Source organism: Lysinibacillus sp. LK3 (assembly GCF_001043675.1).
Taxonomy (GTDB): domain Bacteria; phylum Bacillota; class Bacilli; order Bacillales_A; family Planococcaceae; genus Lysinibacillus; species Lysinibacillus capsici.
Genome location: NZ_LDUJ01000014.1, coordinates 1 through 57,671 on the forward strand (window position 1 = coordinate 1; position 57,671 = coordinate 57,671).

The following is a 57,671-nucleotide window of genomic DNA, read 5'->3' on the forward strand; positions in this document are numbered from 1 at the left end:
TATAAATGAATATCCGAGTTGGATTTTAGTTGACGAAACACTATCAATAAAACAAAAAGGCAAATTTTTATATGAAGAATGAAAATTATAGTACTTTTAAAAATTTAATTAAAATAATTAAATTTATTTATAAAACTACTCCTATTTTATTTGTTATTAATATCGTTTTTTATATTATGCTAGCTTTTACTCCGCTATTAAATTTAGCTATTATGAAAGAAGTAGTAAATTTAGTTGTCGATATTATCCAAAATAAAGGATCGATATCAAAAGGTATTTTGTTGTTAATAATTCAGGCTCTAATATCTATATTAACTTGGTCTGCAGAATCAGTTCACAAATTAATTGAAATTAAAATGAAACAAAAAATCGATTTTTCTCTTCAAAAAATAATAATACAAAAAGCAAATAGCTTACCGCTTGTTTTTTTTGATGACCATGAATCCTATAATAAAGTTGAACGTGCATCAACTGCTGGAGAAAGAGCTACAAGCATTCTAGCTGCTATTCTAGAGATATTTAAAAATTTAATCACTTTGACAGGTTATCTTGTTATGCTTTACAGCCTTCATTGGATATTACCAGTAAGTATTATATTACTGATTTTCCTTCCACTCTGGGTTAATATTAGAATTGGGCAACAGAAATATAATCAGGCATATGAACAAACACCTACACAAAGAAGAATAAGTTATTTATACAATCTTCTTATTGGTAAACATGCTGCAAAAGAATTAAGATTATCGAAACATGATGAATATTTGAGTTCGTTGTGGGAAAAGTTACTTTGGAAAAATAATACAGAGCAATTTAATTTAGAAAAGAAAGCTGTTAAATCTAATTTAGGGGTATATAGTGTAAAGGATATATCTAATCTGATTTTTTTAAGCAGTATATTATATATATCTAGTAATGGCCGATTAACTATGGGGGATTATTTTATATTTTCGCAGGGTATTACTTTCTCATTATCAATGATTGGTGAAGTTGCCCAAGGGATTTCTAGTATTTTTGAAGGGGCTATATATATTAATGATTACTATGATTTTATTAATCAAGAGGATGAGAAATTGAGTGCTTACTTAGATAATCCTTTAATTTTCCAGAAAGAAATAAAGGTAGAAAATTTATCATTCCAATATCCACATAGTAATCGAAAGACATTAAATAATATTTCATTTGAAATAAAGTGTGGAGAAAAGATAGCAATTGTAGGTAAGAATGGAGCTGGAAAAAGTACTTTAATAAATTGTATTATAGGTCTTTATAATACTACTGAAGGAAAAATATTCTATGATGGGGTACATATTAATCAGATTAACCCTTTAAATTTAAGGAAGAAAATAAGTGCTATTTTTCAAGATTTTGTACGATACCAGTTATCTATAAGAAAAAATATATGTATTAGTGATATTAAAAATATTGATAATGATGATAAAATCAATAGAGTAGTTAAGGAAACAGATATTGATTCGTTAATAGAAAAATTAATTCACGGTTATGAAACTGAATTAGGGACTGCCTATTCAGGGGGCCAAGAGTTATCTGGAGGTCAGTGGCAAAAGATTGGTTTAACAAGAGCATTGTTTAAAGACTCTGAGATTATTATTTTAGACGAACCTACTGCAGCTCTAGATCCAATTGCTGAATCAGATATTTTGAGTAAGTTTATTAAATCTACAAAAGATAAAACTTCTATATTCATTACTCATAGATTAGGGATTTGTAAAGAGGTAGACCGAATTATAGTTTTAGATAATGGGAGACTTATAGAACAAGGTAATCATAGTGAGTTAATGGCGTTAAGAGGGGAATATGCTAGTATGTTTAAATCACAAAGTGATTGGTATAACTAGCTATAAATTTTGGGGAAGTATGTCAAAAAGGCAATGACTAGATAGTTGGCATGAATGCCTCTATATTTTTATTCCTACATAATTTAGGTATGAAAATTTGTCTTACTTAGTATCTCATTTATAATCTTTAATCCTTTTAAATGTTCATTTATGATAAAAAATAGTAATTATGTTTAAACTCCTAAAGTAAAACTTGCAGTTGTTGAACAGTATCATTCGATCCTTCAACGACTGCGTTTTATTAGAGATACTTCCATTTTATTGACAGAAGCCTGTTGTTACTCAGCACTTGCTGAAATTTCTTCAATTTTCTCTGTAATGATATAACTAATTTTGTAATAGAATTGAAAGCATTTCTTGTATCATAAATTTCAGAAACCCAATCTTGTACAGAAGTTAAGCTATAGCAGCTGAAACACCCGTGTATCAGTTAATATAAGAGCATTATATAGTACCCAACTACTTTAGCATGCGCATTTCAACAAGAAGAGCATGGGAATGTCTTTTTAACTGAAACACCATGGCATTTGAACTTTCTACTATTTTAAATACGTATTGTAAGTCGGCAAATAACTTATTTGAGCTAAAGCAGATGGTAAATACATACATGGAGTACTACAATATATCACGTTAGTAATGGAATTTGAAAAAGGTGGCTCCGACAAAATGGCGGAACCATCTAATAGTAGCTTAGCTTGCAAAGATACTTTTATTATTCTGTCCGTTAAATAGGGTTCAATTTAATGAGAAAGCAGAAAATTCTTTTTGTTTCATTCATCAAAGTATAAATTGCAGTAGTAACGACTGTAGCTGCTGAGCATTATTGTTTAATTCCTCGGCTACCTCATTCACCTGTTGCATAGTTGTAGCTTGCTCTTCTACTGCTTCAGCAATGATTTGTGAGTTGTTCGCTGAAATACTCGCACCATTTGCAATTTCAGTTACAGAGGCAGCGACTTCTTTCGCACTTGCTGAAATTTGTTCAGAGGTGGCCGATATATCTTCAACTTGGTCAGTAAATGCTTGCACTGACTTCGTAATGGATTCAAAAGCATCTCCAGCCTCATGAATTTTGGCTACACCATCCTTTACAGAAGCTAAACCATTATTTACTGATGCTGCAACATTTTGTGTATCTGTTAGAATTTCTCTTGTAATAGCAACGATTTGATTGGCAGATTGATTCGATTCCTCAGCAAGTTTTCGTACCTCATCCGCTACGACTGCAAAGCCTTTCCCATGTTCTCCTGCTCTTGCTGCTTCAATAGCTGCATTTAGTGCCAGTAAATTTGTTTGTTCTGAAATTGCTGTAATCACTGTTGTAATTTGCCCAATTTCTTCTGATTGCTTACTTAGTTTTTGCGTTAATGTTGCAATATCAGAAGTTGCTAGTGCGATCATATTCATCTGTTCTTTTGCTGTTGCAATCGTTGCACCACCTGTATGGGCAAGCTGAGTCAGATTTTCTGCATTGTGATGAAGACTTTGAGTAGCCTCTGCAATGCGTTGGACACCTGATGCAGTTTCATCCATTGCCACAGCACTTTGCTGAGAGGCACTAGCAGAAGAAGAGATATGTGTTACATTATTTTGAATTCGTTGAGCAATATTATCGGAAGTTGCAGTTACTTCTTCAGTGCTAGCAGAAAGCTCTTCTGAAACAGCCGATAAATGGGATGCACTATCTTGAATGTTAGTCATTAAACCAGCTAGATTTTGTTTTAATGTATTGACTGCATTGGCAAGTGTACCGATCTCATCTTTTGATTGATGGTCAAGCTCAGCAATTGTTAAATCACCTTGTGCTAATGTATCTGCTGCTCCAATAACCTTGCGTAGGGGCAGGACAATGGAGGCTTTGACCATATGCATAAAATATAAACCAATAATAATACTTGCAAGGAGAAGGCTAATAGCAATGATAATAGCGCGTGAAACGGTTTGATTAACAGATTGGTCAACATTTTGAAGCTGTTCATCGTGATAAGCTAATAATTCAGTTGTTAACTTAAAAATGTCCTTATTGTATTTTGTAACATCATTATTGATGATTGAGAGTGCTAGATCCGTGTTGCCACTATTAAACGCATGTAAAGCCTTCTGTGAATTTGACAGTAACTCTTTTTGCAATTCCGTGATTTGCTGCATAATATTTTTTGTATAATCTGATCGAACAATAGTAGAAAGTTCATGAACTGTTTCAGGTAACAACTTTTCATAGCGATCTAAATTGGCCTTAGCTGTTTCGTCCTTCTTATTTAAAATATAGGAGCGTAAAAATAAACCTTGAGAAGCAAGTTGTTGTTGGATTTTATCTGTTAATTGGATTTGCACCATCCGATGCTTTAATACTTCTTCTAAATCATTCTGAGTTGTTTTAAATTGAATAAATGATACGATGCTTGAGATAAAAAGTAAACATGTTAAGGAAATGAATCCTATATTTAATTTTTTGCGAACGGACATAAACTTCCTACTTTCTTTTATTATATGGAAAAAATTGATGTTCTGAAATTACTATAACTTGATATATTTACATGGTCAATAGTCAAGGAATTTTCAATCGTAGGAAATCTTATTCTCCAATAAGTTTTTATAGAAGGATAATATACCTACTTTTGATTCCTCTGATAAAATAGGAATTTCAACTTTTTTCGTCAGAATTGATTGACAATAGTATTGGATTGGCATAGAATTAAGGCTAACTTTTTGTTCGGTCAAGGTAGAAGATCTCGGGAGCGAGGTCAGCCACAGAACAGATGAGCTGAGTTTAGATGAGAATAGCTGAGAAATTGTTGAATAAGAGTAGTAGCCTAAGTGTGTAATAAAGAGAGTCAGTGGCTGGTGTAAACTGATTTACAGCTTATGTGAATGGACTTATGAGAGTCGCTTATAAAAAAGCGAACGTGATTCCCCACGTTATAGGGGTGCTTTCAAGGTATGGTTTACCATAGCCATGATGTAAAGCACAAAAGTGAGAGCATATGCTCTAATATGAGGTGGCAACGCGGTCATAATCGTCCTCTGCAATTAGGAATAATCCTTTTTGCAGAGGGCTTTTTTATTTTCATTCAGCATTCGTCTAGACATTAGCTAAAGGAATCTTTGAAAAAGGAGCAAAATAGCTATGCAAATAACGAGTTCAAGAACAAAAATGAAAACGATCAATGGCGATTCTTTAACACCTATTTTGATTTTTAGGCGTTTACAGGGAAAACATAAATTTTTATTGGAAAGTTCTACCCAACACGAAGGAGCTGGAAGATTTTCCTTCATTGGTGCTAATCCACGAAAAACATATAAAGGTGTGGGCCAAGAAATCCAAGAGGTTTCCTATAAAACAGGAAAAACATACGTGCATCAAGGGGAACTTATTGTTCTTCTTAAACGCCTCATGCCACGTATTTCCAATACGACGCAATTTCCATTTTCAGGAGGTGCCGTTGGATATATAGGCTTTGGCGGTACAACGATGTTCGTAGATAAAAAAATAGAACTGCCTGATGCTTATTTTCATGTCTATGAAACGATTATTGTCTTCGATCATCAAACAGATGAAGTGACATTGATTCATACAAATATAGATGCAGAAAAGCAGGAACCTGATTTGGAAGAATTGGCTCAACAAATAGTAAACGGGCATATCAGTGACGAAGCATCTTATCGTTATCAACCGCTTGATACTACAACAAACCAATCATTTGCAACGGTTTTACAGACAATGCAAGCCAACTTACATGATGACATAACAAGGGTAGTTTTGCCGAACCGCAATGTAGCCAATTTTCAAGGTGATACGTTGGCTTTGTATCGACAGCTACGTAAAAAAAAGCCTGCAGCCTATATGTATTATATTGAATTTGAGGATCATGTTGTGTTAGGTACTTCTCCTGAAAGTCTAATCCGAGTAAAAGGTGAAAGCGTTATTGCGACTCCTACAGAGGGAACATATCCGCGAGGGGAAACAAAAAATGAAGAACTAGAAAATGAACGTAAATTATACAACCATGAAAGCATTAGGCAATCACATGCACTTCTTGTTAGGGCTATTCAGCAAGAATTACAGTCGGTTTGTTTCCGAGATTCTGTTCAGGTCATGGAGGCTATGCGTATCCAGCGGTCCAAAAAGGCACTGCACATGACGACTAGGGTAGAAGGAAAGCTTTTACCAATGCTTCATGCCCTGGATGTTTTAGCAGCAACCATATCCCCGCTTTCAGCAACGGAGCTTCCGCATGCAGCTGGTTATTTTGGTGCTCTCGGCTTTATTGGATTTAATGGCCATTTGGATTTTGCCTTAACAGGTCAATCTATTGTAGTTAAACAGGATACCATGCATTTGCAAGCAACAATAACTGTTACCAAATATACAAATGTGCAAAACGTTTTACATCAAGTGCAAGAGGAAGAACAGGCATTTTTACAGTTACTGGTGAGCAATGGGGGGCAAAACTAATGGAACGATTACAAGGGAAAGTACTGCAGGGAACACATCTCATGTACGAAGAAATGCTACAGGCAGCGCAATGGTTATTTCGGGATGATACTCCTAAAGAAGAAATAGCAAGCTTTTTAACAGCTTTAGCTGCGAAGGGAGAAACTGCACATGAAGTAGCCGCATTAGCAACTATTATGCGATCTTTTGCTCTTGATATAGCCGTAAAAGAAGGTAGCTATATGGATAATTGCGGTACAGGTGGAGATGGTCTTCATACTTTTAATATCAGTACAGCTTCTGCTTTCGTGTTAGCTGGGGCAGGTGTCAAAATTGCCAAGCATGGGAACCGTAAAATTTCTTCCTCCTCTGGTAGCTCAGATGTGCTAGAGGCACTAGGTATTCATACAGCTATTTCCATCCCACAAACAGCCCATTTGCTCGAGCGAGAGGGAATCGCTTTTATTTATGCACCGAATGTTCATCCGAAATTAAAGAGAATTGGTGAAGTTCGCCGTTCATTAGGAAAACCGACAATCTTTAATCTTGTTGGTCCTTTAACAAATCCGGTCCCATTATCCACACAATTTACAGGCATTAATCGACCGAATTTTGTCATGGAATATGCCTCAGTCTTACAAATGCTTGGACGTGAGCGGGCCATTGTCGTCTCAGGACCACAAGGCTTAGACGAGGCTTCATTAGCAGGTCAAAATACATTGGTTTTAGTAGATAAAGGAGATCTAATTCCCTTTTCCCTAACCGCAGAAGATGTCGGTCTTCAAATGGCCCCTTTAAAGGCCATCCGTGGTGGCAATGCAGATGAAAATGCGGTGATTATGCAAAAAATATTGGCTGGGGAACGGAGTCCTTATTTAGATACAGTAGTATTAAATGCTGGCATCGGCTTATTTGGCTATGGTCAAGCGGAAACCATCAAAGAGGGTGTAGCTATGGCAAAGGAAAGTATTTTTAGCGGTAGAGCACAACAAAAATTAGAGGCGGTTGTAACATATAGCATGCAAATTAAAGAAGTGGAGGTAGGGTAATGAATATACTCAATAAAATATTACTGCAAAAAAAGATTGAGGTAGGTGCATTATTAGAGCAGCCAGATCCTTTAGCAAACTTTACAGAAACGCCACGTCGCTCGTTCATTGAATCATTGTGTCAAGCTCATACACTGCAAGTCATCGCGGAAATGAAGCGTGCTTCCCCTTCAAAAGGGTTAATAGCTGGCGGAGCAGACCCAGTTGCTCAAGCAAAAGTCTATGCACTAGCAGGAGCAGCAGCTATTTCGGTCTTAACAGACAAGGAATTTTTTAAAGGCTCCTTTGAAGATTTAGCAGCAGTTGCTGCTGCTGTAGATACCCCACTTCTTTGTAAGGATTTTATGATTGATCGAGTGCAGATTCGATTTGCCAAGGCGGCAGGTGCATCCATTATTTTATTAATTGTGGCAGCCTTAACAGACGATGCCTTACGTGATTTATATAGCTATGCAACGGGCTTAGGCCTAGAGGTTTTAGTGGAAGTACACGATTGTGAAGAGCTTGAACGCGCTCTTGCGGTAGATGCAAAGTTAATTGGCGTTAATAATCGTGATTTACGTACCTTTGAAGTAAGCCTAGAGCGTACCAGAGAAATTGCTAATGTGTTTCCATTTGATGAGAATCGAGTATTAATTAGTGAGAGCGGCATATGGACGCAGGACGATGCGAAGCTAGTAGCCTCGATGGGGGCTAGTGGTGTCCTGGTAGGTGAAGCTTTGATGAGGAGTGGAGATGCGGGGCAAGCACTACGAGATTTGCAAGTAAGTAAAGAGGGGGCATCGGTATGACAAAGGTCAAAATTTGTGGTCTACAGGAGCAAGAACATGTCAAAACAGCTGTTCATGCTGGTGCAGATGCTATAGGGTTTGTTTTTGCACCGAGTAAACGCCGTGTATCCATTGAGCAAGCCCAACAGTTAGCGAAGCATGTACCACAAGGTGTTTTAAAAATAGGTGTCTTTGTGAATCCAACGTCAGCCGAATTAAAGGAAGCAGTAGAGCGAGTGCCCTTAGATTATGTGCAATATCATGGGGAGGAAACGCCAGCATTTATTCAGGAGCAAGGTTATCCCGCCATAAAGGCATTATCGATACGAGAAAAAGAGGATGTTCAAGCGGCTGCCGACTATCAGGTAGATTATTATTTATTTGACGCGCCTGGTACAGAGTTTAAAGGCGGGAGTGGTCACACTTTTGATTGGACACTCCTTGAGCAAGTAGGGATTCCCAAAGAAAAATTACTATTAGCGGGTGGTCTCAATGTAGACAATATTGAAGCGGCTATTACGGATGTAGGGCCTTTTATGGTGGATGTTTCAAGTGGTGTAGAAACAGATGGAAGCAAGGATTCTACCAAAATACAAGCTTTTTTACAGGCAGTAAAGAGGGGGAGCAGATGATGGGAATATCAATAGCAAATAGTGTACCGACAAAAGAAGGGCGTTTTGGACAATTTGGTGGTCGGTTTGTGCCAGAAACATTAATGACAGCCTTGCTTGAATTAGAAGCTGCTTATGAGCAAGCATTACTAGACCCTGCATTTACAGAGGAGCTGTCCTATTATTTAGAAGACTATGTTGGCCGCGAAACACCGCTCTATTACGCAGAAAATTTAACGAAGGCGCTAGATGGAGCAAAGATTTATTTAAAGCGTGAAGATTTAAACCATACAGGTGCACATAAAATTAATAATGCGATTGGGCAAGCACTTCTAGCCAAACGCATGGGTAAAAAGAAAATCGTTGCTGAAACAGGAGCTGGTCAGCATGGTGTGGCAACAGCTACTGCATGTGCATTATTAAATCTAGAATGTGTTGTTTTTATGGGAGCAGAAGATATAAAACGTCAGCAGTTAAATGTCTTTCGTATGGAGTTGCTTGGCACAAAGGTTCAATCGGTGGAAAGTGGTTCTAAAACATTAAAGGATGCTGTGAACGCTGCCCTACGTTACTGGGTGACAAATGTTGAGGATACACACTATATTTTAGGCTCTGCCTTAGGTCCTCACCCATTCCCAAAAATTGTTCGGGACTTTCAGCGTGTCATTGGAGTAGAAACAAGAAGGCAAATCGTGCAAAAAGAGGGGCGTTTACCTGATGCAGTTGTTGCCTGTATTGGAGGTGGCAGTAATGCAATCGGTATGTTTCACCCATTCGTTGATGATGAATCAGTTGCCTTATACGGTGTTGAAGCAGCAGGAAGTGGTCTTGAAACTGGGAAGCATGCTGCGGCCATCGCAGGTGGAAAATTAGGTGTATTACATGGCGCCTACATGTATTTATTACAGGATGAAAACGGCTTTGTCCAAGAAGCACATTCTATTTCAGCTGGGTTAGATTATCCAGGGAAAGGACCAGAGCATTGTTATTTACATGATATTGGTCGAGCTCAATTTGACTCCATCACAGATGCTGAAGCACTGGAGGCACTACAATTATTAAGCCGAACAGAAGGGATACTGCCTGCACTTGAAAGTTCTCATGCTATTGCTTATACGGCAAAACTTGCAAAGACCATGGCAAAAGATCAGATCATTGTTGTGTGCTTATCTGGTCGAGGAGATAAAGATGTTCACACAGTTCGAGCAGCACTAGGGGGGATGTAAAATGACAACTTTACAGCAAGCGATCGATCAGGCAAAAGCTGAAGGTCATAAAGCTTTTATACCTTATATCATGGCAGGTGACGGAGGGCTAGAGACCATTAAGCCAACTATTTTGAAACTGCAGCAATTAGAGGTAACAGCTATTGAAGTAGGGATTCCTTTTACAGATCCTGTTGCCGATGGTCCAACAATCGAACGAGCAGGAGAACGTGCACTCAAAGCTGGTGTGACATTAAGAAACGTGTTGCAAACACTCTCGTCATTTAGAGATGAAATAACAGTGCCTCTCGTAGTCATGACTTATTTCAATCCAGTTTTAGCATATGGCTTAAAGTCTTTTGCGCAAGCCTGTGTAGCTGGAGGAGTTAAGGGATTAATTGTACCAGATGTCCCATTGGAAGAGAGCGAGTTGTTACGTGATGCATTAAATCCATATGGCATTGATGTGGTACAGCTTATCTCATTGACAAGCCCTACAGAGCGTATAGCACGCATCGCAGCAGCTAGTCAGGGTTTTGTTTATGCAGTGACCGTTAATGGGATCACAGGAGCAAGATCGCGTTTTGCCGATAATTTAGAACAGCATTTTGCAAGCTTACGTCAAGCAAGTCCAATCCCTGTGCTTGCAGGCTTTGGTATTTCAACACCTGAGCAAGTGAAAAAGATGGGGGCTTTGGGAGATGGTGTAATTGTCGGTAGTGCCATTGTGACGGCATTGCATCAAGGAGATTTGGCAACGGTGGAAGCATTAGTAGCCGCCTCGAAAGGTATGTTAGAAAAGTCTACTCTTTAGAAGAGTAGGCTTTTTTGATGATGAAAGAAATGGAAAAGTGACGAATAGAAATTAAAAATCGATGGATAAAACTATCAATCTAACGGATAGTGCGCAACCTATAGAAATTCGGTATAATAGCTTTCGTAAGGAAGTGAGCAGATGATTCTATCGAAAAAAAGATGGCAGGTGGAGCGTCCTGACGCAACACTTGTACAAGCATTACAAAATGACTTACAACTTTCTGCGATTGCAGCAAAAATTTTAGCAGCACGAGGCTGCGAAACAACGGCTGAGGCAGAAAGCTTATTAAATATGACTGAGGCAAATATCCATGACCCATTTCTTATGCATGGTATGGCTGAAGCGGTAGCACGAATTGAACAAGCACTAGAAAATGGTGAGAAAATTTTAGTGTATGGTGATTATGATGCGGATGGTGTGACAAGCACAACCGTTATGTTACATGTTTTACTAGATCTTGGAGCAGACGTCTCCTTTAAAATTCCGAATCGTTTTATCCATGGCTATGGTCCGCATGAAGCCCTATTTCGGGAGGCCTATGAAGATGGTGTACAGTTAATCATTACAGTAGATAATGGTATATCTGGTATTGAGCCTATTCGAGTAGCAAAGGAGCTTGGTATGGATGTCATTGTGACAGATCACCATGAGCCAGGTGAGGAGCTACCACCAGCAGATATTATTCTTCATCCCCGAATACCAGAAGGGCAATATCCATTTGGCGAGCTAGCAGGAGTAGGGGTAGCCTTTAAGCTGGCACATGCTCTTTATGGTGAACTACCAAGCCATCTAATAGAATTTGTGGCGATTGGCACTGTAGCAGATTTGGTTCCGTTGGTGGATGAAAATCGCTATCTCGTGAAGAGGGGCATACAAGAAATGCGTCGTTCCCTTAGTCCATGGGTACAAGCGATGTGTGACATAGCCAGTACAGAGCAGATGAAAATTACAGAAGAAACGATTGGCTTTTATTTTGGTCCACGATTGAATGCTGTTGGTCGTCTAGGTGAAGCAGCTCCTGGTGTCGAATTATTAATGGCGGAGGATAATGCTAAAGCAACCGCATTGGCAAAAAAGCTAAATGCCTGCAATACCGAGCGCAAAGATATTGTGAAAAGTATTACAGATGAAGCCATCGCACTGATTGAAGCAGATGAAAAAATCGGCAATTCCTTAGTTCTTGTTGTTGCTGGCGAGGGCTGGAACGCAGGTGTTGTAGGAATTGTAGCCTCACGTCTCGTTGAACTGTATTACCGTCCAACGATTGTGCTGTCACTCGATCCCGAAAAGGGCATAGCAAAAGGTTCTGCTCGAAGTATTGAAGGTTTTCATCTATATAATGAACTAGCTAAAAATCGAGATATTTTACCGCATTTTGGTGGACATCCTATGGCTGCAGGTATGACCTTATCATTAGAGCATGTGGATGAACTACGTACTCGCTTAGATGCTCAGGCAAGAGCCTGTTTAACAGAGGAGCAATTAACACCTGTAGTGCATATTGATATACCGCTCAGCATTGACGAAATTTCAGCGGATGCTATTGAGGAAATTTCAACACTAGGACCATTTGGCACAGATTTCCCTAAGCCTGTGTATGTGCTAGAGGATGTAGAAATCGCCTCCATGCGTAAAATTGGAGCGGGCGAGAATCATATTAAAATGGAAATAACAAACGGCTATGATAAATTGGATAGTGTTGGTTTTAACAAAGGGCATTTACATGATGAATTAACGTATGGCATCAAAGTTTCCTTTATAGGCGATTTGCAAATTAACGAATGGCAGGGACGTAAAAAAGCCCAATTTATGATCGAGGATGTCCAAACTACAGAATGGCAGTTATTTGATATTCGTGGTATCCGTCAAACAGCTCGATGGCTGAATACGGTACCGAAGGACGTGGCCCGGTTTATCGCCTTTCGTCCAGAAACGATGACCTATTATCAATCATTAATCGGTGCACCTATTACACTGGTTGACCCAGCCCTTTCAAATATTGAACAAAGTGATTACATCGTGCTATTAGACTTGCCACACAATGTTCAAAAGCTAGAGGACGTTTTACAGAAGACAGCCCCTTCACGTATTTATGCTCATTTTTATATGCCTGACTCGCAATACTTCAGTGGTCTACCTACTCGTGAGCAATTTGCTTGGTATTATAAGTTCTTGAAAAATCGACCAGCCTTTCCGCTTGATATGCATATCGCAGATTTAGCGAAGCATACGGGGTGGCCATTAGATACACTAAAATTTATGACACAGGTGTTTTTTGAGCTTGATTTTGTTAAAATGGAGAGTGGACTGACGACTGTCAACGTGAATGCTCCAAAACAAGCACTAACAGAGGCACCGTCTTACAAACAACGTTCAGAACAGATTGAAATGGAGCAAAAGCTTGTCTATGCTCCTTATATAGAATTAAAACAATGGTTTGATGAACGTTTAACATCAGCGGACGAATAACGTTTCGTAGGAGGAGCAATAACATGGATTTAAAGCAATACGTTACAACGGTTGAAAATTGGCCGAAAGAGGGCATTACCTTCAGAGATATTACAACAATTATGGATAATGGTCCTGCATACAAATATGCAACAGACCAAATCGTAGAATATGCAAAAGAAGTGGGCGCTGAAATTATTGTTGGCCCTGAGGCACGTGGTTTTATTATCGGTTGTCCAGTTGCCTATGCACTTGAAATCGGCTTTGCCCCTGTTCGTAAACCTGGTAAATTACCACGTGAGGTAATTAGTGCAGACTACGGTCTTGAATATGGTAAAGATACGTTAACAATGCATCATGATGCAATTAAGCCTGGTCAAAAAGTTTTAATCTGTGACGATTTACTAGCGACTGGTGGTACAGTTGAAGCAACGGTTCGTTTAGTAGAACAATTAGGTGGTCAGGTAGTAGGCTGTGCATTCCTGATTGAACTTCTAGAATTAAATGGTCGCGAAAAGCTTGGCGATTTAAATATTAAAACACTTATTCAATATTAAGAGCATGGCAAAAAGCGCCCTATACTGTGGGCGCTTTTTTTATACTTCGTCATAGGCTTGAATAATTTTTTGCATTGTTCGCAAGGTATCGTAGAAATCTGCGTATTTTTCGGTTCCAATATCCTCGATAATTCTATCTTGAATGCCTTGCCAAATAGGTGCTGCTTCATGCAGCTTTTCTAAACCTTTTTCAGTGAGCGTTATTTTTTTGGTACGAGCATCATTGATATCTCGCTTTAACTCAACATAGCCATGTTGCTTTAATAGATTAATATTACGTGTTATAGTGGTTTGATCCAGTTGTAAAATTTCACCTAAACGGCTGATTGAGACAGCTTGTTGAAGGTCGATATGTGCAAGCATTGAATATTGTGTAACTTTTAAACCTGTAGGCTGTAGCAGCTTATCATATAATTGTGTGACAACCCTTGTTTTTTTTCTAAGGTTTGCACAAACACAAATTTGTGTATAATCAATATTTTTAAGTTGATTCTTCATCGACAGTACTCCTTTAAGGGGATTCTACTAATTATAAGTATACACCCAATAACTAGAAATTACTTCTTGACAGCTTTATGAACGATTACTATGATTATACATGTATATACATATAAATGAAATAAGCGGACTTAAACATGTATATACATGTTTTGTAGTCTATCAAAGAAAAGAAGGTGTTGAGGTGAAGCGTGTTCATTATAGTTGGTTTATTTTAATCGTCACATTTTTCTCGATAATTGTCGCAGGAATTACAATGTCATCATCTGGCGTGTTTATCGACCCTCTTGAAAAAGAATTTCACTGGGATCGTTCAACCATTGCTTTAGCCTTTGCTGTAAGTTTGTTTTTATATGGCATATCTGGACCATTTATGGCTGCATTACTTGAAGTCATTGGCTTAAAGAAAATGATGCTAGGTGCTATGGCAACTTTAGTATTAGGAATGACTTTAACATTTTTGATGAGTGAATCCTGGCAGCTAATCGTTATTTGGGGGGGCATTATTGGTCTTGGAGCAAGTCTTTTTTTAACTGTCCTTAGTCCATATGTTGCGAATCATTGGTTTGTAAAACGCAGAGGATTAGCGGTTGGTATTTTAACGGCAAGTACAGCCACGGGCCAGTTAATTTTATTACCAGTTCTAGCTATCATTATTGAACACTATTCTTGGCGATGGGCTATCACATTAATGCTACTCCTTAGTATCATAATGTTTTTCATGATTGCGCTTTTTATAAAAAATAGACCTCAGGATATGGGGTTAACTCCTTATGGACAAGAGGAGGCTATAGAGGAACAACAAATACAGCAAAAGAAGAATCCAATAGCTATGGCTTTTAAAGGTTTATTTGAGGCGATTAAGGTTAAAGCATTTTGGCTCTTAGCAGGTAGCTTTTTTATTTGTGGGCTATCGACAAGCGGATTAATTGGTACTCATTTTGTTTCTTATTGTATTAGCTTTGGCGTTCCTTTAGTCACTGCCGCATCATTCCTTTCTTTTATGGGCATTTTTAATTTATTAGGTACAACTGCGTCTGGCTGGTTATCTGATCGCTTCGATAATCGGTGGTTATTGTTTTGGTATTACCTGTTAAGAGGCGCATCTCTATTATTGCTCCCTTATGCACTTGCACAAGGATCATTTGTTTTATTAACGATTTTCACGATCTTTTACGGACTAGATTGGATTGCTACAGTGCCACCGACCATCAGTATTACACGACAAATTTTTGGTATGCAAAAAAGCAGTATTATCTATGGGTGGATATTTGCTTCCCATCAAGCAGGAGCGGCGGTTGCTGCGTATGGTGGAGGGTTAATTTATAAATTTTTTAACTCTTATACATGGGCTTTTTTCCTTGCAGGAATGTTTTGTGCAATGGCCAGTTTATTCGTCATCATTGTTAAAAAACAAACACCTCAGCAAGCATAAACAAAAAAAGTTGAACCTCAGTAAGATGAGGTTCAACTTTTTTAATAAAGAATCTTTTGACATAACACAAACAAAAGTTTATAATATAAACAAATATAATAAAAGGTGATGCTATGAATGAAAGAGAACAGGCGGTGCTTGCTTTAATTCGCCAGAATCCGTTTATGTCTCAGCAAGAAATGGCAGATGTAATGAATCTGTCGCGTCCTGTGCTTGCTAATTTAGTGTCTAGTTTAACGAAGCAAGGAAAAATTGTAGGTCGTGCTTATATATTACCCGAAGAAAATGAAATTATTTGCATCGGTGGAGCTAATTTAGACCGCAAATTCCATGTCAAGGGCAATGTTCAATTTGGAACATCTAACCCTGCCAGTTCTTCCTTTAGTGTAGGTGGTGTTGGTCGAAATATTGCTGAAAACTTAGGCAGATTAAACCACCAAGTGACGTTACTGACAACGGCAGGTAAGGATGCTGATTGGCAAGTGATCCAAGAGGCTTCGGAATCCTTTATGAATCTACGTTATGTAGAGCAGCTTGCAGAGGCTTCCACAGGTTCTTATACTGCCATCATGGATGAACAAGGTGAGCTAGCACTAGCTGTAGCAAATATGGAAGTTTACGACCTTCTGTTACCGAGCTTGTTGAAAAAACATGAAACAATGCTTGTAAACGCGGGCTGTTTTATTTTGGATTTAAACTGTCCAAAAGAAACAGTGGCGTATATCCAGCAAGTAGCCCTTGCTCGTGATATTCCACTTGTCATTGTGCCAGTATCTTCGCCAAAAATGAATCGACTACCTGAAACATTACAAGGCGTAACTTGGTTTATTTGTAACACAGATGAAGCGGAAACGATTGTTGGACATAAAATTGAAAACGCTACCCATTATGAAAAAGCTTTACAACAGCTCCTACAATTAGGTGCGGAGCATGTCATTATCACGGCTGGTAGCAAGGGCGTTTATGCAGCATCTACAACGATTGCCCCTTGTCATGTTGCCGCTAAAGTGATTGACAAAATTGAAGATGTGACAGGAGCAGGAGATGCCTTTGTCAGCGCTGTTATTCACAGTTGGCTGACTGGACAATCTTTTGAGACATGTATTGATGCTGGATTAACCAATGCAAAAAATACATTGGCATCTCCTTATACAGTAAGACCTGAATTATCAGTAGATTTGTTGAAAAATGAAATGGAGGAATAACAACATGAAAGAATTCATCGTATTATCAGAAGAAGTAAAAGCAGGACAAGCAAAAGGTCTACCAATCGTTGCGTTAGAATCAACAATTATTTCACACGGTATGCCATACCCACAAAACGTGCAAACTGCGCGTGAAGTTGAGCAAATTATTCGCGATAATGGTGCAGTCCCAGCAACAATTGCATTAATTGATGGGAAAATTAAAATTGGTCTATCAGATGAAGAACTAGAAATGTTCGGTAATGCTCAAGGTGTTGCAAAAGCTTCACGTCGTGACTTAGGCTACTTACTAGCAACGAAAAAATTAGGTGCTACAACAGTTGCAGCGACAATGATCTGTGCAGAGCTTGCAGGTATTGAAATCTTTGTTACAGGTGGTATTGGTGGTGTACACCGTGGTGCGGAAACAACAATGGATGTCTCTGCTGATTTAGAAGAATTAGCACAAACAAATGTTGCCGTTATCTGTGCGGGTGCAAAATCTATTTTAGACATCGGTCTTACATTAGAATATCTTGAAACAAAAGGTGTGCCAGTGGTTGGTTATGGTACGAATGAATTACCAGCATTCTACACACGTCAAAGTGGATTTGATGTAAACTTCCAATTAGATACGCCAGAAGAAATTGCAGCAATGCTATCTGCGAAATGGCAATTAGGCTTAAAAGGTGGCGCTGTCATCGCAAATCCAATTCCTGAGTCTGAAGCATTAGAGCATGCATTTATTACAAACATTATTGAAAAAGCTTTAGTTGAAGCTGAAGAGAATGGCATTCAAGGTAAAAATGTTACACCATTCTTACTTGGCAAAGTTAAAGAATTAACAGAAGGTAAAAGTCTTGATGCCAACATTGCATTAGTGAAAAACAATGCAGTAGTCGGCGCGAAAATTGCTGTAGCTTACAATCAATTACATTAATCAATTTGTCGAAACAAGGACTCTTTGTGACGTGAAGTCGCAGAGGGTCTTTTTTATTAAAAAGAAGAATATTTTTTCCATTTTTCGAACTGTTCACGAGATTAACTAAACTAAATGATACAGTCTCTTTACAATAGACCACAATATTTTATACAATTAAGTTTATATCTAATCTGAAAAATTTGACGAGCAAGGTGGACATGTTATGGCGAAAGAGCAAATTTTGACTCCTGAGGACGTTTTTGAGTTAGTCAAATCCTACATGAATGATGAAAATGTCGCATTCGTGAAAAAAGCATATGAATTAGCAAGGGATGCCCATATTGAGCAATTCCGTAGCTCTGGTGAACCGTATATTATTCACCCAGTACAAGTAGCAGGTATTCTAGCTGAATTACAAATGGACCCAGAAACTGTAGCGGCAGGTTTTTTACATGATGTTGTCGAAGATACGGATTTTACACGGGATGATTTGGTACGTGAATTTGGCGAAGAGGTGGCCGTTCTTGTTGATGGTGTTACCAAACTAGGGAAAATTAAATATTTATCTAAAGAGGCGCAGCAGGCAGAAAATCATCGGAAAATGTTTGTGGCTATGGCGCAAGATATTCGTGTCATCCTCATTAAGCTAGCAGACCGTCTTCATAATATGCGTACGTTAAAGCATTTACCTGCTGAAAAGCAACGACGCATTTCAAAAGAGACGCTCGAGATTTTTGCACCACTTGCTCATCGTCTTGGAATTTCGACTGTAAAATGGGAGCTTGAAGACACAGCACTGCGCTATTTAAACCCACAACAATATTATCGTATTGTCAGTCTGATGAAGAAAAAACGTGATGAACGTGAAGCTTATTTAGAAAATGTGATGGCTGAGATGAAATCACAACTGAATGAGGTTGAAATTGACGCAGATGTCTATGGTCGACCAAAACATATTTACAGTATCTATCGAAAAATGGTGTTACAAAAGAAACAGTTTAATGAAATTTATGATTTATTAGCCATTCGTGTTCTTGTCGATAGTATTAAAGATTGCTATGCCGTATTAGGGATTGTGCATACACTTTGGAAACCAATGCCAGGACGCTTTAAAGACTATATTGCTATGCCAAAACAAAACCTGTACCAGTCCCTACACACGACTGTTATTGGACCATATGGTGATCCGTTGGAGGTACAGATTCGTACAAAGGAAATGCACAAAATTGCAGAGTACGGGATTGCGGCGCACTGGGCATATAAAGAAGGCAAAAACGTTGATCATCAAAAGCAGAATGTTGACCAAAAATTAACGTGGTTCCGTGAAATTTTAGAATTTCAAAATGAATCTTCCAACGCAGAAGAATTTATGGAATCCTTAAAATTTGATTTATTTTCTGATATGGTTTATGTCTTTACACCTGAAGGTGATGTCATTGAATTGCCAGCAGGTTCTGTTCCTATTGATTTTGCCTACCGTGTTCATTCCGAAGTGGGAAATCGTACGATTGGAGCGAAAATCAATGGGAAGATGGTACCGCTTGATACACCATTAAAAACGGGCGATATCATTGAAATTTTAACTTCTAAACAATCCTTTGGTCCGAGTCGCGATTGGCTAAAAATAGCTCAATCCTCGCAGGCGAAGAATAAGATAAAGCAATTCTTTAAACGACACCTGCGTGAAGAAAATATTGTCAAAGGTAAAGAAATGATTGAAAAAGAAATCCGTGCTCAGGATTTCGATTTAAAGGAAACGATGTCCTCCGAAAACCTAAAACGGGTATGCGACAAATTTAACTATACGAATGAAGAAGATTTGTATGCTGCAGTTGGTGTGAATGGGATTACTGCGCAACAGGTCGTAAATCGTTTAGCTGAAAAACGTCGTAAAGAACGTGAGCAGGAAGAAGCACTAGAGAAAATTGAACAAAAAATGAAAAATCCAATTCCACAAAAACGTACGGAATCGGGTGTTATTGTAAAGGGTATTGATAATATGCTCATTCGACTTTCTCGCTGCTGTACGCCCGTTCCTGGTGATGATATTGTAGGTTTTATTACGAAGGGTAGAGGTGTTTCTGTCCATCGTGAGGACTGTCCAAATATTCAAATTGAGGATGAGCAGGAGCGCTTAATTGAAGTAGAATGGGAGCATGGTGTCATTCCTGAGAAAAAGGAATACCCTGTTGATATTGAGGTTTCAGCTTTTGATAGACCTGGCATTTTAAATGAAATCATGCAAATTGTTAGTGAAACGAAAACGAATATTTTAGCAGTAAGTGGTCGTGCTGACCGTGATAAAATGGCAACAATTCATTTAACAATTTCTATTTCGAATATTTCACATTTGCATAAAGTAGTTGAGCGAATTAAACAAACACCTGATATTTATTCGGTGCAACGTGTCATTAACTAATTGATAGGCAATATAGAATTGGGGTTTAGTACATGAAAGTAGTATTACAGCGCAGTAAAGCTGCCTCTGTAACAGTGGACGGAACTGTTACAGGAGCCATTGATCACGGCTATGTTCTTTTAGTGGGAATCACACATGAAGACACACAAGAGGATGTTGCCTATTTAGCAAAAAAAGTAGCCAATTTACGTCTCTGGGAAGATGCAGATGGAAAAATGAATCATTCGATCTTAGAGCATGGGGGCGCTATTTTATCCGTCTCACAATTTACATTGTATGGGGATGCAAAAAAAGGGAATCGTCCAAGTTTTATCAATGCAGCTAGACCAGAAGCAGCTGAGCCACTGTGGGAGGCTTTTAATCAAGCTTTACGCGAGCAGGGCTTACATGTGGAAACAGGTATTTTTGGTGCCATGATGGATGTAGCACTAATTAATGATGGTCCAGTCACAATTCTTCTAGAGTCAAAATAATGGAACATTTCCTATAATTCCTTCATATACTAAAGAGTATGGTTAGTTTTATAGGAAGGAGTGTCTTAAACATGACGCAGACGAGAAGTATAACAAATCCATATTTATACGAAACTCTTAACATGATGATTGGTCAGGCAGTAGTTGTGCAAACAGAAAAAAATATTCAACAAGGTATTTTATTATCCATACTACCTGACCATATGGTTCTTGAGAAAAATCGTACGCCTTTCTTCATTCGGATGGAGGAAATTGTATGGGTTACATTGGAAACTACAAAAAAATGAGAAAATATGAACCTTCAAATCATAATAAATGATAGAAGGTTTTTTTATTTGTTTAGGGCAAATAAAAATACCTAAATAGCAAATTTATTTCGAAGAGATAAAAACTATTAAAACAGTTTCTACTCTTTGAATATTATTTTTTTAAAAAAATATAAACGATATGTAAGAAAGTCCATTTGATTCCTCATGGATAGTTAACCTACGATTTCCATTCTACTTACAACCTTTGATGTCTTTCATCCCAGTAATAAGGGGATCTTTATGAAGTTCATGAATAAAAAGCATTTAAGGACAATCCATACAAACTTTATCATTTCTAACACCGCTGCATATTGCTCCTGCCTTAATAAAAACAATTCGTCATATACGATGAAATTATTATTTTGGAAAACAAAAAATAATGTTGAAAATGCCCATTATTATTTGAGTATGTGTATAAAATTTTCCATGTTTATAGAAGAGGAACAAGAGGTTTAATTAGGAAAGATAGCGTGTGCTTTCAGAAATAATAGAAAATTAATACTTTACAATAAATTTAAACTCATGTATATTTATTTTCAATTAGCGACAAATAGCGACAATATACTGCTAATGTCTAAATCAGAAAAAGGAGCGTGATTTAATGGAAAATGAACAGGGGGTCAAGAAGAAAAGCTGGTTGAAAGTACCTCATACATATACGATTATTTTTGCTATTATTTTTTTAGCAGGTATTGCAAGCTATATTATACCAGCGGGTGAGTTTGAACGTGTAGAGGATGAAGAAGGGCGAATGCTCGTTGTAGATGGAAGCTATCATCATATTGAGAGTGAGCCAGTTTCCTTTTTTGAAATGTTTACAGCGGTTCCAATGGGTCTCGAAAAAGGGGCTCAAATTATTTTCTACATTTTTTTAGTCAGTGGTGTATTTGGTATTATTCGTTCTACAGGTGCTATTGAGGCTGGTGTTTATAAAGGAGTAAAAGCTTTAGAGGGCAAAGAGAAATTACTGATTCCTTTATCGATGATTTTATTCTCTGTTGGTGGTTTTACAATGGGGATGGCGGAAGAAACTATTATTTTCGTACCAATTGGTGTGGCCATTGCACGCGCGATGGGCTTTGATGCTGTAACAGGAACAGCCATGATTACACTTGGTGCCGCCAGTGGATTTTTTGGAGGAATGCTTAATCCCTTTACGGTAGGTGTAGCACAATCATTAGCGGATGTGCCATTATTCTCAGGGATTGGCTTCCGTGCTGTTGTCTATGTTTTTGTATTAGGTTTTGCTATTTTCTATGTATCTCGCTATGCTTTTAAGGTGAAAAAGAATCCTCAAGCAAGCGTTATTTACGATATTGAGCAAAAAGCTAAATCCAATGTTTCAGCGATTGACATCCCTGCATTAACAGGCAAGCATAAATTCGTATTTATTGTCATGGCTTGTGGGATTGGCTTTAATATTTATGGTGTCTTTAACTGGGGCTGGTTCTTAACGCAGCTAACTGCATCCTTTTTAATTATGGGGTTAATTGCAGGATTAATTGGTGGTTTAAAACCTGCTACTATCTTTGATTCCTTTATTGAGGGAGCCAAGGCAGTAACATTTGGTGCTTTAATTGTAGGTTTTGCCCGTGCTATTACAGTTGTTTTAGAGCAGGGGAAAATTATTGATACAATCGTTTATGCAGCATCAGAAACAATTGGACATTTGCCACATGCTATCAGTGCAATCGGCATGTTATTTATCCAAGCTCTTTTGAATTTATTTATTTCATCTGGTAGTGGACAGGCAGCTGCAACAATGCCGATTATGATTCCAATCACTGATTTACTAGGATTAGAGCGACAAGTGGCTGTTTTAGCCTTCCAATATGGGGATTCCTTAACGAACTCTATTATTCCTACTTCGTCTGCATTAATGGCGTATTTAGCTGTTGCAGGTATCCCATATGAAAAGTGGATTAAGTTTATCTGGAAGATGATTCTTGGGTGGGCATTGATTGCCTGTCTGGCGCTAATTGCTGCGGTAGCATTAGGAATATCTTAAATATAAAAAAGCTGTGGATGTTATCATCATCCGCAGCTTTTTTGCTTATTCTTCTTGTTCATTAAAGTAGTTGAGAATTCCCTGATAAATACCAAGAGTCGCTTGTTCACGGAATTTAGCTGTTGTAATGACGCGCTCCTCACTGGAATTACTTAAAAAGCCTAACTCAATAAGGACGGCCTTTTGACGATTCTCTCGTAAAACTAAATAATTCCCTTGTTGTGTACCACGGTCTCTTAAATCTAGTTTACTGGAAAGACCATCATGAATTGCTTCAGCAAGCCCTTTTTGATTGCTATTCATATAATAGGATGTGAAGCCGTTAATGGAGCTATCATCTGTCGCATCATAATGAAGGCTAATAAAGGCATCTGCCTCATATTGATGGGCAATCGATACACGCTTACGCAATGCCACATATTCATCCGATTCTCTCGTCATGACAACGTTTGCGCCAGCAGCACTTAACTTGGAAGCAAGCAAAGTAGCCGTTTTTAACGTAATGCCCTTTTCCTCTGTACCTCGTTGACCAGTTGTGCCATGATCATTTCCACCGTGACCAGCATCAACAACGATTGTTAATCCAGTTAAAGTACCTTTTTTGCGAGGCTCTTCCTTTTCTTTCTGTGGACTTGTCGCTTTATTGGAACTTGTTGTGACCACCCAGTTCGCGACAAAAGCTGTTTTTTCGTCGTCTATTTGTATTTCATAAAAATCATTTTTAACGCCTACTATCGGGTAATTTACACCAGCATCTACACGTTCAACCACTTCTGCTGCTGTTGAGGCATCCGTTCGTAGGTTTGTCCCATTATAAATAATCGTAACAGACTCTAACTCTTTGGAAGTTGATGTTTTTGAGGTACTTTTTACTTTATTAGAGAATGTACCGTAAAAACTATAGACCCAACCTACTTTTTTATCATTGTACTGAATTTGTACCCAATTATGCTCATGTGCGAGGACTTTAAAGGCTTGTCCTTTTGTTGCTGTGCCGATTTTTTTAGCATTCAAATCTGGCTTCTTACGAACATTAAGGGTGTCCACTAAAATGGTGAAGGTTGTATCTTTGTTAGCGGGTGCCGTGGTTGTAGTGGTTACTTCTACAGCATCTTCTTTGGGTTCTGTTTCTTTTTTAGGGTTATCGTTGATCGTGACATAATCCTTCGACACCCATCCTGTTAGTCCATTCCAATCGATTTTTGCCCATTCTCCATTTTCTTCAACGAGGTTTGCTTGGTTACCAGTTGAAAGTTGACCAAGAACAGCTGAAGAGATATCTGGTTCTGTTCGAATATTTAAACGGTCAACTTGTGAAATGACGGTTTTGTCGATCACTTGTTTAGCATTAGTAGGTGCTGTCAGCCAAGAGGCAACCCATCCTTCGTAATTGCCTGCTTTGACTTGGTACCAATCACCTTCTCGACCGATTGAGGTTAAAGGGTCACCTTCTTCTAAAGTCGTAATAATGGGATAAGACAATCCAGGACCCTCTCGCAAATGAAGAATCGTTCCAGCGACTTTTAGATCACTGGTGTCAGCGGAAGCTCTTTGAACAAAGTTCTTATTTGGCATCGCCATCGTTACCATTAGTACGAAGATGATTATACTATGTAAAATTTTTGTCCTCATCAGATTCCTCCTATTCCTTGTGCTATTTTACCATGCTTTTATCATAAAATTCGTGGTAAAATGGTAACAGAATTAGTTATTTTCAACATAGACTGATGAAAAATACAAAAATAGTTGACATTGCTTTAGCTAGTGACTAACATAAAGGGTAATCGAAAAATGATTAATCGCTTATGACCAAGCAAGTAGCGTATACCACTATTGGAAAAGAGAGGGAAAGACTTAGGCTGCAATCTTTCCTACAAAAATGTATCACGTGAATAACACTTGAGAGGCTTTTTTCTGAAAAGCAGTGCCTAGTAGGAAAAAACGGAATCGGCCGTTATCCGATTAAGAGGAGGACACATGTAATCATTTGTGTCAACTAGGGTGGAACCGCGGAAGCTTATACAGCTCTCGTCCCTTGCTATTGCAAGGGACGAGGGCTTTTTTGTTGTTCAAAAAGTAATGAGTTTTTTAAGAGGGATTGTTGTTTTTGCTCAGAAAAGAGGGGAAGGCGCTCTAATTAGTATGAAAAGCGCTCATCAAGGCTGTAACCCGCTCCAACCGGACAAAAATTTGCTCAACCAAAGCATGCATTCGCTCAAAGTGGGACTACAGCTGCTCTATCATAAGCAATCAATATAGGAGGGAATTACATGAGTTTTAAAGTGCCACGAGGGACACAAGATATTTTGCCAGGTCAATCTGAAAAATGGCAAAAAGTTGAAGCGATTATTCGTGATATTTGTCGTGTTTATCGCTATAACGAAATTCGCACACCAATTTTCGAGCAAACGGATCTATTTGCACGTGGTGTTGGGGAAACAACTGATGTTGTACAAAAGGAAATGTATACATTTGAAGATCGTGGAGGGCGTTCATTAACACTACGTCCAGAAAATACGGCTGGTGTCGTACGTGCCTATGTGGAGCATAAAATGTTTGGTGCTCCTGATCAGCCAGTTAAGCTTTCTTATTTAGGACCAATGTTCCGCTATGAGCGCCAACAGGCTGGTCGTTATCGTCAATTTGTACAGTTTGGGGTAGAAGCAATTGGTTCAGCAGATCCTGCGATTGATGCAGAAGTCATTGCTCTTGCTATGGACGTCTACGAATCAGCGGGTTTAAAGGATTTAAAATTAGTGATTAATTCTCTTGGCGATAAAGAAACACGTGATACACATCGTACTGCTTTATTACAGCATTTTGAGCCACATATTCATGAATTTTGCTCAGACTGTCAAAATCGTTTACAAAAGAATCCATTGCGAATTTTAGATTGTAAGGTAGATCGTGAGCATCCATTAATGCAAACGGCTCCAGCGTTAACTGATTTCTTAACAGAAGAGTCAGCTGCTTATTTCGATCAAGTGAAATCGTACTTAGATACATTGGGTATTTCATATGAGGTCGATCCAAATCTTGTACGAGGACTTGATTATTATAATCACACAACCTTTGAAATTATGTCCACAGCATCAGGCTTTGGTGCTATTACAACATTATGTGGTGGTGGACGCTACAATGGATTAGTGCAAGAAATTGGCGGTCCAGATGTACCAGGTATAGGTTTTGCATTAAGTATTGAGCGTTTGTTGCTGGCACTTGAAGCGGAGGGTGTTGAATTAGACACAGCTTCAGGGCTAGATGTTTACATTATTGCAATGGGCGATGAAGCGAAGCAAAAGGCTGTTGAGCTGACAAGCACTTTCCGAGCGAAGGGACTTGCGACAGAGATGGATTATTTAGACCGTAAAATGAAAGCTCAAATGAAATCAGCGGATCGACTAGGTGCAAAATATACGCTTGTTCTTGGCGAAACAGAACTTGAAGAGCAAGCAGCGGCTGTAAAACATATGGAATCTGGGGAGCAGCACAAAGTGGCGTTCTCAGAGCTAGTGAACTATTTAACACAAAAAGCTTAAAAATAGACAGAGGGCATTTCTAGGAAATGCTACATAAATTGAAGATATTTTGGAGGAATTTAACAATGGCTACAAGAACACATGCTAGTAACGAGCTGTCAGAAGCGTTACAAGGCGAAAAAGTCGTATTAAAAGGTTGGGTACAGCGTCGTCGTGACCTTGGTGGTTTAATTTTTATTGATTTGCGTGACCGTACAGGTATTACGCAAGTTGTGTTTAGTCCAGATGTTGCAGAAGCACACGCATTAGCGGATAAAGTGCGTAGTGAATATGTGATCGGAGTGGAAGGCACAGTCATCCTTCGTACAGAGGATCAAATCAACCCGAATGTACCAAACGGTAAAATTGAAGTGGAAGCAACAAAATTAGTCGTAATTAATACGGCAAAAACAACGCCATTCCAAATCGAAGATCGTACAGATGTATCAGAAGATTTACGTTTAAAATATCGTTATCTAGACTTACGTCGTCCCGTAATGTTCGATACTTTCAAAATGCGTTCTGATGTGACACGTACAATTCGTAACTTCCTACAAAATGAAGGATTCTTAGAAGTTGAAACACCAATTTTAACAAAATCAACGCCAGAGGGTGCTCGAGACTATTTAGTTCCTTCACGTGTACATGAAGGTGAATTTTATGCCTTACCACAATCACCTCAATTATTTAAGCAATTATTAATGGTTGCTGGTTTTGAAAAGTACTTCCAAATTGCGCGTTGCTTCCGTGACGAAGATTTACGTGCTGACCGTCAACCAGAGTTTACACAGGTGGACATTGAAACGAGCTTCTTAACACAAGAAGAAGTATTAGAAATGAACGAGCGATTAATTCAAGCGGTTATGAAAGAAGTAAAAGGAATCGACATTCCTGCACCATTCCAGCGCATGAAATACCAAGAAGCAATGGATCGTTATGGTTCAGATAAGCCAGATGTACGTTTTGGATTAGAGCTTGTGGCGTTAAATGATATTTTTGAAGGCTGTAATTTCAAAGTATTTGCTGATACGGTTGCACAAGGAAAACAAGTGAAAAGTATCAATATTAAAGGTGCAGCTGACAAATATTCTCGTAAAGACATGGACGAGTTAACAAAATTCGTTGGGATTTACGGAGCAAAAGGTCTTGCCTGGTTAAAGGTAACAGAAGAAGGCTTAAACGGACCAATTGCGAAATTCTTTGACGAGGCATTAGCAGCAGCTTTAATCGAGCGTATGGGAGCAGAAGTTGGCGATATTCTAGTATTTGTAGCAGATAAAGCCGATGTTGTAGCAGCTTCATTAGGTGCTCTTCGTACAAAATTAGGACAAGATTTAAATCTGATCGATGAATCACAATTTGCTTTCCTTTGGATTACTGATTGGCCATTATTCGAATACTCTGAGGAAGATGGACGCTACTATGCAGCACACCATCCATTCACACGCCCGTTTGATGAAGATATAGCGTTAATGGACACAGACCCTGCAGCAGTACGTGCACAAGCATATGATATCGTTTTAAACGGCTATGAACTTGGTGGTGGTTCATTACGTATTTACGAACGTGACCTACAAGAGAAAATGTTTGAATTACTTGGCTTCTCAGAAGAAGAAGCACAAGCACAATTTGGCTTCCTATTAGAAGCGTTTGAATACGGCGTACCACCACATGCAGGTCTTGCCTTTGGTCTTGATCGCTTCGTTATGCTATTAGCAGGTCGTACTAATTTACGCGATACAATCGCATTCCCTAAAACAGCTAGTGCAAGCTGCTTGATGACAGAAGCACCAAGCGAAGTATCTCCTGAGCAACTAAGTGAACTAAGCCTGGCTATCAAACCATTTAGAAAATAATGTATAATTCAAAATACCTGGATTACCTAGCAAATACTGTTGGGAATCTAGGTATTTTTTGCGTTTTCGTAAGAAATTATAGATTATTAGAGAAAATCGTTTGAATTATCAGAAAAGTGGTGTTATGATAACTGTAATACGAATCCTGATGTGTTTGTCTAACTGCTAACTCTACTTCACAGTTTTGACCGAACATTATAGAATCGGGAGCCTTCATTTTGTAGTCGCAAACATGCCCCTAACAAAGCGGGACGTTTAAAGTTGCAAAGCGGGCACCCACCTGCAAATTGCGGGTTCAAAACGAATGTTTCTTGGCATTACGGCACAATTGGGATTCGTCCTATACATAGGATTGAGAGGAGCTTATTAATAGCTCCTTTTTTTACATAAAATTAAACAAGAACTAGTAGAGTGTTTTAAGTGAATGTTTAGAAAATATGAACAATTACTTTTTATTTCTGATGAAGCAGCATATAATTGGTATAGACAACTATACCTTTTGAGAAGCTATATCCGCTAAAGGAAAAGATACATTATATCTTTAGGCAGATATTACGAGGAAAAACACTTTATTTAAATGATTTTGAAAGCGTTTTAATTGTGGTTGATACAAAACACAGTGAGGGAAAAGCCTATTGAAATAAGGCAAATTGGATCAAAATTACAAGACGGTGATTAGTCAGTTGAGAATATAATGGTACAATGATTGAGCTCAGATGCTACAATGATAGTGAGAAAGTTACCACATCAAGCGACTGTGTAAATATGTCTTTTTCACACTGTTATCGTGGATATCATTTAGCTTTGTTTAATCATGCGAAATACAAAAACCGATCTAACGAGGTAAAGTTGTATGGAGAAATCATAAAGGCGATAAGGAAGGTGCAAGAATTGTTAGAGAAAAATTCTCATATACCTATTTATATACAAATAGAAGAGATTATTAAACAACGAATTTATTTAGAAGAATACAGAATTGGTGAGACTATCCCATCAGAACGAGAGCTTTCTGCACAATTTGATGTAAGTAGAATGACTGTTCGTCAATCCATTACCAATCTAGTAAATAGTGGTCTATTATATCGAGAAAAAGGGAGAGGAACGTATGTTGCAAATCCAAAATTAGAGCAACCGTTAAAAGGCTTAACGAGTTTCACGGAAGATATGCGGGCAAGAGGAATGGAACCAAGCAGTAAGGTATTACGATTTGAGAAAATTATACCACCAGTGGATATTGCAAGAGATTTGATGATAGAGTCTGGCGAAGAAGTATTTTTTGTAGTGCGCATAAGAAATGCAGATGCGCAACCAATGGCAATCGAAAGAACATATATCCCAGTTAAAATTTATCCGGAGTTGGATGAGAAGCAAATAATGGGCTCGCTTTATGCCTTAATCGAAGCAAAGTTCCATCAAAAAATAGGGAATGCGGTACAACAGATGGAGGCAGCCATCGTATCGAAAGAGGATAGTAAGTTTCTACAAATTAATCAAACAGCACCAGTTTTAATTATCAAACGTACAAGTTATTTATCAGATGGTAAGCCCTTTGAGCTTGTGCGCAGTACGTATCGAGCTGATCGTTATAAATTCATAAGTGAAATTAAAAGGTGATTTTATGCATGCATATTTTTCTGAAATCGAAAAGCTTATCCAGGTTGTGAAGGAAAAGGAGGCATCACATATAAGTGATGTGGCTCAAATCATTGTCCAACGTCTCCAAAAAGGTGGGATAATTCAATTATTTGGTTGTGGTCATTCACAGCTATTGGCACAGGAGGCATTTTATCGAGCAGGTGGTTTAGTACCCGTCCGTCCTATATTTATTGAACCATTAGCTTTACATGCTGGAGCATTAGCTTCTTCAATCAATGAGAAAGATTCAACTATTATTGAACAGCATAAGGAACAGTTTGACTTTCGTGAAAATGATGTTTGCATCGTCATTTCAACCTCAGGGAGAAATGCAGCACCTATTGACGCCGCTTTATTAGCAAAGGATTCAGGGATATTTGTGCTATCCCTCCAATCGCTCCACTATAAGGAACAGACTACACGTCATCACAGTGGGCTGCGGCTAGAAGATGTGGTAGATTTTGTAATTAATACACATATACCGATTGGTGATGGTGTACTAACTATACATGACATACAGTATGCGCCAGCATCTACTGTTATTGGTTCATTACTATTAAATGCTTTGTTCAGTGAAATCATAGAAACACTAGCAAAGTCCTCAATAGAGTTACCGATTTTTGTCAGCAATAATGTTGATTCGGATTGGTCACATAATGAGAAAATGATTGCCAAATATCATCATCGGATTAATTTCACGTGAAAGAGTGGAGGTATGTAAATGAAGAAAATGTATAAAATTACATCTACTGAAGGTATCCATGCCAGACCGGCTGCATTACTCGTAACTGCAGTGACACCATTTCAAAGTGATATTAAATTAACATACGAAGAAAAATCCGTTAATTTAAAGTCTATTATGGGCGTGATGTCATTAGGTGTTAAACCAGGAAGTGTAGTGGAAATTTCAGCGGATGGGCCAGATGTAGCAACATTATTTCAAACTATTACTGAAGTCATGTTGTCTAAAGCAATAGGAGAAGAATGGCAAGAGGGATAAAAGATTCTTGCAGTGGTTATGATTATGCCACTGTAAAAGAATCTTATGACTAATTATCTGAATATTAGGAATTTTAGGGGTGGTTAAATGGACATTCACATCGTCTCGCCTAATGATTATGGGCAGATTCATCGATTGAGAGACTATTGCTTTCCAAATAAGTACTCAGGGGCTCGTCGAGAGGATTTTCATTATTGGATTGAGCAAAGCACGACCTTAGGTGCTTATGATGACAAAAAAATTGTTGGGCAGCTATTAATATTACCGCTAAATATTACAGTGCATGGAGTTTCATTTAAAATGGGAGGCATCGGCTTTGTTGCAACGTATCCTGAGTATCGACAACAGGGTATTATCAAAAGGCTTATGACAGAAGCGCTGCAAAAAATGAGAGACAATGGACAAACGATTTCAGTATTAGCGCCATTTTCTGTGTCCTTCTATCGTTATTTTGGTTGGGAATTATTTTTTGAGAAGCTCCATTATACAATCCCTCAAACTATGTTTCCCTCTTTAGGGAAACAAGTAGACGACATGAAAAGGATGAGCTTTGAGTGGTTAGATCCTGTGCTCTTTCAGATGATTAAGGATTTTCATAATGCACAGGCAATCATTCGAAATGGTGGCATGGTAAGGGATGAAGGATGGTGGAAAAGACTTGAAAGAAGGAGTCCAGATAGTCACTTTGCTGCCTATTTTCAAGGCAGTAACATAGAAGGCTATATTCGTTATACGATTCGAGATGGGGCATTTACTATCCAAGACTTTGTTGTAGCAAATCTCTTAGCTGAACAAGCTATGTGGCGTTATATGACATCTCATGCAGCAAGTGTCAGTAGCATAACTGGAGTTACTAGTAATCATTATCCTTTTGGCTTTTATTTCAAGGAGCCACAATTCAAAAGGGAAGTCATACAGGATGTGATGATTAGAGTAGTAGATGTTTATGCATTTATGCAGCAGTATCCGTGGAAGGATATTCAAGAAACATTAACGATTCGTATTGAAGATCCATTTTGTCTCTGGAATGAGCATATTTATCAAATAAATAAAAATGGTCAGGTCGTAATAATTGAGACAAGTTCAATCTCTGACAAGCATATGTTAACACTACCAATTAATCTTTTTTCTGCGATGATGGCAGGTTATCTTTCTGTCAAAGAAACAGTTGTCTATGCTAATCAACCTACGGTAGAAAAGGTGATCGAACAGTGGGAATGGGCAATCCCTACTGAAAAGCCAGCATTTTATGAGTATTTCTAGGTATTGAATAATAAGAAAATTTAAAAATTTTTTGGCTTTTTTTCTGGACTATACCAGTTGATTATAATCATTAATTTCACGACAAAATTGATATAGCCCAATTTTGTAAATAACTTGATATAAATAAATTTAATGTAAAATTTATATTGTGGTATATACCAATAGGTGCTATTCTCAAAATAAGTAAGCGATTACACAATCGAAGAAAATAAAAGGAGTGTATCGAATGAAAAACATCATGTTAGTGTGTGTAGCAGGTATGAGTACTAGTTTATTAGTGTCGAAGATGCAAAAAGCAGCGCAAGAGCAAAATATTGACGCCGATATTTACGCCATTGCTGAAGGAGAGGTGGAAAAGATTTTAGCGACAAAGAAGGCTGATGTTCTTTTATTAGGCCCACAGGTTCGTTATTTGAAAGGTTCATTTGAAACAAAATATAAGGATAAAGGCTTTCCAATCGATGTGATCAATATGGCGGATTACGGCATGATGAACGGTGAAAATGTCCTGAAACAGGCTCTACAACTAATTGGATAAAAGAAGGGGCAATGGGGAATGGAAGATACAGCATTAATGGCATCCATTATGGGACTGATTGTGCATAGTGGAAATACGAAAAGTGAGTGTATGGAAGCTATTCAGCTAGCAAAAAAGGGGCAAATTGAGGCAGCAAAAGAAAAAATCAAATTAGCGAATGAGTCATTAATTGAAGCGCATCATGCTCAAACGGGGTTACTGTCTCAAGAAGCAAGGGGAGAAAAGGTAGAGGTTTCGATGTTATTAATTCATGCCCAGGATCATTTAATGAATGCTATTACTTTTCGAGATTTAGCACAGGAAATGATTGAGCTATATGAACGAATCCAAGGGGAGTAACATCAAATTTTGATGTTATCAATAAAAAGCAAAGGGAGTGTATGTGAGTGTTCCGTTTTTTAGAAGAAAAGTTTGTACCGGTTGCTGCTAGGGTTGGGAATCAGCGTCATTTAGTTGCCATTCGTGACGGATTTATTACGATTATGCCTTTAACGATTGTGGGATCTTTGGCTGTACTTATTAACAATTTGCCTATTAAATTTTATCAAAATACACTCGATGCCATTTGGAAACATGAGACATGGACTCAATTCGGCGGTAATATTTGGAGTGCTACATTTAATATCATTTCACTGCTACTTGCCTTTACTGTTGCTTATCATCTTGCTAAAAGTTATCAAAAAGATGGTCTGTCTGCTGGAGTAATTAGTTTATCAAGCTACATGACGTTTGGGACTTTCGGGGAAGGCGGATTAACCGGCTTAACAACAGGCACGGGTGGTATATTTATTGCTCTGATTGTAGCACTACTTTCTACAGAATTGTTTTGTAGATTGTCTGGTAATCCTAAACTACTAATTAAAATGCCAACTGGTGTACCACCAGCTGTTTCCAAATCATTTGCTGCGTTACTTCCTGCCATTATTACGATTGGAATATTTGCTTTAGTACGTACAATTATTTCAGCAGGTTTTGATATACCAGATATTGTCGGGTCCTTCTACTCTGCGATTCAAGAGCCATTTATGGGTCTAACAAATACATGGCTTGCTGCTTTAATTTTGGCATTTATACCTACATTTTTATGGACACTTGGCGTACATGGAGCAAATATCATCGAACCATTCATGCAAACGATTAATTTACCAGCTATTAATGAAAATGTTGCAGCAATCTCTGCTGGTAAAGTTGCGCCTTACATTGTCAATAAACCATTCTTTGATGCTTTTATTAATATGGGAGGCTCTGGTACAACAATAGCACTTATTATTGCGATTTTCATATTTGCGAGAAAGAATAAGCAATATAATACAGTTGGGAAATTATCCGCAGCACCTGGGATTTTCAATATCAATGAGCCATTACTTTTTGGGTTACCAATTGTATTAAATCCGGTTTTATTTGTTCCGTTCATTTTGACACCAATGATAAACGTAACAATTGCATTCTTTGCAACGAAATGGGGCTGGGTGCCAGCCGCTACCGTTTCACCGCCTTGGACAACACCGCCGATTATTAATGGCTTTTTAGCAACTCAATCTTGGCGTGGTGCTGTTTTGAGTATGGTCTTAATTATCATTGCTGTTTGTATTTATCTGCCATTTATCTCGATGGCGAACCGTATGGCAAGGCAGAATGAGCAAAAAGCTGCTTTAGCGGCACAGAGTGAGGAATCTGTAGTGGAATCCAGAGGACAAAAAGTGGAAGTATAAGCATCAATTAACGGAGGGTTTGAAGTGAAAAGATTAGGAATCTCGCTATATCCGCAGCATAGTACGCTAGAGGAGATGAAGCGCTATGTTCAGGTGGCTCATGATAATGGCTTTGATCGTATATTCACATGCCTAATGTCCTTAAAACAGGATGAGGAGCGTCAAAAATTACAACAAATCAACGAATTTGCGCAACGCCTCGGCTTTGACATATCCGCTGATATTGCACCAGGTGTTTTTGATGATTTAGGCTTAACTTATAGGGATATTGGCTATTTAAAAGAACATTATTATTTGGCAGCCTTACGTTTAGATATGGGATTTTCAGGTCAAGAAGAAGCGTTGATGTCACTTGATGGAAGTCATCTAAAAATAGAATTAAACATTAGTAATGGTACGAAGTATGTAGATAATATTATCTCTTATCAGCCCAATAAAGAGAACATTATCGGCTGTCATAATTTTTATCCAAAACGATTTACGGGGCTATCTCGTCAGCATTTTTTACAAACGTCACAACACTTTAAAGCGCACAATGTGAGAACAGCAGCAATGATCTCCTCACAACATGGTCAATATGGACCTTGGGAGCAAACAGAGCACGGGTTACCTACATTAGAGGAACACCGTTATCTCCCAATCACTGTACAGGCGAAAGATTTATGGCATACAGGGTTAATTGACGATTGTATTATTGGCAATATGTTTGCTTCTGAGGAAGAACTACGTGCATTAGGACAATTAAATCGTAATAAGCTTGAGTTAAGGGTTGTCCAGTCTGAAGACACAAGCATTTTAGAGGAGACGATTCTTTATAAAGAGCCTCATTTTAATCGGGGTGATGTGTCTGAATACGTGATTCGGAGCACCCAATCCCGTGTGAAATATAAAAATGGAGATTTTCCTGTGCATGATATACGGCCATTAAAAAGAGGAGATGTCACGATTGATAATAATTTAGATGTTCGTTATAAGGGAGAGCTACAGATTGTGCTAAAGGACATTCCGAATACAGGATCGAGTAATGTCGTAGCTAGCATTGTAGATGAAGAACTATTTTTATTAACATACATTCAACCATGGGCATCATTTGGATTTACAAAGTAAAGAAGAGTGAGAAAGAGATTGAGTCATCAATCTCTTTTTCTTTATGTGGTTGAGCATAATGTTATATAAGATTTACCTGATTAATCAACTAATTTTATTGTACTATTTTACCATATATAGCAGAATTGGATGAAATGTTTTTATGGATTATTATTTCAAAGGATTGAAGTAGATAATTTTGACTTTTTCTTTATATTTTTATCTTGAACAATAACATGATAAAATGTAAGATAGGTTTTGATTTTATCTTAGTATATAACTAGGTTTACTAATAAAATTTCATAGATGGAGAGTGTCAGGATGTTACATCAATTTTCACGTAACGAGCTCGCAATAGGAACAGAGGGTCTCGAGAAATTAAAAAATACAACGGTTGCCATTCTTGGTGTGGGTGGTGTCGGTTCATTCGCGGCTGAGGCATGTGCACGAAGCGGAATCGGCCGTATTATTCTAGTCGATAAGGACAATGTAGATATCACAAATGTCAACAGACAACTTGTTGCATACTTATCAACAGTTGGTCAATCAAAATCAGCTGTCATGAAAGAGCGTATTGCAGATATTAACCCAGCATGTGAAGTGATTGACATGCACATGTTTTATACGGAAGAAACCTATGAAGAATTTTTTGCACAAGGCATTGATTATGTAATTGATGCAAGTGATACAGTGATGTATAAAATTCATATAATGAAGGAATGTTTAAAGCGTAATATTCCTATTATTTCAAGCATGGGTGCAGCAAATAAGATGGACCCTACTCGCTTCCAAATTGCAGATATTTCAAAAACACATACAGACCCATTGGCTAAAATCATTCGTACTAAGCTACGTAAAGAAGGTATTCATAAGGGTGTTACGGTTGTATTTTCAGATGAAAGTCCAATTGTCGTACGTCCAGATGTTGTCGAACATGTAGGTAAGCCTGATGCAGCAATTCGAAAAGCAAAGATGCCACCTTCATCTAACGCTTTTGTACCGTCAGTAGCAGGTTTAATTGCAGCAAGCTGGGTAGTCAATACCATCCTAAAAGATGTGAAAATTACGCGCGTACAAGGTTAATACCAAATACGGTGCTTTGGTAATAGTCAAAAAACAGCATAAATGTTCATTTTCGTAGAAGTAGCTGCCTTAATTGTATTTAGAGGTAGCTACTTTTTCTATGTTACAATTAGACCGTTGTAAAAAAGGAGGCCTATACAAATGGAAAAAATTTATCAAATGGAGTATAGAGGTTTAAATCTTTTCGACGAGATTAGCACAGTAGAGTTAGCTATAGATGAAGAAAACCAAACTATACATATTTTTGATGTTGGACAGGTTGTCAGCCCCATTTTTAATTTTGATGTATCAGCCTACGAATTGTCAGATGGTTTTTATAAAATGGCTGATGTTCTGCGACACAAAAAAATCTTAACGAATCAACAAGCAGGTAGTGATTTAACATTAAGTGAATGGTTAATTATGAACAATGCTTATTTTTATATACCTCAAAAGCGCATTAAAAAATATGTGCATGGAAGTATTATTGAAATTATCGATCGAGCAAACGAACCATGCTTATTTGATGATTATGTACAAAGGGTATAATTTTACCAAAATAGTTCCTCTTATGTACATAAAATGCTATTAATTCACGAAATTGTCTTATTTTTTTCATGTCCACACTACTTCATATGGTTTATTGCTATAATTTGAATCATCCATTAGATAATCGATCAGTTTGTTTGGGATGCTTGGTGCTACTCAGTGAATAGACAGAAAGCTAAACAGCAAATGACATATGGGAGAGTGGGAAAATGGAAATTCAAGTAATTCGTGATCATTTAGATATTGTTAAACTTCAAGAGAAAATGAATGCCATTGTATTTGACTATTTGGATACATCCAACAACTATCCGAAAGCCATGAGAGAATTGAATCCTTTATATATACAAGTCACTACCTATTATAAGGAATATGTTAATCAGCGGGCAGGGGAATTACCGAAAGCAAATACGTATTGGCATTTATTTATCGATTGTTGTGCAAAATTATGCTACTTTTTAGCTGCATCGACCTATTATTCTTCGAATGCTTTGCAAAAAACGCCTGAAAAAGTAGAGCATTTATTAAAAATAGCAGCCTATTCCTTACCGAGTATTGAGCAGGAAGAGAATGAGCAATTATTAGAAGATATCATGGCTCTTTTAACTGAAGTGCTAGAGGATGAAGAAAAAGCAACAAACATACGCAACGAAGTACTGTCACAAAAAGGTGAAGTGAAGCAATGTCTTCAACAATTTAAATTATTTGTGGAACAAGAACTTCCTGCATAAACCTTAGACAATAATAGACTATCTATTTTCTGAAAATAGCCTATACGTCAAGAATCTACGTAACTTATTGGGATTTAAATCAGTTTTTTCTACAATGTTCGATGTGGAAAGAGAGTGATTTACTTGCCTCTTTTAGTAGCGTGGGTTCTTTTTTATTATGACGAAAGTAAAAAGGCATATTTTCTTGAAAGGTATTTATGTTTTTTTGTCGAATTATAGTTAGAAAATTGGTAATATATGTGCTCACGCTGTAAGAACTTAGCTAAAAGAACTTATTGGAAGGGGGCTAAGCAATGATTGTAAATGGAATAGAAATAGATTTGGCGAATTTGGAAAAGCCGCTTTTATTAGTTAGTGAGGAAGATGAACTTTTATTTCTACAGCTTATCCAACCGACAATTGAACAGGAGCTTATTCAATGTCAATTAGCGCTCTCAACAAGGAAATCTATTTCATTGGTCAAAGATATTTGGTTGGCTATGTATAGAGATCGAGAAAAGCTGTACATCAATAGCGGTCATGCCATGCTTTATCCAATACGTTTAATTCTTTTTGAACTAGTCACACAAGCAGAATATTTCCAACGCTTAGCAAAAAAATCACGTGGCGATGAATGTCTTTCCCTTATCTATGCAGTTATTCTTTTGCAATTTGTCTTGCAATGGTTAAAAGATCGATTTAGTGGAAATAAAGAGGTATATGGTGCATTAAAACGGTTATACAGAGTGTCGGATGATGAATTAAGTAATGAGCCCTCCTGTGAAACAAGAGAACAAAAAATTGCACAAGCAATTGCTGTAAAAGCAATTCGCTTTGAGGTGAGAGAAAACAATCAAGAGTTCGCCAGCTTGCTGTATCAGTCGTATAATTTGATTGTTTTTTTGCATAGTAAGGAAAAAGAAGGAGATGTGGAAGAGTCCATTTTGCCATCACTTCGACATTTGGCAGAACCATTAAATTTGTTTTACCAAGAACGATATACAACAAATAACCCGAGCTTTACAGGATGATTGCTAGAGTAGCCTATCCTGTTGTTATATAAAAAGCAAAGTCATTTCAATTACTTAAGATAGTGACTTTGCTTTGTTTTATTATTTCTTATCTTTAAATGATTTTAGTTTGTCGTAGATGCCAGCCATGCGCTTTTCCTCACCAGCAATAACAGGTTTGTAGAATTCAGTTCCTACAAGTTCGTCTGGCAAATATTGCTGGTCTACCCAACCACCAAAAGTACCGATCGGTGTGTTATGAGGATATTGATAGCCAACGTGTCCTAAATCTTTTGCACCCTCGTAATGAGCATCTCGCAAATGATGAGGTATATCACCTGTTTTGCCTTCATGAATAGCCTTAATGGCAGCATCAATAGCCATAATGGCTGAGTTGGATTTTGAGGCAAGGCACATTTCAATGACAGCACTGGCAAGTGGTATACGTGCCTCTGGTAATCCTAGTCGTTCGGCTGCTTGAATAGCAGCTAATATATGAGGTCCGACTTCGGGATTAGCTAGACCAATATCCTCATAGGCCATAACAAGTAGGCGTCTGCTGACAGCCACTAAATCGCCTGTTTCCAATAAATGCGCTAGATAATACAGAGCAGCATTGGTATCACTGCCACGCACAGACTTTTGCAGGGCTGATAGTAAATTATAAAAATGTGATCCTTTTTTATCGCCATACACACCAATTCGACTAATGAGATGTTCAATGACATGGTCGGCAGCAACCGTTTGTCCATCCACCTCATCACTGGCATAGTAAATGGATTCTAGCAAAGTTAACGCCTTTCGTGCATCTCCGTTTGCTGCGGCTGCAATTTGTTCAATTTGTGATGGTGTTAAGGCAAAATGATATTTACCTAGTCCGCGTCTTTCATCAGCAAGTGCTTTTTCAACTAGTTCGATTAAATTTTCCTTCGTTAAGCGTTTTAGCTGGTAAATTTCGCCACAGCGTGAACGAATCGCTGGATTAACATCATGATAGGGATTTTCTGTCGTGGCACCAATTAATATAATTGATCCATTTTCTACATGTGGTAACAGTGTATCTTGCTGTAATTTATTGAAACGGTGAATTTCATCTAGGAAAAGTATTACTTTCCCTGAAATTCTTGCTTCTTGTACAATATCTTCCACATCTTTTTTGCCAGCTCGTGTGGCATTAAGTGCGAAGAAAGGGAGCTTGGAACTTCCTGCAATGGCATTGGCAATGGATGTTTTACCGATACCAGGTTCTCCATATAGCAACATGGAAGGGACATGTTCATTTTGAATCATTTTATAAAGGGCTGTGTTGGGACCAATGAAATCCTGATGACCAACAATCTCATCAAGGGTTAAAGGTCGCATTCGAAAAGCGAGTGGTTCATTGTGCAAAATAACTTCCCCTTTCTGTCGTTGTCATTTTTTGCTTCATACATTTTTTTACGCTAAAATAAAGCACTCATATGGATTTTGAACGATTATGAATCGCTTTAATTAGTATATCATATCCTTCTAGGTGTATTTCCGAGTTCATCAAGAGGAGATTATGATATACTGTTGGTAGTATTTTGACTAGACTAATTGAGGGTGATAAAATGAAAATTTCAACAAAGGGTCGTTATGGGCTTACAATTATGATTGAATTAGCAAAGCATTATGGGGAAGGGCCAATTCCCTTGCGTAAAATTGCGGCGGAAAAGGAGCTTTCAGAGGCATATTTAGAGCAATTAGTATCTCCGCTTCGTAATTCAGGCTTAGTAAAAAGTGTACGTGGTGCTTATGGTGGTTATATGCTAGCAAATCCACCTAGCGAAATTTCAGCAGCCCATGTTATTAGTGTGCTAGAAGGGCCGATTCAACCAGTAGAGGGTATTGAAAATGAAGAAGCCCCGCAACGTGAGTTATGGCTACGTATTCGTGATGCAGTAAAAAACGTGTTAGATACAACGACAATTGAAGATTTAGCACAATATACAGAAGAAAATGTAGTGGAAGGCTACATGTTCTATATTTAAAATAGTTTAAGCTAAAGCGCTACTCCTGCATTCACTTCATCTTTTTGGGAGATTGTGAACTATTCACATCTCAATGGCTATTTTTACGATGAGTGATGTGGGTTTTGTGCTTTTATCTCGATTCAGCAAATGTTTTGTACTAAAATGAACCACTAAGTACGGAAGACTCCCCACTTATAGAGGAGCGAAGAACACTTGTATTATTTTGCAAGCATTAACTGAATCAAGCGAAAGCCTCTGGCGGATGTCACAGAGTTTAAAAAGGAGTTTTCAACATGAATTCATATATCTATCTCGATCATGCGGCCACATCTCCAATGAATGGCCAAGTAATAGAAGCGATGACGACTGCTATGCAAGAGGTATTTGGCAATGCATCGAGTATTCATAAAGCAGGTCGAGAAGCAAGGAAATATCTAGATGATGCACGTGAGCTATTGGCGAAATCAATTGGTGCGCAAGCAGGGGAAATTATTTTCACAAGTGGTGGCACAGAAGCTGACAATATGGCAATTTTAGGAACTGTCTATGCCCGTGCAAATGAAGGAAAACACATCATAACAACGCAAGTAGAGCATCATGCAGTATTACATACATGTGAAAAACTTGAACGTGATGGTTTTGAGGTGACCTATTTACCTGTTGATCAAAAAGGGCGTGTCGCGATTGAGGATGTCCAAAAAGCCCTTCGTGATGATACCATTTTAGTGACAATTATGTATGGAAATAATGAAGTTGGAACGATACAGCCAATTGCTGAGATTGGCGCGCTATTGCGTGAGCATAGTGCCATATTCCATACAGATGCGGTTCAGGCTTATGGCTTAGAATCCATTGATGTAAATGAATTACAGGTGGATTTATTGAGTGTATCTGCTCATAAAATCAACGGTCCAAAAGGTGTTGGATTTCTTTATCAAAAAGCAGGAACACCGTTAGCAAGTTATGCTCTTGGGGGCGCACAAGAGAAAAAACGTCGTGCAGGTACTGAAAATATACCTGCCATTATTGCTTTTGCGACTGCAGTGCAAGTTGCAAATGAGTTGCGTGAAGAAAAGCGTTCACTATACAATCACTTTAAGCAAATTATGCTTGCTGTTTTTTCACAGGAAAAGCTAGCATTCCATGTAAATGGTGATGAGGTGTATTCGTTGCCTCATGTCTTAAATATTAGCTTTGCAGGCATGGAGGTAGAATCATTTTTAGTGAACCTTGATATGGCAGGTATCTATGTTTCGAGTGGTTCGGCATGTACTGCAGGATCGATTGATCCTTCTCATGTGTTAGTAGCAATGTTTGGACAAAGTGCAGAGGAGCTACGAAATTCAATCCGATTCAGCTTTGGGCAGGGTTTAACGGAAAAGGATATACAAGATGCAGCAGAAAAAACGGCTCAAATTGTGAAAAAACTAGCTAAAAAATAATTTGCAAAATACTTATGTTATGTTTCGTTAAAATATTGAAACATAAACTGTAATTAGATAAAAGAAAAGGTGACCACAATGAAAGAAACACGTGACCCCTCTCAAATTCGAGTTGTTGTCGGCATGTCAGGTGGGGTAGATTCATCGGTGGCGGCATACTTGTTAAAACAACAAGGGTATGAAGTAATCGGGATCTTTATGAAAAACTGGGATGATACAGACGAAAACGGTGTTTGTACAGCAACGGAAGATTATGACGATGTAATAAAAGTATGTAATCAAATTGGTATCCCATACTATGCTGTCAATTTCGAGAAACAATATTGGGATAAGGTTTTCACATACTTTTTAGAAGAATATAAAGCAGGGCGTACACCAAATCCTGATGTTATGTGCAATAAAGAAATTAAATTTAAAGCATTTTTAGAGCATGCCATGAACCTTGGTGCTGATTATTTAGCGACAGGTCACTATGCACGAATTGATCGTAGTGGTGATGGTGAAGTTAGAATGTTACGTGGCGTTGATGATAATAAAGATCAAACATACTTTTTAAATCAATTATCGCAAGAGCAATTGGCGCATGTAATGTTCCCAATTGGTGATATAGAGAAAAAAGAAGTACGAAAAATTGCAGAAGAAGCTGGCCTTGCTACGGCAAAGAAAAAAGATTCAACAGGCATTTGCTTTATCGGTGAACGTAATTTCAAAGAGTTCTTAAGTCAATATTTACCAGCACAACCTGGGAAAATGGAAACAATGGATGGCGTTGTAATGGGCCAACACGATGGTTTAATGTACTATACACTTGGTCAACGACACGGGCTTGGTATTGGTGGGGACGGCGAGCCTTGGTTTGTGCTAGGAAAAGATTTAGCGCGTAATGTTCTACTTGTCGGACAAGGCTTTGACAATGAATATTCGTATTCAACATCTTTAACAGCTGTGAAAATGAACTATACTTCGACAAAAAAATTGCCTGGGAAATTTTCTTGCACAGCAAAATTCCGTTATCGTCAAACCGATACACCAGTAGAAGTTGAAATTTTACCAGATGGGCGTGCACACATTACATTTGCAGAACCTGTACGTGCAATTACACCTGGCCAAGCTGTAGTGCTATACAACGGAGAAGAATGTATGGGTGGCGGAACGATTGATGAAGTCTTTAAAAGTAATGAAAAACTAACATATGTTGGATAAATTGCGTTAAGACTGCTTTTATGGCCTCTTGGCTTCCTAAAAGCAGTCTTTCGCTACATAGAGGTGAAGAACAAATGAATTATAATGAACAGGGCATCCAAGCATTTCAAGAAAAACGTTATGAGGATGCTGCTCAACTATTTACAAAAGCAATAGAGGCAGAGCCTGAAAATGCTATTGGGTATGTAAATTTCGGCAATTTATTAGCCGTATTAGAGGATACTGAACGTGCAGAGCGTTTCTTCCAAAAGGCAATCACTGTAGATGAATCAGCAGCTACAGCCTATTACGGTCTAGCGAATTTATATTACAATGCTGAACGCTATGCCGAGGCCGTGAAGCTATATGAGCAAGCGCTAAAACATCATATTGAAGGTGCCGATGTCTATTATATGATGGGGAAATGCTTTGAACGGTTGGATAACTCAAAATTGGCATTACCTTATTTACAACGTGCGGTAGAAATTGCTCCAGAGGATACACAGATTCGTTTAGCCTATGCGATAGTACTATGTGCATTAGAAATGTTTGAGGAAGGGAAGAAGGAACTGGATCTCTTGATTGAACAGGATTGGAATAATGCAGATGCACATTATAATTTAGGCGTACTATATGCAGTGTCTACCGAACAAACAGAGGATGCAATGTATCATTTGAAACAAGCCTTTACCTTACAACCTGAATATGACCAAGCACGTTATATTTACGATATGATTGCTCAACGATTTAACTGATAGATAATAAGCAGCGAGTGAATGTTGATTAACATTCTTGCTGCTTTTTTATTGATTTTATCTAGTAATACAGAAAAAATTGTTTATTTTTTCATAAATTGAATCTCTTTCTCTTTTAATTCTAGTTCAAACTTGGTAATGTATGTCATGCAGGAAAGGAAAAGGTGACAGAATGAATAAAGTTTTTATTGCACTATTACTTGTAACAGCACTTGCTGCAATTGAGGGAACTATTGTTAGTACTGCTATTCCGAGTATTACGGCTGATTTATTAGGTGTAGACTTAATAAGCTGGATTTATTCTGCTTATTTACTAGCTTCAGCCATAGCGGCGATTATTTTTGGTAAATTAGCCGATTTATTTGGTCGTAAACGGATGATTATTACTGGTATCATTATTTTTTTAGTTGGTTCTATGTTATGTGGTTTAGCTCAATCCATGGAGCAATTAATTGTTTTTCGAGCAATTCAAGGTATTGGCGCAGGTTCAATTTTACCGATTACATTAACAATGGTTGGTGAATTGTTTAAGACTGAAAAAGAGCGTGCCAAAGGACAAAGCTATTTAAGTATGGTATGGGGCGTTTCTGGTGTAGTAGGTCCGTTATTTGGAGGCTTTATAGTTGACCAAGTATCTTGGCATTTTATTTTCTTCATTAATGTACCGTTTGGTTTAGCCTCTATTTATTTAATTGCTAAACATTATAAAGAACAACTAGAGGCAGTGAAGCGTAAAATTGACTACCTAGGTGCAGTGTTTTTTACAATTGGCATGGTTGCGTTACTGTTTGTTATTATCGAAAACAGTAAAACACAAACCTGGTTATCAGGTCAATCGCTGCTAATGTATGGTGTTGCTCTTGTATTCTTAAGTATTTTTATCTGGGTGGAGTTACGAGCAGAGGAGCCAATTATTCCGTTAACACTATTTAAAAATGGACGACTAATGGTCATTAATGCATTAACTTTAAGCGGTATGTCTATTGTCATTGGTGTAACGGTTTATATTCCTATATTTGCTCAAAGTGTTTTAGGCAAAAATGCAACGCAGGCTGGTTTATTATTGACGCCAATGTCTATTTTTTGGACGGTGAACTCGATTATGGCAGGTTATTTAATCGGTCGTTTAACAAATAAACGCATTATCCAAATGGGTACGATTTTACTTGTTACGGGTACACTATTGTTGGCAAGACTATCTTCAGGTTCTAGTGATTTCAGCGTTTATTTCGCATCATCGTTAATAGGGCTAGGGATGGGCTTTATTATGCCGATGTTGATGATTTCCATACAAAAGGTGGCAGATCCAAAGCAACTTGGTATTTCAATTGGTTTGAACTCTTTTACAAATACATTTAGCCAAGCGATTGGTGCAGCGCTATTTGGTATGATTTTCAACCTGGCAACGAGTGAAAAAATGGCTTCATTAGGAAAAGGTGAAATTCAATTAAATGGTGAATTTGCAAAAGGTGGGTTTAATTTAGAAGAAGTAAACTTTTTAAAGGACACTATTGCGAATGGCGTCAGTTATATATATATAGCTACCTTTATTTTTGCTATTGGTGCTCTTATTTTCTCCTTTTTTGTAGCAACGAAATCTACAAGGAAAGCGCAATAGTGAATAAAAAGTAAAATCCACCTCACATTCTGTGATCAAGCAGCGTGTGAGGTGGGTTTTTCATTTGACGACTAAACCATAGAATAAATTTACTTTTTGAATAGAGTGTCATCAATTATTTGATTGCCAGGTAGTTCCGTTAAGTATTTCGCTAAATGTGCGATGGGGGTACTGTCTAGCAATGAAGGTTCGGCTTCATTTTCTTTTAAAATATTGATTTCCTTATTCAGTCGCTCCATTTTTCGATCTAATTCAGCTGCTTGTAGTGCGGCTTCCTTTAATTCATGTCGAATATGCTCAGGTACTTCTTTGTTATACTTATAATAAATTTTGTGTTCTAAGCTTGCCCAGAAATCCATTGCAATTGTACGAATTTGGATCTCTGTATAGACCTTTTCCATATGGTCTGACATAAAGATAGGAATTTTAATAATAAGATGTAAGCTTTGGTAGCCATTTTCTTTTGGATTGGCTATATAATCCTTCACCTCAACAACTTCCATGTCATGCTGTGCTTGTAACATGGCACTTACCTTGTAAATATCCTCCACAAAGGAACAGGTGATGCGAGCACCAGCTATATCGCGGATATTTTCACGCACAGCCTCTATTGATGGCGGAAGCTCTTTTTTCATCATCTTCGTTAAAATACTTTTAGGTGATTTTACACGTGTAGAAACATGCTCAATTGGATTATATTCATGAATTAACTTAAATTCTTCTTGTAATATATTAATTTTCGTTTCCACTTCCTGTAGAGCAAATTTGTAAGCTAAAAAGAAGCGTGTTAATTCAGTTTGAAAAGATTTTAAAGTGTTTACTTCTAGTTCAGTTTTCATCGTTTGTAAATCCTTTCTTTTACGGTTTGTTCGATTTTTATTTTTCGTATAGCTGTGATGGCAACGAGATAGCCGATCATTGGTGAAATTCATAGCCCTAGGCATAGGAAAATGACCAACGAACGTGACAAGGATTGTCATTAGAAAATATAGACCTAAAGCTGCTACAACACCTAAAAAAAGCATAATACTGCCCATATCAGTCATTAAAAAATAATTTGCTCCACATATGGAACTGAGGCTAAATGATCAAGAAACATCCATGATGCGATGACAAAAAAAGCGAATAAGAGTAGTGAAATGTACTTCCAAATGGAATTTTCTATAGCTCTCCATAAAAGAATGTTTGATGCACAAGCAAACGTAATGATTTGCCCTGCATCTGATTCATTAATAATATACCTTCTATGATGAACTTCAATCCTATCGTCAATGATAAATTTTTATTGATTGAAAGCTTCCATAAATAAACAATTAATATAGGCAAACTAATACGAGCTATATAAAAATTAAACGGACCAAAAGTTATCCACCATGTTCTGTATCCACTATGAAAGCCTACACCATAGGGGATCACGGTGATCATCTCTATAAGAAGAGCGGAAAGCATAAAAATAAGGTAGGAAAAAAATATGTAGTTTAGTCATGTAAGCCCCTGTGGTTTATGCTATACAATATATAACTCACATGACAATGAAAAGGTTTCAGAAATAGGGGCAAGGAAGAAATGCAGAAGAGGGTTTGAGGTTAAACAAAGGGAACCATTTGTCCCCTTGTTTTAACTAATAATTTCAGCATTTAAGTTATAGCGCTTATTAAACTCATCAACGAAAATTTGTAAATCAATATAGGTTCCAATATAAGGCTCTGTTTCTTGATCGCGTAAGAACCCACATGTTGCCTTTAGTGATTTTGAAAATTCCAATAACATTTGTTCGTTGTCAAGTTGTACATGAATCGCAAGAGAATGATCTTTTTTATTCACTTTAAAATACTTACCATCTATGATTCTCTCTAAATTAGTTTCTTGAAATGGAAAAACATAATCTTTATAAATGAGCTTCACAAGATCCCGCCTTTTTTACAATATTCTACTACATCTGTATAAGGTAAATCGCCACCAAAAATTGAGAGCGCACTTCCAATGGTTACATGAAGTTTTCCGTGGGCTAATTGATTAAATTTTTCTAAGTCTTCGATTGAACGAACGCCACCTGCATAGGTAGTTGGAATAGATGTCCAGGCAGCTAAATCCTGTACCAAGCTTTCCTGCATACCACCCTTTTTTCCTTCAACATCGACAGCATGTATTAACAGCTCATCACAAAAGTCTTCAATATAGGCAATCGACGCAGCATTGACTTCGAAATGACTAAATGTAGTCCATTTATCTGTCATGACAAACCACTTTCCGTCACGCATCTTACAACTGAGATCGATAACAAGGTGTTCTTTACCAATTAATTGATTTAAGCGCTTTAAACGCGCTAAATCGAGCTGACCATCATGAAAAATATAGGATGTGACAATGACATGCGAAGCGCCTGCGTCAATATACTTTTGAGCATTGTCAGCCGTAATGCCGCCACCTATTTGCAAGCCTTGAGGATAGGCTGTTAAAGCGGATAGGGCAGCTTCTTCATTACCAGAGCCTAGCATAATAACGTGTCCACCTGTTAAACGATCTTGGGCAAACATTTGTGCATAGTGGCTAGCGTCATGTTGAGAAATAAAGTTTTCTACAACTGCTTGATTTGTATATCCCAAAGTGCTACCTACAATTTGCTTTACTTTGCCATCGTGTAAATCGATGCAAGGTCTAAATTCCAATAATTTCACAATCCTTCCGTGCAACTAATTCATATTAATCATAGCATGGAACGGAGGATAAAGGCAGAGAATTGTCATTTGTCAAAATAATGTAAAAATAACAAAGTGGATATATTTTTGTCTGCGATATTTTCATGTGGCTATGGTAAAATAAAAAGATTGAAAACTATAAGAAAGGACGGACCGAACATGACAGATCATTTAGATTTATTTGAACTCAATAAATTTTTTATACTCGGACGTCCGATCGTCTCTATCTTTCATAATGCGCAAAATATGTATTCGATTGTACGTGTGAAAATTCAAGAGACGAATTTGCAATATGAAGATAAAGAGATTATTGTTGTTGGTTATTTTCCCCCACTACAAATGGATGAACAATATCGATTTACTGGTATTTTAAAACAGCATCCTAAATACGGTGCTCAATTTCAAATTGAGACATTTACAAAAGAGGTACCTGCAACTGAGCAAGGAATTATTCATTATTTATCTAGTGACCTCTTCGTAGGGATCGGGAAAAAAACAGCTGAAACGATTGTTGAAAAACTAGGTGCTAATGCACTCCGTGTTATTTTAGAAGATCCTAGTGCCCTCGATGCTGTTCCGCGTCTATCCGCTGAAAAAAAAGAAGTCATTCACCGCACCATTGAGCAAAACTTAGGCTTAGAGCGGGTCATGATTCAATTGAATGAGTGGGGATTTGGTCCACAGCTTGGGATGAAGATTTATCAAACCTATCGAACAGAAGCCATTGAATTACTGACAGAAAATCCATACCGCTTGATTGAAGATGTGGAAGGAGTGGGTTTCTTTCGAGCCGACGAGCTAGGTGCGAAATTAGGTATAACTGGTAAACATCCTGATCGTGTCAAAGCAGCGATTTTACATATTTTAAATACAGCAGCTTTATCGGATGGACATGTTTATCTAGATGCAGAACAGGTTTTACCGCTCGTTAAGGAAATGCTTGAACAAAGCCAACGACAGGAGATACCATTCGAGGATATTTCTCAAGCCTGTATCAGACTCCGTGAAGAAGGCAAAATTTGTGGTGAAGAGACAAGGTTATATTTGCCATCACTCTATTTTTCAGAGGTAGGGATTGCATCGAAAATCTTATCGCTTATCGAGCGGAATAATAAGGCTGAACATTTTAGTAAAGATGAAATTCGAAAAGCCATTGGAGAAACAGAGGAGCTACTCAATGTTACCTATGCAGAAACACAAGCGAATGCCATCGAACAGGCTTTAAATTCAGCTGTTATGATTTTAACGGGTGGTCCTGGTACGGGGAAAACCACTGTTGTACGGGGAGTCGTAGAAGTTTATGCAAAGCTTCATGGGCTATCCTTAAATCCAAAAGAGTATGCTCAAAAAGAGGAGCCTTTTCCGATTATTCTTTGTGCGCCGACTGGACGTGCTGCTAAACGATTAGCCGAATCAACAGAGCTTCCTGCGATGACCATCCATCGACTGCTCGGTTTTACAGGGCAAGAAAAAGAGGAAGAAACAGAGCGGGAAGTAACAGGTAAGCTGATTATCGTGGATGAAATGTCAATGGTTGATACATGGCTTGCCCATCAATTATTAAAAGCTTTACATGAAGATGTTCAAGTTGTCTTTGTTGGAGATCAGGATCAGCTTCCACCAGTAGGTCCAGGACAGGTGTTAAAGGATTTATTAGCATCCAAGCAGCTACCAACTGTCGAGCTAACAGATGTTTACCGACAAGCAGAAGGCTCAACGATTATTGAACTTGCGCATCAAATAAAAAAAGGAACGATTCCACAAGAGTTAACAGCTAAAACCTCTGATCGTTCGTTTATTAAGGCTTCAGCAGACCAAGTTGCCAACGTTGTTACTCAAGTTGTCAAAAGTGCTGTCGCAAAGGGCCAGGAAATCCGTAATATTCAAGTGTTGGCGCCCATGTATAAAGGACCAGCTGGTATAGATAATTTAAATAAAATGATTCAAGAGCTTATTAACCCAAATGATACTGGCACACGAAAAGAGCTAGTCTTTGGGGATGTCACCTATCGAATAAAGGATAAAGTTCTTCAGCTTGTCAATCAACCTGAAAGCAATGTCTTTAATGGAGATATGGGTGAGGTCATTAGTATTATTAAGGCGAAAGAGACGATCGAAAAACAAGATTTACTGATCGTATCCTTTGATGGCATTGAAGTGACCTATCAACGAAGCGACCTCAATCAATTGACACTAGCTTATTGTTGCTCCATCCATAAATCACAGGGCTCTGAGTTTCAAACGGTCATTATGCCAGTGGTTAGAGGGTATTCCAAAATGTTACGGCGTAATCTTTTATACACAGGTATTACACGTGCTAAAAACTTTTTGATTTTATGTGGTGAACCAGAAGTGCTTGCGGATGGTTTACAACGTACAGATGACCTTCAGCGTTTCACCTCTTTACGTGCAAGACTTAACCCAATGGAAATTGAGGAAGAACTTGTGGAAGTCGAGGCAGTGCCAGTAGATAATGAAGGGATGCAGGAGCCTGTTTCCGTTGAACAAAAGCTAACAGTAGAAACAGCCCCTTATATTCATCCAATGATTGGTATGAATGATGTCTCTCCATATGATTTTTTGGATGACTAAAATATATATTCCCGATTAGACTGTCTAATCGGGTTTTTCTAATTGATGTATCGTCACCTAATATTTGGACATTTCATATACTAGATGAGTACAAAAACATAGGGAATGTATAGGGGTGACAGCATGCCAATAATGACAGGGCAACAGTATATTGAACGAATTGATGCTTTAAAAACGTATATTTCGATAGATGGGAAAGTCGTGACAGGAAAGGTGTCAGAACATCCTGCCTTTAAAGGAATTATCCAGAGTCAAGCGAAACTTTTTGATTTACAACATCAAGAGGCACTTCTTGAAAAAATGACCTATGAATCGCCAACTAGTAAACAGAAAGTTGGCATGTCATTTCTTCAAGTATTGACGCCAGAAGATCTTGTGAAGAGGCGCAAAGCGGCAAGGGAATGGGCATTATCTTCTCAAGGCTTTATGGGGAGAAGCCCTGATTATATGAATACAACATTAATGGCCCTTGCATCAGCGTCAGATTTTTTAAAAGAGAAGTCAAATTGTTTCCCAGAGCATTTGCTAAAGTTCTATGAGTATGCTCGCGAGAATGATATTACGATAACACATACCTTTATCGAACCACAGGTAAATCGCAAGCGCTTTTACTATGAGGATGAAGAAGTAACCATTGCAGCTAAAATCATTGGGAAAACAAGTGAGGGCTTAGTCATTAAAGGGGCAAGATTACTAGCGACACAGGGTGGCATAACAGATGAGCTTCTTGTTTTATCAACAAATGGCTATGATGAAGGAAAAGGTTTCGGGTTTTCTATTCCAAGTAACACGAAAGGCTTAAAGTTTTTATGTCGGCAATCATTTGTAGGCGGAGATTCTACCTTTGATTATCCGTTAAGTGCACGTTTTGAAGAAATGGATGCAATCGTTGTGTTTGATGAAGTAGTTGTCCCGTGGGAACGGGTATTTTATTACGAAAATGTTGAAGTGGCCAATCAATTTATGAATGTTAGTGGCTTCCAAGCGTATACTTTGCATCATGTGCTGTCACGTCAAATTGCTAAGACGGAATTCATCCTAGGGGTTGTACAAATGATTGTGGATTCCATAAATATTGGGGATTACCAACATGTCCATCAAAAAGTGGTAGATGTCATCGTAGCATTAGAAACGATGAAAGCATTGCAATTAAAATCAGAAATTGAGGCACAAAGGGATTCCTTTGGCTTTATCAGACCAGACCAATCCACATTACAGGTCGCTATTCATATCTTCCCGAAAGTATATCCTACCTTTACAGATATCATACAGCAACTGGGAGCAAGTGGATTAATGTCGATACCGAGTGCAAAAGCTTTTGCAACGGATGATGGGGATCTTGATCATTATCTGCAATCATTTCAAGACAAAGGGGAAGAGCGAGTAAAGAAATTCCGTTTAGCTTGGGATTTAACGATGAGTAGTTTTGGCACAAGACAGACATTGTATGAACGCTTTTTCTTTGGTGATCCTGTACGTTTATCTAGCCTGCTCTATCAATCTTATCAACGAGAGCATTTAGTGCAAAGAGTGGAAGACTTTTTGAAAAATGATTGATAGAAAGTTTGACAGTTGTGAAACTATCCGTTATCATTTACAGGAATAAAAAAATAAGACTCCCTTCGTTAGGTGAGGCTCCTATGCTGGAGATACGCTACTACCCAAAAATGTCGAGAGACGCCAATGGGTCAACAGAAATCATCGAAATAAGGTGTTTTTTAACGTAGCTGGACATATTCCTATGCCGCATAGTGCTAAAACTCAACGTTTGAAGGTAACAAGCATGCAATGTATTTTATTGCTATTTTTTGATATGTGTATTCAACACGCCTTCATTCGTAGAAGGCGTGTTTTTGTTATGGAAGGAAGGTGATGAGAAATGGATAGTAGTCCTGAACCGAATAAGTATCATTTAGGCAAACGGAAACACATAAAAAGTCATCGATTTCTAATCACCGATGCAGACAAAGGGTGATTAAGGATGACCTTTTGTTTCCCTCAATAACAAACACGAGGTGAAATGCAATGATTAAAATCCACTATTATAATAGCAGCAGGAAGACAGTCCAACATGATTTCAATATGATTGATTTACAACTCCCTATTCATAACGAAGATTTATTATGGGTAGATTTATATGCCTATAGTTATAATGAATTGAATAATATAGCTGATGTATTTGGCTTTCATCCACTAGCAGTTGAAGATTGCTTACATGAAGGCTCACGTCCAAAAATGGATAGTTATGGTGATTATAAATTTTTTGTGCTCCATGCACCAATTTATAATGAGAAAAGTAACAATGAAATTACAACCGTTGAGTTAAATATTTTTATGGGACCAAACTATATTGTGACTGTGCATAAACAAAAGTTGCAATGGCTAGGAAAAATGGAAAATGTTTGTGTCAATAGCCCAAGATTTTTAGAAAAGGGTACAGATTTTTTATTGCATACAATTATTGACGGTATTACAGACGAATACTTCCCAGTATTAGAACGAATTCGCGCACGTATAGATGAACTAGAAGAAGAAATTTATGATTATCAACCAAAAGAGGTGACAGAGGAATTTCTTGCATTGAAGCGGACAATTATTTTAATTCGTCAGGCCATTATGCCACAAAGAAGAATTTTTTCTACAATCAATGGCCAGTGGAAATTTGACATTCAAGAAGAAAATATTCCATTCTATAAAGATTTGAATGACCATCTAGAACGTATTGTCGACTCCACAGAGACATATCGAGATTTAGTGAACAGCACGCTTGATACGTATTTTTCAATTATCAGTGGGAAATCCATTGAAAAGCTGAATTTATTAACGGTCATTTCGACAATTATGTTACCACTATCAGTAATTACTAGTTTTTTTGGAATGAATGTACCTTTACCTTATCAAGATACCCCTTATACAACTATTGCAATTAGCGCCTTCTTAGTTATTTTTACATGGGGTATGTGGATATATTTCAAAAAAATGATTGCTTAGTTAGTGTTAGTCATACTAGTACTAATTGACAGCGCAATAGATTTTTTTTATAATTTTCGATAGAAAAAGTAAAAACGATGATGGAAAAAGTACGTATTTGTGTGTGCACAAGAAAGGGATTTCTAGGCTGAAAAAATCCTCACAACAGCAAATGCCGAAAGCTACTCCAGAGTGCAGCTAATCCCTGCCGTTCACTGACGTTACAAGTGCTAAAGAGGTAAGTAAGGTTTTTACTTACAACTAGGGTGGTACCGCGAGACTAATGACAAGTCCTCGTCCCTTTTTGGGGATGAGGGCTTTTTTTATTTTCTTCGGTAAATCGCAGGATTCGTATCGTGATTTTACAATATAAAATAGGAGGAATTTATCCAATGAAAGCAGTAGATATTCGCCGTATGTATTTGGAATTTTTTAAAGAAAAGGGGCATCATCATGAGCCATCAGCTCCACTTGTGCCAATAAATGATCCATCACTTCTTTGGATCAACTCAGGTGTGGCAACTTTAAAACCATATTTTGATGGCCGTATTATCCCTGATAATCCACGTATTACAAATGCTCAAAAATCGATTCGTACCAACGATATTGAAAACGTTGGGAAAACAGCTCGACATCATACATTCTTTGAAATGTTAGGAAACTTCTCTATTGGTGACTACTTTAAAAAAGAAGCAATTCATTACGCTTGGGAGTTTTTAACAGATAAAAAATGGATGGGCTTTGATCCAGCGTTATTATCCATCACGATTCACCCTGAAGACCAGGAAGCATATGATGTTTGGCATCAGGAAATCGGTATTCCAGAAGAACGTTTAATCCGTTTAGAAGGGAACTTCTGGGATATAGGAGAAGGCCCATCTGGTCCGAACTCAGAGATTTTTTATGATCGCGGCGTAGAATACGGCTCAGATGAAAATGACCCTGAAATGTATCCAGGAGGAGAAAATGAGCGTTACCTAGAAATTTGGAACCTTGTGTTCTCTCAATTTAACCATAATCCTGATGGCACTTACACGCCACTACCAAAGCAAAATATTGATACAGGTATGGGCTTAGAGCGTATTGTGTCCGTCGTGCAAAATGTACCAACAAACTTTGATACTGATTTATTTATGCCAATTATTGAAAAAATTGAGGAGTTTGCCAATCGTAAATATAAACGACCTGGCGAAGTAGACTTAAATGAAATCTTTGGCTCAGATGAAGATATTAATACACCATTTAAAGTGATTGCAGACCATATCCGTACAGTAGCATTTGCTATAGGCGATGGTGCCCTGCCATCAAATGAAGGCCGTGGCTATGTATTACGTCGCTTACTACGTCGTGCCGTTCGCTATGCTAAACAAATTGGTATTGAAAAACCATTTATGTTTGAACTTGTACCAACTGTGGGTAAAATTATGGAAGACTTCTATCCAGAAGTTACAGAGAAATGCGAATTTATTCAACGTGTCATTAAAAATGAAGAAATTCGTTTCCATGAAACATTAGATGGTGGTTTAGCTATCTTTAATGAAGTAGTGGAATCTCAAAAAGCAGCTGGTCATGATTACATCCCAGGAGCAGATGCTTTCCGTTTATATGATACTTATGGTTTCCCAATCGAGCTAACGGAAGAATATGCAGAGGAAGTAGGCATGAAAGTAGATCATGAAGGTTTTGAGGCAGCGATGGAAGAGCAACGTGAACGCGCGCGTGCTGCACGACAAGATGTTGATTCGATGCAAGTACAGAATGAAGTATTAGCAAACTTAACGGTTGCAAGTGAGTTTGTTGGCTATGATACGTTAAATGTTAATACTGAAATCGCTGCAATGATCGTCAATGGTCAAGTTGCGAAAGTCGCTTCGGAAGGTCAGGAAGCATTGGTTATTTTAGCGAAGACACCATTCTACGCTGAAATGGGTGGTCAAATTGCTGATAGTGGTACTATTTCAAATGATAGCTTTACGGCTGTTGTAAAAGATGTTCAAAAAGCACCGAATGGTCAACCGCTTCATACAGTAGTAGTTGAATCTGGGGAAATGCATGTGGAAGATGCAGTGCAAGCAGTGGTCAATCGTGATGACCGTAATTTAATCATTAAAAACCATACGGCAACACATATTATGCAACGTGCATTAAAAGATGTGCTAGGTGATCATGTGAACCAAGCTGGATCATATGTAGGACCTGATCGTTTACGTTTTGATTTCTCTCACTTTGGTCAAGTTACAAAAGAAGAATTACAGCAAATTGAACGTATTGTAAATGAAAAAGTGTGGGATGATATAGAGGTCGTTATTGAAGAAAAAGGTATTAATGAAGCAAAAGCAATGGGTGCTATGGCATTATTCGGTGAAAAATATGGAGATGTTGTACGTGTAGTATCCATCGGAGATTATTCGATTGAGCTATGTGGTGGTATCCATGTTAAACGCTCTTCTGAAATTGGCTTCTTTAAAATTGTTTCAGAGGGTGGTATCGGTGCAGGTACTCGTCGTATTGAAGCTGTTACAGGAAAAGTTGCTTATGAAGCAGTAAAAGAAGAAGAAGCATTATTAAATGATGCAGCAGCATTATTAAAAGCAAATGCTAAAGATATTGTCACAAAAGTACAGGCATTACAAGCAGACTATAAAGAATTACAACGTGAAAACGAAGCATTATCTCAAAAAATCGCCAATGCACAGGCAGGGGCAGTTGTTGATGCCGCTCAAACAATTGGAGATGTGACAGTGCTATCTACAAAAGTGGAAGCGAAGGATAACAATCAACTCCGTCAAATGATGGATGACCTGAAAGCAAAAATGCCAAAAGCAGTCATTGTTCTTGGAGCAGTTGATGGTGAAAAAGTTATGTTATGTGCTGGTGTTTCAAAAGAATTAGTTGGTGGCAATTACCATGCAGGGAATATTGTGAAAATGGTTGCGGAAGCATGTGGTGGTAAAGGTGGCGGTCGTCCAGATATGGCGATGGCAGGTGCAAAAGATGCATCAAAACTTGATGAAGCACTACTTTCTGTGTATGATTATGTTAAATCCATTTAATTAATTCACCAAAACATGTTATAATAAAGAGAAATTGGAGATGAGCTTGTTTGCACATCTCCTTATTTCTGAAAGCGAGGTGCTGGTCATGAGTTCATTTGATCAAACGATGAAATTTAATTTTCCAGAAGAATCAATGGAACAGGAAGTCAAGCAGGTAATGTTGAAAGTTCATTCTTCATTAGAGGAAAAGGGATATAACCCTATCAATCAGATTGTTGGTTACTTACTTTCTGGTGATCCGGCGTATATTCCTCGCCATCAGGATGCTCGTAATTTAATTCGCAAGCTTGAGCGTGACGAAATTCTAGAGGAGCTTGTTAAATTTTATATCAAAAAGAATAACGAGGACTAGAAATGAGAATTATGGGATTAGACGTTGGGTCAAAAACTGTGGGTGTTGCTGTAAGTGATGCACTTGGTTGGACCGCCCAA

General features: G+C 37.9%; 48 protein-coding genes, 1 other RNA gene, 1 riboswitch and 3 other annotated features (1 of these 53 running past the window's edge). Of the genes, 42 read left to right on the forward strand and 7 right to left on the reverse strand.

Features of this window, described 5'->3' with window-relative positions:
- Window positions 1-71 precede the first annotated feature (71 nt).
- On the forward strand, window positions 72-1,856 hold the full coding sequence (locus VK91_RS07985) for an ABC transporter ATP-binding protein (protein ID WP_053075691.1): 1,785 nt from the start codon (window positions 72-74) through the stop codon (window positions 1,854-1,856).
- A 777-nt stretch (window positions 1,857-2,633) separates the two neighbouring features.
- Here the strand turns inward: VK91_RS07985 and VK91_RS07990 are convergent.
- A complete protein-coding gene (locus tag VK91_RS07990; protein WP_048392102.1) occupies window positions 2,634-4,322 on the reverse strand; it encodes a methyl-accepting chemotaxis protein in 1,689 nt (562 codons plus the stop codon).
- 320 nt (window positions 4,323-4,642) lie between these two features.
- Window positions 4,643-4,884 (forward strand) — a binding site (T-box leader).
- Between the two features lie 99 nt (window positions 4,885-4,983).
- Between VK91_RS07990 and VK91_RS07995 the strand changes: the two genes are divergently transcribed.
- The 8 genes from VK91_RS07995 to VK91_RS08030 all read left to right on the forward strand — a co-directional run bounded on the left by VK91_RS07995 (window position 4,984) and on the right by VK91_RS08030 (window position 13,748).
- Entirely contained in the window at window positions 4,984-6,312 is a 1,329-nt protein-coding gene (locus VK91_RS07995; protein WP_048392103.1) for a chorismate-binding protein, read from the forward strand.
- Window positions 6,312-7,340 carry an anthranilate phosphoribosyltransferase gene (gene trpD, locus VK91_RS08000; RefSeq protein ID WP_048392104.1) on the forward strand — a complete coding sequence of 343 codons (1,029 nt, stop codon included), beginning with the start codon at window positions 6,312-6,314 and terminating at the stop codon, window positions 7,338-7,340. Before VK91_RS07995 ends, trpD begins: the two co-directional genes overlap by 1 nt.
- A complete protein-coding gene (trpC, locus tag VK91_RS08005; RefSeq protein ID WP_048392105.1) occupies window positions 7,340-8,131 on the forward strand; it encodes an indole-3-glycerol phosphate synthase TrpC in 792 nt (263 codons plus the stop codon). The genes trpD and trpC overlap by 1 nt, the downstream gene beginning before the upstream one ends.
- Complete coding sequence (locus tag VK91_RS08010; RefSeq protein WP_048392106.1) at window positions 8,128-8,742, forward strand: phosphoribosylanthranilate isomerase; 615 nt, start codon at window positions 8,128-8,130, stop codon at window positions 8,740-8,742. The genes trpC and VK91_RS08010 overlap by 4 nt, the downstream gene beginning before the upstream one ends.
- Window positions 8,742-9,947 carry a tryptophan synthase subunit beta gene (gene trpB, locus VK91_RS08015; protein WP_048392107.1) on the forward strand — a complete coding sequence of 402 codons (1,206 nt, stop codon included), beginning with the start codon at window positions 8,742-8,744 and terminating at the stop codon, window positions 9,945-9,947. The genes VK91_RS08010 and trpB overlap by 1 nt, the downstream gene beginning before the upstream one ends.
- A 1-nt stretch (window position 9,948) precedes the next feature.
- Window positions 9,949-10,740 carry a tryptophan synthase subunit alpha gene (gene trpA, locus VK91_RS08020; RefSeq protein ID WP_048392108.1) on the forward strand — a complete coding sequence of 264 codons (792 nt, stop codon included), beginning with the start codon at window positions 9,949-9,951 and terminating at the stop codon, window positions 10,738-10,740.
- A gap of 141 nt (window positions 10,741-10,881) precedes the next feature.
- Window positions 10,882-13,212, forward strand: coding sequence for a single-stranded-DNA-specific exonuclease RecJ (gene recJ, locus VK91_RS08025; RefSeq protein WP_048392109.1), 2,331 nt, complete (start codon window positions 10,882-10,884; stop codon window positions 13,210-13,212).
- A 23-nt stretch (window positions 13,213-13,235) separates the two neighbouring features.
- On the forward strand, window positions 13,236-13,748 hold the full coding sequence (locus tag VK91_RS08030; protein WP_004226730.1) for an adenine phosphoribosyltransferase: 513 nt from the start codon (window positions 13,236-13,238) through the stop codon (window positions 13,746-13,748).
- Between the two features lie 39 nt (window positions 13,749-13,787).
- Here the strand turns inward: VK91_RS08030 and VK91_RS08035 are convergent, their stop codons facing one another.
- A complete protein-coding gene (locus tag VK91_RS08035; protein ID WP_048392110.1) occupies window positions 13,788-14,246 on the reverse strand; it encodes a MarR family winged helix-turn-helix transcriptional regulator in 459 nt (152 codons plus the stop codon).
- Between the two features lie 184 nt (window positions 14,247-14,430).
- On the opposite strand from VK91_RS08035, the gene VK91_RS08040 reads away from it, so the two are divergent.
- The 7 genes from VK91_RS08040 to VK91_RS08075 all read left to right on the forward strand — a co-directional run bounded on the left by VK91_RS08040 (window position 14,431) and on the right by VK91_RS08075 (window position 22,995).
- Window positions 14,431-15,681: an MFS transporter gene (locus VK91_RS08040; protein ID WP_048392111.1), complete on the forward strand. Its 1,251-nt coding sequence runs from the start codon at window positions 14,431-14,433 to the stop codon at window positions 15,679-15,681.
- 113 nt (window positions 15,682-15,794) lie between these two features.
- Entirely contained in the window at window positions 15,795-16,886 is a 1,092-nt protein-coding gene (locus tag VK91_RS08045) for a carbohydrate kinase (RefSeq protein WP_048392112.1), read from the forward strand.
- A gap of 4 nt (window positions 16,887-16,890) precedes the next feature.
- Window positions 16,891-17,805 (forward strand): pseudouridine-5'-phosphate glycosidase, encoded by a 915-nt coding sequence (locus tag VK91_RS08050; protein ID WP_048392113.1) that lies wholly within the window; start codon window positions 16,891-16,893, stop codon window positions 17,803-17,805.
- A 205-nt stretch (window positions 17,806-18,010) separates the two neighbouring features.
- Window positions 18,011-20,206: a bifunctional (p)ppGpp synthetase/guanosine-3',5'-bis(diphosphate) 3'-pyrophosphohydrolase gene (locus tag VK91_RS08055; protein WP_048392114.1), complete on the forward strand. Its 2,196-nt coding sequence runs from the start codon at window positions 18,011-18,013 to the stop codon at window positions 20,204-20,206.
- 32 nt (window positions 20,207-20,238) lie between these two features.
- Window positions 20,239-20,679, forward strand: a complete 441-nt coding sequence (gene dtd / locus VK91_RS08060) for a D-aminoacyl-tRNA deacylase (protein ID WP_048392115.1) — start codon at window positions 20,239-20,241, stop codon at window positions 20,677-20,679.
- Between the two features lie 71 nt (window positions 20,680-20,750).
- Window positions 20,751-20,966 (forward strand): DUF2642 domain-containing protein, encoded by a 216-nt coding sequence (locus VK91_RS08065; RefSeq protein ID WP_048392116.1) that lies wholly within the window; start codon window positions 20,751-20,753, stop codon window positions 20,964-20,966.
- Window positions 20,967-21,588: 622 nt separating this feature from the next.
- Window positions 21,589-22,995: a YfcC family protein gene (locus VK91_RS08075; protein ID WP_048392118.1), complete on the forward strand. Its 1,407-nt coding sequence runs from the start codon at window positions 21,589-21,591 to the stop codon at window positions 22,993-22,995.
- 45 nt (window positions 22,996-23,040) lie between these two features.
- On the opposite strand, the gene VK91_RS08080 is transcribed toward VK91_RS08075, so the two are convergent.
- On the reverse strand, window positions 23,041-24,627 hold the full coding sequence (locus VK91_RS08080) for an SH3 domain-containing protein (RefSeq protein ID WP_048392119.1): 1,587 nt from the start codon (window positions 24,625-24,627) through the stop codon (window positions 23,041-23,043).
- A 164-nt stretch (window positions 24,628-24,791) separates the two neighbouring features.
- Window positions 24,792-25,034: a binding site (T-box leader), on the forward strand.
- A gap of 231 nt (window positions 25,035-25,265) precedes the next feature.
- Here VK91_RS08080 and hisS point away from each other — a divergent pair.
- The 15 genes from hisS to VK91_RS08155 all read left to right on the forward strand — a co-directional run bounded on the left by hisS (window position 25,266) and on the right by VK91_RS08155 (window position 38,952).
- On the forward strand, window positions 25,266-26,534 hold the full coding sequence (gene hisS / locus VK91_RS08090) for a histidine--tRNA ligase (protein WP_016991629.1): 1,269 nt from the start codon (window positions 25,266-25,268) through the stop codon (window positions 26,532-26,534).
- Between the two features lie 65 nt (window positions 26,535-26,599).
- Entirely contained in the window at window positions 26,600-28,369 is a 1,770-nt protein-coding gene (aspS, locus tag VK91_RS08095) for an aspartate--tRNA ligase (protein ID WP_048392121.1), read from the forward strand.
- Window positions 28,370-28,508: 139 nt separating this feature from the next.
- Window positions 28,509-28,708: non-coding RNA, 6S RNA (ssrS, locus tag VK91_RS22405), on the forward strand.
- 552 nt (window positions 28,709-29,260) lie between these two features.
- The gene (locus tag VK91_RS08100) at window positions 29,261-29,983 is read left to right on the forward strand and encodes a GntR family transcriptional regulator (RefSeq protein ID WP_004226770.1); all 723 of its coding nucleotides are present in this window, start codon (window positions 29,261-29,263) and stop codon (window positions 29,981-29,983) included.
- Window positions 29,984-29,987: 4 nt separating this feature from the next.
- Window positions 29,988-30,707 (forward strand): sugar isomerase domain-containing protein, encoded by a 720-nt coding sequence (locus VK91_RS08105; RefSeq protein ID WP_048392122.1) that lies wholly within the window; start codon window positions 29,988-29,990, stop codon window positions 30,705-30,707.
- An 18-nt stretch (window positions 30,708-30,725) separates the two neighbouring features.
- Complete coding sequence (locus tag VK91_RS08110; RefSeq protein ID WP_016991626.1) at window positions 30,726-31,004, forward strand: HPr family phosphocarrier protein; 279 nt, start codon at window positions 30,726-30,728, stop codon at window positions 31,002-31,004.
- An 87-nt stretch (window positions 31,005-31,091) separates the two neighbouring features.
- Window positions 31,092-32,267, forward strand: coding sequence for an enhanced intracellular survival protein Eis (gene eis, locus VK91_RS08115; protein ID WP_048392123.1), 1,176 nt, complete (start codon window positions 31,092-31,094; stop codon window positions 32,265-32,267).
- 226 nt (window positions 32,268-32,493) lie between these two features.
- A complete protein-coding gene (locus VK91_RS08120; protein WP_004226780.1) occupies window positions 32,494-32,805 on the forward strand; it encodes a PTS sugar transporter subunit IIB in 312 nt (103 codons plus the stop codon).
- An 18-nt stretch (window positions 32,806-32,823) separates the two neighbouring features.
- Entirely contained in the window at window positions 32,824-33,144 is a 321-nt protein-coding gene (locus tag VK91_RS08125; RefSeq protein WP_004226783.1) for a PTS lactose/cellobiose transporter subunit IIA, read from the forward strand.
- A gap of 47 nt (window positions 33,145-33,191) precedes the next feature.
- Window positions 33,192-34,517 (forward strand): PTS sugar transporter subunit IIC, encoded by a 1,326-nt coding sequence (locus VK91_RS08130; RefSeq protein WP_048392124.1) that lies wholly within the window; start codon window positions 33,192-33,194, stop codon window positions 34,515-34,517.
- Between the two features lie 24 nt (window positions 34,518-34,541).
- Window positions 34,542-35,624 (forward strand): DUF871 domain-containing protein, encoded by a 1,083-nt coding sequence (locus tag VK91_RS08135; protein ID WP_048392125.1) that lies wholly within the window; start codon window positions 34,542-34,544, stop codon window positions 35,622-35,624.
- 300 nt (window positions 35,625-35,924) lie between these two features.
- Window positions 35,925-36,686: a ThiF family adenylyltransferase gene (locus tag VK91_RS08140; RefSeq protein ID WP_048392126.1), complete on the forward strand. Its 762-nt coding sequence runs from the start codon at window positions 35,925-35,927 to the stop codon at window positions 36,684-36,686.
- Window positions 36,687-36,827: 141 nt separating this feature from the next.
- Window positions 36,828-37,214 (forward strand): hypothetical protein, encoded by a 387-nt coding sequence (locus tag VK91_RS08145; RefSeq protein WP_048392127.1) that lies wholly within the window; start codon window positions 36,828-36,830, stop codon window positions 37,212-37,214.
- A gap of 209 nt (window positions 37,215-37,423) precedes the next feature.
- Window positions 37,424-37,942 (forward strand): hypothetical protein, encoded by a 519-nt coding sequence (locus tag VK91_RS08150; RefSeq protein ID WP_048392128.1) that lies wholly within the window; start codon window positions 37,424-37,426, stop codon window positions 37,940-37,942.
- 293 nt (window positions 37,943-38,235) lie between these two features.
- Window positions 38,236-38,952 carry a hypothetical protein gene (locus tag VK91_RS08155; protein ID WP_048392129.1) on the forward strand — a complete coding sequence of 239 codons (717 nt, stop codon included), beginning with the start codon at window positions 38,236-38,238 and terminating at the stop codon, window positions 38,950-38,952.
- A gap of 81 nt (window positions 38,953-39,033) precedes the next feature.
- Here VK91_RS08155 and VK91_RS08160 read toward each other — a convergent pair whose 3' ends face one another.
- Window positions 39,034-40,320: a replication-associated recombination protein A gene (locus VK91_RS08160; RefSeq protein WP_048392130.1), complete on the reverse strand. Its 1,287-nt coding sequence runs from the start codon at window positions 40,318-40,320 to the stop codon at window positions 39,034-39,036.
- A gap of 203 nt (window positions 40,321-40,523) precedes the next feature.
- Between VK91_RS08160 and cymR the strand changes: the two genes are divergently transcribed.
- From cymR to VK91_RS08185, 5 genes are all read left to right on the forward strand, one after another.
- Window positions 40,524-40,943 (forward strand): cysteine metabolism transcriptional regulator CymR, encoded by a 420-nt coding sequence (gene cymR / locus VK91_RS08165; protein ID WP_004226809.1) that lies wholly within the window; start codon window positions 40,524-40,526, stop codon window positions 40,941-40,943.
- A 275-nt stretch (window positions 40,944-41,218) separates the two neighbouring features.
- Window positions 41,219-42,367: a cysteine desulfurase family protein gene (locus VK91_RS08170; protein WP_048392131.1), complete on the forward strand. Its 1,149-nt coding sequence runs from the start codon at window positions 41,219-41,221 to the stop codon at window positions 42,365-42,367.
- A 78-nt stretch (window positions 42,368-42,445) separates the two neighbouring features.
- On the forward strand, window positions 42,446-43,570 hold the full coding sequence (gene mnmA, locus VK91_RS08175; RefSeq protein WP_048392132.1) for a tRNA 2-thiouridine(34) synthase MnmA: 1,125 nt from the start codon (window positions 42,446-42,448) through the stop codon (window positions 43,568-43,570).
- Between the two features lie 74 nt (window positions 43,571-43,644).
- The gene (locus VK91_RS08180) at window positions 43,645-44,304 is read left to right on the forward strand and encodes a lipopolysaccharide assembly protein LapB (RefSeq protein WP_048392133.1); all 660 of its coding nucleotides are present in this window, start codon (window positions 43,645-43,647) and stop codon (window positions 44,302-44,304) included.
- Window positions 44,305-44,476: 172 nt separating this feature from the next.
- On the forward strand, window positions 44,477-45,922 hold the full coding sequence (locus VK91_RS08185; RefSeq protein ID WP_048392134.1) for an MDR family MFS transporter: 1,446 nt from the start codon (window positions 44,477-44,479) through the stop codon (window positions 45,920-45,922).
- Between the two features lie 89 nt (window positions 45,923-46,011).
- On the opposite strand, the gene VK91_RS08190 is transcribed toward VK91_RS08185, so the two are convergent.
- The 3 genes from VK91_RS08190 to hisA all read right to left on the reverse strand — a co-directional run bounded on the left by VK91_RS08190 (window position 46,012) and on the right by hisA (window position 48,591).
- Window positions 46,012-46,761 (reverse strand): GTP pyrophosphokinase family protein, encoded by a 750-nt coding sequence (locus tag VK91_RS08190; protein ID WP_048392669.1) that lies wholly within the window; start codon window positions 46,759-46,761, stop codon window positions 46,012-46,014.
- A 778-nt stretch (window positions 46,762-47,539) separates the two neighbouring features.
- Window positions 47,540-47,827, reverse strand: a complete 288-nt coding sequence (locus VK91_RS08200; protein WP_048392136.1) for a hypothetical protein — start codon at window positions 47,825-47,827, stop codon at window positions 47,540-47,542.
- A complete protein-coding gene (gene hisA, locus VK91_RS08205; RefSeq protein WP_048392137.1) occupies window positions 47,824-48,591 on the reverse strand; it encodes a phosphoribosylformimino-5-aminoimidazole carboxamide ribotide isomerase in 768 nt (255 codons plus the stop codon). The genes VK91_RS08200 and hisA overlap by 4 nt, the downstream gene beginning before the upstream one ends.
- 189 nt (window positions 48,592-48,780) lie before the next feature.
- Here hisA and VK91_RS08210 point away from each other — a divergent pair, with 189 nt between their 5' ends.
- From VK91_RS08210 to ruvX, 6 genes are all read left to right on the forward strand, one after another.
- On the forward strand, window positions 48,781-51,213 hold the full coding sequence (locus VK91_RS08210) for an ATP-dependent RecD-like DNA helicase (protein WP_048392138.1): 2,433 nt from the start codon (window positions 48,781-48,783) through the stop codon (window positions 51,211-51,213).
- Between the two features lie 123 nt (window positions 51,214-51,336).
- Complete coding sequence (gene hpaB / locus VK91_RS08215; protein ID WP_048392139.1) at window positions 51,337-52,770, forward strand: 4-hydroxyphenylacetate 3-monooxygenase, oxygenase component; 1,434 nt, start codon at window positions 51,337-51,339, stop codon at window positions 52,768-52,770.
- Between the two features lie 57 nt (window positions 52,771-52,827).
- Window positions 52,828-52,993, forward strand: a riboswitch (M-box (ykoK) riboswitch).
- Window positions 52,994-53,238: 245 nt separating this feature from the next.
- Complete coding sequence (gene corA / locus VK91_RS08220) at window positions 53,239-54,204, forward strand: magnesium/cobalt transporter CorA (protein ID WP_048392140.1); 966 nt, start codon at window positions 53,239-53,241, stop codon at window positions 54,202-54,204.
- A gap of 68 nt (window positions 54,205-54,272) precedes the next feature.
- Window positions 54,273-54,488: a binding site (T-box leader), on the forward strand.
- An 87-nt stretch (window positions 54,489-54,575) separates the two neighbouring features.
- Entirely contained in the window at window positions 54,576-57,236 is a 2,661-nt protein-coding gene (gene alaS, locus VK91_RS08225; RefSeq protein ID WP_048392141.1) for an alanine--tRNA ligase, read from the forward strand.
- A gap of 88 nt (window positions 57,237-57,324) precedes the next feature.
- Entirely contained in the window at window positions 57,325-57,591 is a 267-nt protein-coding gene (locus VK91_RS08230; protein WP_004226839.1) for an IreB family regulatory phosphoprotein, read from the forward strand.
- A gap of 2 nt (window positions 57,592-57,593) precedes the next feature.
- Window positions 57,594-57,671: the start of a Holliday junction resolvase RuvX gene (ruvX, locus tag VK91_RS08235; RefSeq protein WP_004226840.1), read on the forward strand. 339 nt of this gene lie beyond the right edge of the window; the window shows 78 of its 417 coding nt (coding positions 1-78); its start codon is at window positions 57,594-57,596; its stop codon lies off the right edge, out of view.

What these genes read in the sequence shown, in the direction of transcription:
- VK91_RS08105 (WP_048392122.1), top strand. Translation starts at nt 29,988, where the DNA reads ATGCATGCATATTTTTCTGAAATCGAAAAGCTTATCCAGGTTGTGAAG.
- dtd (WP_048392115.1), top strand. Translation starts at nt 20,239, where the DNA reads ATGAAAGTAGTATTACAGCGCAGTAAAGCTGCCTCTGTAACAGTGGAC.
- VK91_RS08170 (WP_048392131.1), top strand. Translation starts at nt 41,219, where the DNA reads ATGAATTCATATATCTATCTCGATCATGCGGCCACATCTCCAATGAAT.
- VK91_RS08150 (WP_048392128.1), top strand. Translation starts at nt 37,424, where the DNA reads ATGGAAATTCAAGTAATTCGTGATCATTTAGATATTGTTAAACTTCAA.
- trpA (WP_048392108.1), top strand. Translation starts at nt 9,949, where the DNA reads ATGACAACTTTACAGCAAGCGATCGATCAGGCAAAAGCTGAAGGTCAT.
- VK91_RS07995 (WP_048392103.1), top strand. Translation starts at nt 4,984, where the DNA reads ATGCAAATAACGAGTTCAAGAACAAAAATGAAAACGATCAATGGCGAT.
- VK91_RS08190 (WP_048392669.1), bottom strand. Translation starts at nt 46,761, where the DNA reads ATGAAAACTGAACTAGAAGTAAACACTTTAAAATCTTTTCAAACTGAA.
- cymR (WP_004226809.1), top strand. Translation starts at nt 40,524, where the DNA reads ATGAAAATTTCAACAAAGGGTCGTTATGGGCTTACAATTATGATTGAA.
- aspS (WP_048392121.1), top strand. Translation starts at nt 26,600, where the DNA reads ATGGCTACAAGAACACATGCTAGTAACGAGCTGTCAGAAGCGTTACAA.
- VK91_RS08055 (WP_048392114.1), top strand. Translation starts at nt 18,011, where the DNA reads ATGGCGAAAGAGCAAATTTTGACTCCTGAGGACGTTTTTGAGTTAGTC.
- VK91_RS08030 (WP_004226730.1), top strand. Translation starts at nt 13,236, where the DNA reads ATGGATTTAAAGCAATACGTTACAACGGTTGAAAATTGGCCGAAAGAG.
- VK91_RS08080 (WP_048392119.1), bottom strand. Translation starts at nt 24,627, where the DNA reads ATGAGGACAAAAATTTTACATAGTATAATCATCTTCGTACTAATGGTA.
- trpC (WP_048392105.1), top strand. Translation starts at nt 7,340, where the DNA reads ATGAATATACTCAATAAAATATTACTGCAAAAAAAGATTGAGGTAGGT.
- VK91_RS07985 (WP_053075691.1), top strand. Translation starts at nt 72, where the DNA reads ATGAAGAATGAAAATTATAGTACTTTTAAAAATTTAATTAAAATAATT.
- VK91_RS08110 (WP_016991626.1), top strand. Translation starts at nt 30,726, where the DNA reads ATGAAGAAAATGTATAAAATTACATCTACTGAAGGTATCCATGCCAGA.
- corA (WP_048392140.1), top strand. Translation starts at nt 53,239, where the DNA reads ATGATTAAAATCCACTATTATAATAGCAGCAGGAAGACAGTCCAACAT.
- VK91_RS08050 (WP_048392113.1), top strand. Translation starts at nt 16,891, where the DNA reads ATGAAAGAATTCATCGTATTATCAGAAGAAGTAAAAGCAGGACAAGCA.
- VK91_RS08010 (WP_048392106.1), top strand. Translation starts at nt 8,128, where the DNA reads ATGACAAAGGTCAAAATTTGTGGTCTACAGGAGCAAGAACATGTCAAA.
- VK91_RS08155 (WP_048392129.1), top strand. Translation starts at nt 38,236, where the DNA reads ATGATTGTAAATGGAATAGAAATAGATTTGGCGAATTTGGAAAAGCCG.
- VK91_RS08125 (WP_004226783.1), top strand. Translation starts at nt 32,824, where the DNA reads ATGGAAGATACAGCATTAATGGCATCCATTATGGGACTGATTGTGCAT.
- alaS (WP_048392141.1), top strand. Translation starts at nt 54,576, where the DNA reads ATGAAAGCAGTAGATATTCGCCGTATGTATTTGGAATTTTTTAAAGAA.
- VK91_RS08185 (WP_048392134.1), top strand. Translation starts at nt 44,477, where the DNA reads ATGAATAAAGTTTTTATTGCACTATTACTTGTAACAGCACTTGCTGCA.
- VK91_RS08230 (WP_004226839.1), top strand. Translation starts at nt 57,325, where the DNA reads ATGAGTTCATTTGATCAAACGATGAAATTTAATTTTCCAGAAGAATCA.
- trpB (WP_048392107.1), top strand. Translation starts at nt 8,742, where the DNA reads ATGGGAATATCAATAGCAAATAGTGTACCGACAAAAGAAGGGCGTTTT.
- VK91_RS07990 (WP_048392102.1), bottom strand. Translation starts at nt 4,322, where the DNA reads ATGTCCGTTCGCAAAAAATTAAATATAGGATTCATTTCCTTAACATGT.
- VK91_RS08145 (WP_048392127.1), top strand. Translation starts at nt 36,828, where the DNA reads ATGGAAAAAATTTATCAAATGGAGTATAGAGGTTTAAATCTTTTCGAC.
- hisS (WP_016991629.1), top strand. Translation starts at nt 25,266, where the DNA reads ATGAGTTTTAAAGTGCCACGAGGGACACAAGATATTTTGCCAGGTCAA.
- VK91_RS08180 (WP_048392133.1), top strand. Translation starts at nt 43,645, where the DNA reads ATGAATTATAATGAACAGGGCATCCAAGCATTTCAAGAAAAACGTTAT.
- VK91_RS08045 (WP_048392112.1), top strand. Translation starts at nt 15,795, where the DNA reads ATGAATGAAAGAGAACAGGCGGTGCTTGCTTTAATTCGCCAGAATCCG.
- VK91_RS08140 (WP_048392126.1), top strand. Translation starts at nt 35,925, where the DNA reads ATGTTACATCAATTTTCACGTAACGAGCTCGCAATAGGAACAGAGGGT.
- trpD (WP_048392104.1), top strand. Translation starts at nt 6,312, where the DNA reads ATGGAACGATTACAAGGGAAAGTACTGCAGGGAACACATCTCATGTAC.
- VK91_RS08210 (WP_048392138.1), top strand. Translation starts at nt 48,781, where the DNA reads ATGACAGATCATTTAGATTTATTTGAACTCAATAAATTTTTTATACTC.
- VK91_RS08035 (WP_048392110.1), bottom strand. Translation starts at nt 14,246, where the DNA reads ATGAAGAATCAACTTAAAAATATTGATTATACACAAATTTGTGTTTGT.
- hpaB (WP_048392139.1), top strand. Translation starts at nt 51,337, where the DNA reads ATGCCAATAATGACAGGGCAACAGTATATTGAACGAATTGATGCTTTA.
- eis (WP_048392123.1), top strand. Translation starts at nt 31,092, where the DNA reads ATGGACATTCACATCGTCTCGCCTAATGATTATGGGCAGATTCATCGA.
- VK91_RS08120 (WP_004226780.1), top strand. Translation starts at nt 32,494, where the DNA reads ATGAAAAACATCATGTTAGTGTGTGTAGCAGGTATGAGTACTAGTTTA.
- VK91_RS08075 (WP_048392118.1), top strand. Translation starts at nt 21,589, where the DNA reads ATGGAAAATGAACAGGGGGTCAAGAAGAAAAGCTGGTTGAAAGTACCT.
- recJ (WP_048392109.1), top strand. Translation starts at nt 10,882, where the DNA reads ATGATTCTATCGAAAAAAAGATGGCAGGTGGAGCGTCCTGACGCAACA.
- VK91_RS08065 (WP_048392116.1), top strand. Translation starts at nt 20,751, where the DNA reads ATGACGCAGACGAGAAGTATAACAAATCCATATTTATACGAAACTCTT.
- mnmA (WP_048392132.1), top strand. Translation starts at nt 42,446, where the DNA reads ATGAAAGAAACACGTGACCCCTCTCAAATTCGAGTTGTTGTCGGCATG.